Here is a 55,075-nt window from a genome sequence, read left to right as displayed (position 1 = left end):
AGGGCGCAGGGAAGACCGGGTGCCGGCTGGCACCCGCGGTCCACTGTGCGCAGATAGCGCAGAGGAAACCGCACAGCAGCATACAGGTGACGCCGAACACTCGGCCTTCCCTGCGCAGTGGGCTTACGGCTTATGCCGCGCTCTCCCCGGCGACGAATTCCTTTTTGTCACCGTCACCTTGCGAATTGGCGATGGCCCGCGACCCGGTTGAGCCCCGATCCATCTCCGCAAGGCTTGACCGTAGCAACGACGGCCAGGACCACACGGTTTTGCCGTACGCGTTGGCGCCGTTCGTCCGCACGCAGCAGGACCTCACGAGGTTCATCTCGCCCTGGTCCCGCCTCCGCGTGCCCGACACTGCCGCGTCCACTGCCCCCCGATCCACGTTCGTTACGACGTACGATCGCCCCTCTTCGAGGACCAGGATGGGAAATGGATACTGCGTTTCCGAAATTCGGTAAAGTGGAATATTTTTGCGGCGGCGGATTGACGGGTTTTTCGGACGGGGCGGGTGTTTTGCCCGACGGGTTAAATTGGGACGGGCGGGAGGCGCGGCCTGCACAGCCTCCTCAAAAGCCGGCGCAGGAAAATGTGACCACAGGGCCTGCCAGCTAGACAAGGTCTCTCGAGGTGCTCCTGAGGCTCGCCATAACTAGCGAATCGCCGCAATATCGCAACCTTAATTTGTCGCGACTAGGATTGCAGGTCATGCCGTTTATGGAGTTCTATCCACGAACTACTTTGTATCAATACTGCTCGGCAGAGGCATTCCTTGGCATTCTGCAATCAAAGACTCTTTGGTACACCGACCTTGCTGGTGCGAATGATCCGAGAGAAATTGACCTTGGCTACGAACACATCCTTGAGGCTATCAAGTCCGTCAGCAACGAATCCCAAAGGGAGCCTCCGTCGCGCGTTAGGGAAACTCAGCGAGGGGCTATCTCGTGCTCGACAAGAGCAGCAAGCATTCTGCTGTTGCTTTTCGTTGGCTAAGGATGAACTGCCAATGTGGGGGGCGTACGGCGGCAACCATTCCGGTCTAGTTATCGGATTTCGTCCTACCGCAATTTTATCGATGCCCGGTCGTTTGCAGCGAGTGACCTATCTAGATGAGAGCACCGGCGAAGGATTTAGAGACCTCGTCCGGACTATGGCAACAGAGATTGATCCAGATGTTGAAGACGAAATCTATTGGATCAATGCGACTGCTTCAGTTTTCGCAGCAATCACGGCATTGAAACATAGCACTTGGCACTACGAGCGAGAGGCGCGATTGGTTTACTTGCAGGTAAAGGAAGCTCCAGAGGGTGAGGCAGCGTCCATCCCGATGGATTATTTTGACGACGGCACGGAACTCTTTTGGAGAAAACCTCTTGAACGTCGCGGAATTGCTGGTGACGTTTCTTACGTAACATTTCCGTTTGGACGGCGCCTAAGCGATTCTGTTGAACACAACGGAGCGATCGAACGCGTGATTCTCGGACCGGATTGTAAGTTAACACGGGATGAAGTCGACGCAGCTCTAAAGTCCCTCGGATATGTCAGGTATGAGATCATAGATTCTAACTGCAAGATTCGCGTTACGTAGTGGGGTCGGCTGAACTTTGAGAACTCAAATTGCTTGTTCGATAAACGGCCGTGCGCTGTCCGTTCGAAAGATACTCTGCAGTTCGAATCAACAGCTCTGATATGCGATCGAGCAGCGCGGGCACGCTAACATTTCCATAATATGAACTTACATGTGAGGCCCCGGCGTCCATCGCGCGCCCTATAGGGTACTCCCACATGATTCCCTTCTCCGTGCTCGACCTCGCACCCATCCGCCAAGGCGGCGATGCGGCGCAGGCGTTTGCCAATTCGCTTGATCTCGCCCGGCACGCCGAGCGCTGGGGCTTCAAACGCTTCTGGCTGGCCGAGCATCACAACATGACGGGCATCGCGAGTGCGGCGACATCCGTGGTGATCGGGCATGTCGCGGGCGGGACCACGGCGATCCGCGTCGGCTCCGGCGGGGTCATGCTGCCGAATCATTCGCCGCTAGTCATCGCCGAGCAGTTCGGCACGCTGGCCTCGCTCTATCCGGGGCGGATCGATCTCGGGCTTGGACGCGCGCCGGGGACCGACCAGCTCACCGCGCGGGCTCTGCGGCGAGATCTCGCCACCACGTCCGAGAATTTTCCGCATGACGTGCTGGAGTTGCAGGCGCTGCTCGACGATCTGCAGCCGAACCAGACGATTCGTGCCGTGCCCGGCATGGGGACGAAGGTGCCGCTGTGGATTCTCGGCTCCAGCACCTTTGGCGCGCAGCTTGCGGCGATGCTCGGGCTGCCGTTTGCCTTCGCCTCGCATTTCGCGCCGCAAATGATGATGCCGGCGTTGCGCGAGTACCGGGCGCGCTTCGAGCCCTCGGTGCAGCTCGACAAGCCCTATGCCATGGTCGGCGTCAACGTGTTCGCGGCGGACAGCGACGCGGAGGCGCAGCGCATGTTCACCTCGCTGCAGCAGCAGTTCATCAATCTGCGCCGCGGCACGCCGGGCCCGCTACCGCCGCCCGTGGACGACATGGACGCGCTGTGGTCACCGGCGGAGAAGGCGATGGTCGGCCAGTCGCTGTCCTGCTCGGCAGTCGGCTCGCCAGCGGTGGTCGAAGAGAAGTTGAAGGCGCTGATCGCCGAGACCGGCGCGGACGAGCTGATGACGACGGGGCAGATCTACGACCACGCGGCGCGGCTGCGCTCGTTCGAGATCGCGGCGGAGGTGCGGGATCGGCTGGCGGTGCGAGCGGCCTGAGCGGGATCGCGCCCCGACGGAGATGCGCTCCCTCCCCCGCTTGCGGGGGAGGGTTGGGGAGAGGGTGTATCCGCCATGGGACAATCCCCAAGAGGAAAGAGCCCTCACCCCAACCCTCTCCCGCAAGCGGGAGAGGGGGCGCACCGCGTTTGTTGCGCGCCTCGAGCCCTCCTAATCCGCAAAGCCGAACAGCTTTGCCGGATTGTGCACCAGAATCTTCTCGAGCGTCGCCTGGTCGGGCGCGTAGCGGTACATCAGTTCGAGCAGGTCGGCGTCGTTGGGCGGTTGCTTGACGGAGACCGGGTGCGGCCAGTCGCTGGCCCAGACGCAGCGGCCTGGTGCCGCCTCGATATAGGCGCGCGCGATCGGGATCACGTCGTCGTAGGGCGGACCAAGCTTCGAGGTCTTCTCGCCGAGCGACAGCATCACCCAGAAATTGCCCTTGGCGAGCAGCGCGAGCATCTTGCTCAGGTTCGGATCGTCCCTGCCGCGCTCCGGGTCAGGCCGCGCCATGTGGTCGATCAGCACGGGCACGTCGAGATTTTCGTACTTGGCGACGCTGGAGACGATGCCGTCCTTCTCGGGCTGGATCTTGACGTACCAGCCAAGCTCGCGGATACGCGCAATGGCGCGGGCGAAATCGGCATCCGACAGCACCGCGCCGAGCTCCTGGCGGAAGCTGAAGCGGGCGCCGCGAACGCCGGCATCATGCAGCCTGGCGAGATAGGCGTCGTTCGCCTCGGCGAACACCAGCGCGTTGGCGCAGCCGCGATAGTTCGGGCCCATCGCGGCGAGACCGTCGAGCACGACGGCATGATCGGCGCCATAGGTCGTGGTCTGCACGATGATGCCGCGCTCGATGCCGAGCGTCTTGTGCACGCGCAGCGCCGCTTCCCAGGTCGCAGTCGGCATCCGATAGGCCGCACCGGGACGTTCCGGATATTTGTCCACGGGACCCAGCACGTGAAACTGGCTGTCGACAGTCTTCGGCGGCGGCGCCTTGATGGGGCGGCGCGGATTGGGGTCGAACGGCAGATAGGCCGGCATAGGTAGAACTCCCTCAGTCGATCACTGCGGTGAAGTCGCACTGCACCAGCGCGCCGCCGTCCATGTTGTCCATCGGCAGCGCGTGGCGCGCCGGGCGCGAATGCTCGTCCGGAAACATTTTTAGCCACTCGACATTGACAGGCCCGCGCTGCGCGCGGTCCTTCAGCCACACCGTCATCTTGATGATGTCGTCGGTCGAGCCGCCGGCGGCCTCCACCGTCGCCTTCATGTGCGCGAACATGTTGGCGCATTGCGCCTCCAGGCTCGAAGGCATTTCTCCGGTCGCGCCATCGCGACCCAGGATGACGCCGGACATCACGAGATTGCCGATGCGGCAGGCGTTCGGAATCGGGTTGGCATGCTTGAAGCCGCCGATATGGATGCTCTTGCGCCGCGTGTGACCCGTCATGGCTCGCTTCCTCCTGTTACTGGTTCAGACGAACTGGCACGACACCGAGCCGAAGGCACCATAGTCGGCGTGGAAGGTGTCGCCGCAGCGGATGTCGACCGGCCGCGTGAACGATCCCGCCAGTACCACCTCGCCGGCCGCAAGATGCTCGTCATGCGGCGCGAGGCGATTGGCGAGCCAGGCAATGCCGTTCGCCGGGTGATTGAGCACGCCGGCGGCAAGCCCGGTCTCCTCGACCTCGCCGTTGCGGAACAGCAGCGCGCCGATCCAGCGCAGGTCCGCGTCCAGCGGACGGAACGGCCGGCCACCGAGCACCAGCGCAGCATTGGCGGCATTGTCCGAGATCGTGTCCATGACCTTTCGCGTCTTGCCGGTCTCGGGATCGACGCGGTGCATCCGCGTCTCCAGGATCTCCAGCGCCGGCGTCACATAATCGGTCGCGTTGAGCACGTCGAAGATGGTGCAGTTGGGCCCGCGCAGCGGCGCCTTCAGCACGAAGGCGAGCTCGACCTCGATCCGCGGCGCGTGGAAGCGGTCATACGGAATCGGGCCGGCATCGGCGTAGAACATGTCGGCGAACAGCACGCCGTAATCGGGCTCGGAGATGCCGACCGCGTTCTGCATCGCCTTCGAGGTCAGGCCGATCTTGTGGCCTTTGATGACACGGCCGCGGCCGAGCTGGAGTTTTGTCCAGGCGCGCTGGACGGCATAGGCATCATCGATGGTGAAGCCGGGATACTCTTTCGAGAACATCGGGATCAGCGCTTTGGTGCGCTCGGCCTCATCCAGCCGCGCGGCGAGACGTTCGATCGTGGCGATATCGAGCATGATCTATTGCTCCGCGGCGACGGTGTTGCGCAGCACGCCGATACGGCTGGACTCGACCTCGACGACATCGCCGACGTTGAGCCAGCGCGGCGGATCGAAGCGGGCGCCCGCTCCTGTCGGCGTGCCCGTCACGATCATGTCGCCGGGCTTCAAAGTGGCGAAGGTGGAGAGATAGGAAATCAGGAAGTCGAACGGAAACATCAGCCGCTCGGTGGTGTCCTGCTGCCGCACCTCGCCGTTGACGCGCGTGACAATGTCGTGAGGGTCGCGCGGATCGAGCTCGTCCGCGGTGACGATCCACGGACCGATGCTGCCGGAGCGGTCGAAATTCTTGCCCTGGGTGACGTTGAACTTGCCGTGGCGCAGCCAGTCCCGCACCGTGCCCTCGTTGCACAGCGTCATGCCGAAGATGTGCGACCAAGCCTTTTCGCGCGGGATGTGACGGCCGCCATGGCCGATCACGATGACGAGCTCGCCTTCATAATCGAGTTGGTCCGACACTTTCGGCTTTTCCAGCGGTTGGCCAGAGCCGGTCATCGAGGACATGCTGCGCACGAACAGGCTAGGATATTTCGGCAGGTCGGAGCTGTCCTTGTATTCCGCGTTGCGCTCGGCGTAGTTGACACCAATGCACCAGAGCTTTTCCGGTGCCAGCACCGGCGGCAGCAGGACGAGGTCCTCGAGCGCATGATCCGGCTCTTGCCCGGCCACCGCCTCCTGCGCATCCGCGAGCGCATTGGCCGCGATCAGCGCCCTGACGTCGGAGAAATCGCGGCCGATCCGCCTGGTCAGGTCGACCACACCGCCCGCGACCGCTGCGCCGTAACGCGGCTCGCCGTCCAAGAGATAGTTCAGCAGTCGCATGGTCATTCTCTCCAACAATGTTCAGCGGCGCGCGTTCGGCGCTCAGTCGGTCGATTTGGGAGTCTGGAACACGGCGCCGAGCGTCACGATCTCGCCGAGACGGGCGTAGCGCGGCCCGCCGATGCGGGCGATCGGGTCGAGCGCATCGGTCTCGACCTTGCCGTTGTTCACGAGGCCGTCGCGAATGTGGAACATCACGACCTCGCCGACGATCAGCCGGCTGCGGGCGTCGCCGAATTCAAGGCACTGCCGGAAACGGCACTCCATCGCCACGGGTGCAACGCTAAGCCGCGGCACCTTGATGCGCTCGCAATCAAGCGTCTCCAGGCCGAGCTCCGCGACCTCGCTGATTTCGGGCGGATGCTCGATGGAGCTGTCATGCACTGCCTGCATCAGGGGGGTATCGGCGATGTGGATGACGTATTCCTCGGTGTCGAGGATGTTGTGCGCGGTGTCCTTGTAATCGGCGCCCTTGCGGCCGACGCTGATGGCGAGCATCGGCGGCTTCTGCGACACGAAGGTGAAGGCGCTGAACGGCGCGAGGTTGAGCACGCCGCCGCGCGACAGGCTCGTCACCCAGGCGATCGGGCGCGGCACCACGATGCCGGTCATCAGCCGGTAGATGCGCTCGGCGCCGAGCTCGCTGGGATCGATCCGCATCGGTCAATCCGCCTTGATGTTGGCCTTGCGCACGACGGGAATCCATTTGGCGTCCTCGTGCTCCAGATAGGCCCTGAATTCCTCCGGGGTCATCGCGACCGCTTCGGCGCCTAGTTTCTCGAACTTGTCGGCCACGGCGGGATCCTTCAGGATCGCGGTCAGCGTCTCATGCAGCTTGTCGACGATCGGCGCGGGCGTGCCCGCGGGCGCGAACAGGCCGGTGAAGGTCTGGCCGTCGAAATCCTTGTAGCCGAGCTCGGCGAAGGTCGGCACGTCGGGCAACGACTTCAGGCGGTGCGGGCTGGTGACGGCGAGCGCCCGGAACAGCCCCGCTTTGATGTGCTGCAGGCTGACCGACAGCTGGTCGAACGCGAACTGCACCTGCCCGCCGAGCAGGTCGTTGATGGCCGGCGCATTGCCGCGGTAATGCGCGGTGACCCATTGCAGCTCGAGGCTGGACTGCATCAACTCGCTGAGCAGATGGTTGGTGGTGCCGGGACCGGGCGAAGCCATCGTCAGCTTGCCGGGCTCGCGCTTGGCGAGGTCGACGAATTCCTTGAAGGTCGTGGCCTGCACCGACGGGTGGACCTCGAGCACCAGCGGCGTCATCGAGATGGTCGAGATCGGCAGGAAGTCTTTCTTCCAGCTATAGGCGTCGCGCTTGTTGATCTCGGTCGCGAACAGCACCGGACCGTTGGCGCCGACGAACAGCGTGTAGCCGTCGGGCGCAGATTTCGCGAAAGCTTCGCCCGCGATCATGCCGCCGGCGCCGGCCTTGTTCTCGATGATGAAAGGCTGGCCGAGCTTTTCCTGCAGCTTGTCGGCGATGATGCGCGCCGCGCTGTCGACATTGCCGCCGGCGGGATAAGGCACGATCAGCTTGACGTTGCGCGCCGGCCATTGCTGGCCCGCGGCGGGACCCGCGAGCATTGCAGCGGCAGCTATGGCAATCCAGATTAATCTCATGTTAACCTCCCGGCGGCGCTTCCACTTCGCATCGAATGCCTGACTCACGCATGGCATCTCGATCGGAGCGCAATCTCCAGATGAGCGCTTTACCTGTCGAGTGAATTGTGGCGTTCTTGTCCATATTATGGACAAGACGAGTTCCGCAAGGTCCGCCCGCCGCATGACAGAACCGCGACAGGGCGCGCAGGCGATCCGGCGCGCGCTCGCGGTGCTGCGCATTCTCGCCGCGGGCCGCGAGGCCGGCGTGCCGCTGGCCGAGGTGGTGCAGGCAACCGGGCTGACCCGCCCGACCGTGCATCGCATCGTTCACGTGCTGATCGAGGAAGGCATCGTCGAACGGCACGATAAGACCGGCCGCTACGCCATCGGCAATCAGGTGCCTGAACTGGCGCTGGCCCGCGCGCGGCCCTCGCCGCTGCTGGTCGCCGCAGGCCCTTCGCTGCGGCGCGCCTCCACCGAAATCGGCGATACGCTGTTCCTGACGGTGCGGACCGGCAACGACACGCTGTGCGTCGATCGCAGGATCGGCGCCTATCCGATCCAGGTGCTGTCGATCGAGGTTGGCGCGCGGCGCCCGCTCGGCGTCAGCAGCGCAGGCGTCGCGATCCTTGCCGCAATGGCGGCGCAGGACGCGCGAAAAATCGTCGCCGCCAACGAGAAGCGGTTCGAGGCCTACCGGACCGATGTCGCGACGGTGCTGAGCCAGATCGCCACCGCGAGACGGCGCGGATACAATATGAGAGAGATTGGGCTCGTGCAGGGCACGAAATCGATCTCGACCTGGATCAAGACCCCGGACGGACAGCCGGCCGCGGCGATGACCGTATCGGCCGTGCGGACGCGCCTCGGCCCGCGCCGCGAGCAGGAGGTCGCGGAAATCCTGCTGCGGGAGGCCCGATCGATTGAGGAGGCCATCGGCGGCAGTCTCCGCTAGCGCTGCGCGGCTCCCAGCCTGTGATAAGTCAATCGCATATGAGCTGAGCGTAGATCACACTGAAGCGAACCACAGCGTCATGGCCGGGCCTGTCCCGGCCAGCCACGCATTTCCCATGACACAAAGAACGTGGATGCCCGGGACGACCTTCTGTGAATAGTCAATGGGCTGACGTGCCGCGCCTTTTTGTGGCACAAGGGCCGCCATCGTCGACCATCCAACGAGGCCAAGCATGCCCGCGCCCAAGCCGCCCGCCTTCGAGACCCTGAGCCTGCATGCCGGCCAGCATCCGGATCCCGCGACCGGCGCCCGCGCGGTGCCGATCTACCAGACCACGTCCTATGTGTTTCAGGACTCCGATCACGCCGCGGCGCTGTTCAATCTGGAACGCGCCGGCCACATCTACACGCGCATCTCCAATCCGACCACGGCCGTGCTCGAGGAGCGCCTCGCTGCGCTGGAGGGCGGCGTCGGCGCGATCTGCACCGCGAGCGGCATGGCCGCGCTGCATCTGGCCATCGCGACGCTGCTGAGCGCCGGCGACCATATCGTGGCGTCGAGCTCGCTCTATGGCGGCACTATCAACCTCTTGGCGCACACGCTGCCGCGCTTCGGCATCACCACCACTTTCGTCAAGCCGCGCGACCTCGACGCGTTCCGCGCCGCAATCAAGCCGAACACGAAACTGGTGATCGGCGAGACCATCGGCAATCCCGGCCTCGAGGTGCTGGACATCCCGAAGGTCGCTGCGATCGCGCACGATGCGAAGATCCCGCTGCTGATCGACAACACCTTTGCCACGCCCTATCTCAGCCGGCCGATCGAGCTTGGGGCCGACATCGTCATGCATTCGGCGACCAAATGGATCGGCGGCCACGGTATCGCGATCGGCGGCGCCATCATCGACGGCGGCCGCTTCGACTGGCGCGCCTCCGGCAAGTTCGGCGTGCTGACCGAGCCCTATGGCGGCTATCACGGCATCGTCTTCGACGAGCAGTTCGGCACGGCGGCCTTCATCATGCGGGCGCGCACGGAGGGCCTGCGCGATTTCGGCGCTTGCCTGTCGCCGACCAACGCGTTCCAGCTGCTCCAGGGCATCGAGACGCTCGGGGTGCGCATGGATCGCCACATGCAGAACACGCACTCGGTGCTGGCGGCGCTGAAGGCCAGCAAGGCCGTGGACTGGGTGCTGCATCCCTCGCTGGAAGATCACACCGACTATCAGCTCGCAAGACAGTTGCTGCCGCGCGGCGCCGGCTCGATCGTCTCGTTCGGCATCAAGGGCGGCCGGCCCGCGGGCCGCAAGTTCATCGAAGCGCTGCGCATGATCAGCCATCTCGCCAATGTCGGCGACGCCAAGACGCTGGTGATTCACCCCGCCTCGACCACGCATCAGCAGATGGACGCCGGGCAGCTCAAGGCCGCCGGCATCGGCGAGGAGCTGGTGCGGCTGTCGGTCGGCATCGAGGCGGCGAGCGACATCATCGACGACCTCAACCAAGCGCTGCGCGTCTCGCAAAAGGTCTGACACCATGAAGCTCTCCGTCAATGGCGCCGAGGCGTTTGCCGCAACCGGCGGCCGCGAGTTCGACAAGTCCCTGCCAACAACTGTCTTCATCCACGGTGCGGGCTTCGATCGTTCGACCTGGGCGCTGCATACGCGCTGGTTCGCCCATCACGGTTTTGCCGTGCTGGCCCCGGACCTGCCCGGCCACGGCCGCTCGGCCGGGCCTTCGCTCGGCAGCATCGCCGAGATGGCGGACTGGACCGCGGCGCTGCTCGACGCCGCAGGTAGCGCGAAGGCGCATCTGATCGGCCACTCCATGGGATCGCTGATCTCGCTGGAAACCGCGGCGCGGCATCCCGACAAGGTGTCCGCGCTCAGCCTGATCGGCACCGCCGCGACCATGACCGTCGGCCCGGATCTGCTCAAGGCGGCCGAAGCCAACGACCAGGACGCGATCGACATGGTCTCGATCTGGGGCCTCGGTTTCGGCGCCGAGCTCGGCGGCAGCCTCGCGCCTGGCCTGTGGATGCATGGCGGCGCGCAGGCCGTTCTCCAGGCTTGCGAGCCCGGCGTGCTGTTCAAGGATCTCTCCGCCTGCAATGCCTATGCGAATGCGCTTGCCGCTGCCGCGACCGTGAAGGTGCCCACGACGCTCATTCTCGGCGAGCGGGACATGATGACGCCGGCGAAGGCCGGCAAGGCGCTCGCCGCCGCGATCCCGCACGCGAAGACGGTCGTGGTGCCGGGCGCCGGCCACATGATCATGGCCGAGCGCCCCGATGAACTGCTGGCTGCGCTGAGGAACTGAAGGGATCAATCGTCCATCTTGCGCGTTGCGGTCAGACATCCCTGTGAATTTCAGAGGGAACTCGACCATGCCAAGACAAGAAGTCATTCGCAAAGCGAAACAGGACAAGCGTGCCGGTAAATCGTCGAGCACGCAGGCCGGCGAATTCGTCAAGGACGAGATCGACAAAATTCGCAAGGGCAAGCACGGTGCGCGCTCGACGCGGCAGGCCATCGCCATCGGTCTGTCGGAGGCGCGCCGCGCCGGCGTCGATCTGCCGCCACCACGCAAAGGGCGCACCAAGAAGGCGACGCGCCGCAGCGCCAAATATGCCTATGAGGTGGGGCAAGGCAAACGGACTCCGAAGCGCCGGCCGCGCGTCTCGCGTGCCGTCGAAGGGGTGTTGAAGAAGGAGCCGCGTTCGACCGCATCGCGTAGCGCGCTGTCGAAACAGACCAAGCGTGCCGCGAGCCGGCGAACCGCCGCATCGCGTTCGGCCGCCGCGCGCAAGGCGAGCCACACCAAGGGCGCCAAGGTCCGCTCCGCCGCCGCAAAGAAGGCAGCACGCACCAGGGCGCGACGCCGGAGTTGATCAGTTCGCGCGACGGTTCCGCTCCGAGAACACGGCACGGGCGGCGCGCTCGGCTTCGCGCGCCGAACGGAACTGGCGGCCTTCGAGGCTGTCGAACAGGCGCTCGGAAGAGAAGAAGCGGAAGCCGCGCTCGTCTCTTGTGATGATGCCGGCGGCGCGGTCGTGGATTTCGATGATGTAGGCGTTCGATTGGGATTGGGACATGACTGCTCATTCGCCGGATGCGGCGTTCCTGTCTGGCTTTTCGTGGGACGAGTTGGTGTGAGTTGCCGGTCAGCAACAACAACAGGCGCCGGTGGCCGCCGAGAAACAGCGCCGCGTCATGCACGCATGCATGTCGCCGGGATTACGCTGATGATCGGTTCTCATGTCGCGGCATGAAGCTCGAGGAGCAGTTTCGATGCTTCGAATATCGAGCCAAAGGCGTGTTCGGTCAATAAAATGGCTATCCATATTTGGCATCGGCGCACTGGGGTGCTTCTCCCGCCGCAAGCACCGACAGACGGATTCGTCTCGCGATGAGTTCAACGCGGGTGCGCCCGCCGCATGATACGCTTCCAGACACCGCAAAGCAGACAATTTGGGAGGCCCAGACATGGCGGACCATCTGAAGGGGCGCACGGCGCTCGTCACCGGCGGCTCGCGCGGAATTGGCGCTGCCGTCTGTCGTGCGCTCGCCGTATCAGGCGCGGCCGTGGCGGTCAATTGCCGCGAGCAGATCGGTCGGGCCGAGCAGTTGGCAGGCGAGATCGTCAACCAGGGCGGCCGCGCCATCGTCGTCGCCGCCGACGTCTCGCAGCGCGAGGCCGTCGCCGGAATGGTCGAGCGCGTCACGACCGGGCTCGGACCGATCGACATTCTCGTCAACAATGCCGGCATCGCCATCACGCGCGGCATCGACGACCTCACCGAAGACGATTTCGACCGCACCATCCTCGTCAATCTGAAATCCGCCTTCCTGTGCACGCAGGCGGTGCTGCCCGACATGCGATCGAGGAAATGGGGCCGCATCGTCAACATCTCCTCGGGTGCAGCGCGCGGCGCCGGCTCGATCGGGCCGCACTACAATGCGTCCAAGGCCGGCATGGAAGGCCTGACGCGCGGCTATGCGGCGCGACTGGTAAAGGAGGGAATCACCGTCAACGCGGTGGCGCCGTCGCTGATCGAGACCGACATGATGAGCGGCCAGCCGCAACTCGTCAGCCGCATCCCGCTCGGCCGCTTCGGCACGGCGGAGGAGGTAGCGAAAGCCGTGATGCTGCTGGTCGACAACGCCTACATGACCGGACAGACCATCGCGCTGAGCGGCGGGATGGCGTTTAACTGAGGGGAGACGATAGTGACTGCGCTTCCCTTCTCCCCTTGTGGGAGAAGGTGGCATAGGCGGCCTTTTGGCCGCCGTTCTTAAGAACGCCGAAGCGAAGCTTCGGCTATGGCGCCGGATGAGGGGTGTCTCTCCGCGAACTCAACTGCGAGCGATTGTGCTCGTGGAGAGACACCCCTCACCCGTCTCGCCGCTACGCGGCGAGCCACCCTCTCCCACAAGGGGAGAGGGGAAGAGGTCTCACCACATCGTCGCTGCAGCGCGCGTCGGCCAGATCCGGTCATACTCCGCGCCGCCGACCTTGTTCTCACTCATCTCCGCAAGGATCTGCCCCGGCGTCGGCAGCGTCTTCGGGTCGACGCGCTTGTCGGGATTCCAGAGGTCGGAGCGGACGATGGCGCGGGCGCACTGGAAGTAGATTTCATCCACGGTCATTACCATGACGCTGCGCGGTGCCTTGCCCTCGACCTTGAAGGAAGCCAACAGATCGGGATCGACCGAAAGATGCGCGCGGCCGTTGGCACGGACCGCGTTGCCGGAGCCGGGGATCAGGAACATCAGGGATACACGCGGATCGCGCACGATGTTGCGCAAGGAGTCGACCCGGTTGTTGCCGCGCCGATCCGGCAGCATCAGCGTCTTCGGGTCGTGCATACGAACGAAGCCGGGCAGGTCGCCGCGGGGGGAGCAGTCGATGCCCTCCGGGCCGATGGTGGCGAGGGCCGCAAACGGCGCCTTCTCGATGAAGATGCGATAGAGCGGAGTGACGTGATCGGCGACTTTCACGGTCGAGGCGTCATTGGTAGCGCCGTAGATGGCCTCTAACTGTTCGACCGTCTCAATCACCGACATTCCGTTCTCCTGGTTACACTGACTACTCGTGCCAGCCTTCGTTCCTGATCACGCGCGCGAGCTGGCGGCTGTGGTACTCCGCGCTGCCGGCATTGAGGATCGTGACATCGGCATGCGCTGATGCGTCATCGACGCTGCGTGCGAGGCGCTCCGCGATATCGCCGTCGCTGTGCCGCGCCCGCGCCGCAAGCCGCTGCGCCAGCACGTCCGGCGGCGCGGTGATCGCAACCACGACGACGTTGGCATAAGTTCCGCGCAGCGTGGCGATCACGGTACGCGAGACATTGGCGACTACCGTCCGGCCCGCACGGACGTCGTCGTTGATGTCGAGCGGCAACGCATAGGAATGCCCATGTGCCGGCCAATGCACGGCGAAGCCGCCGTGATCGAGCGCGCGCCGGAATTCGTCGGCGCTGACCGCAATATTGTCCTCGGCCGCAGAGGACTCGCGCGTGACGACGCGGCGCGGGAAGACGATGTCGTGATCATCGATGCAGGCTGCCTGCGCGAGCCGCAGCAAGGTGTCCTTGCCGGCGCCGCTGGGACCGACCACGAGCACGAGCCGCCCGGGTCCGATTGTCCCCGCCTGTTCCGGCACCATGACCACGGTCGCGCTCATGCGACGCGGCCTCCTTCGCGCCAGACGCTGCGGACGACGGGAACGCTGCCCGCGATGTGCACACGGATCACGTCGGCGCGCTTGCCGACCGCGATCTCGCCGCGGTCGGAGAGGCCCACCGCGTCGGCAGGCGCTTTCGTCACCGTGCGAATCGCCGCCGCCAGATCGATCGCGGGCACGTGCTCGGGCAGATGCAGCGCGCCCATCAAAAGGCTCGACGGGATGTAGTCCGACGACAGGATATCGAGCAGGCCTTCGCGGGCGAGATCAACCGCGGCGATGTTGCCGGAATGCGAGCCGCCGCGCACGACATTCGGCGCACCCATCAGGATGTCGATGCCGGCCTGATGCAGGCCGCGCGCAGCCTCGATCGTAGTTGGAAACTCCGCTACCGCTACGCCATCGCGCACGGCGTCCGCGACGTTTTCATCGGTGGTGTCGTCATGGCTGGCGAGCGGAATCTTGTACACCTGCGCCAGCGCCACGATCTGGCGCATGTTGGTCGCGGCATAGGCTTTCTGATATTCGAAGCGCCGTGCGAATAGCTCGTCGAGCTCTGCATCGGTCTTGCCGCCGTTCTTGCCGCGATAGTAATCGCGGAGCTTTCCTTCATCGCGGAACTGGCGCTGGCCGGGCGTGTGGTCCATCAGCGACATCAGCCGCACGTCGGGACGGCCGACCAGCTCCCTGGCCTCCTCGACCACGCTCGGCATCGGGATCTCGCAGCGCAGGTGCAAAAAGTGATCGGCGCGCAGGAGATCGGCGTCGCGCGCGGTCGCGATCGCGGCGGCCAGGGTGCCGGCGCGGCCGTCGACTTCCTCCGCGCCGTCCTCGCGCCAGACCCGGAGCGAATCGAATACGGTGGTGATGCCTGAGGTCGCGAGCTGGCCGTCATACGACACGACGGCGGCGACCGGATTCCAGAATACTTTTGGCCGCGGCACGTAGTGGGCTTCGAGATGATCGGTGTGCAGCTCGATCAGGCCCGGCATGATCAGATCGCCGCCGGCGTCGTCAGCGCCCGCGGGCGCCCTGCCCTCGCCGATCTCGGCAATGCGACCGTCTGCAAGAGCGAGCCAGCCCTGCTCGATCACCCGGTCGGCCAGAACGATCCTGGCGTTGGCGATGACTGTTTCCTTCGGCTTGGCTTTCATGTCCTTCATTTTCCTTCAGGCCGCGGCGGCAAAGCTGGTAACGTCGACGATGCGATCGGCAATCAGATGCCGTATCTCATCGTCATGGACGATCGCGACCATGGCAACGCCCTGGCGCTTCTTCTCGGCGATCAGCTCGACCACGACGGCGCGGTTGGCTGCGTCAAGCGAGGCCGTCGGCTCATCGAGAATCAGGATCGGCAGGTCCGAGATGAAACCGCGTGCGATGTTGACGCGCTGCTGCTCGCCGCCGGAAAAGGTCGCGGGTGGAAGCTGCCACAGCCGCTCGGGAATGTTGAGGCGATGCAGCAGGCTGCCCGCGCGCGCCTGCGCGTCGGTCCGGCTCATGCCGCCGGCGATCAACGGCTCGGCGACGACGTCGATGGTCGGAACCCGCGGCACCGCGCGCAGGAACTGGCTGACATAGCCGATGGTCGAACGACGGACGTTGAGCACCTGCCGCGGCTCTGCGGTGGCGAGATCGATCAGCGTGCCGCGATGACGGATGCCGATGCGGCCGGAGTCGCAGCGATAGTTGCCGAAGATCATCTTCAGGATCGATGATTTGCCGGCGCCGGACGGACCCGAGAGCACGACGCACTCGCCGGGGTCGACGTGGAAGGTCACGCCGCGCACCACCGGCAATTCGATGCCGCCCTGCAGGTGCATCGTAAAGGTCTTCTGGGCGTCGGCGACGTCGATCATGGCAGTCATCGGAGGGCTCGTGTTGGAAGGCTCATGGCGGCAGAATCGAGGAAACGAGGAGTTGCGTATAGGGCTCGCGGGGATCGTCGAGCACCTGGTCGGTGAGACCGGTCTCGATGACCCGGCCGCCCTTCATCACCATCACGCGATGCGACAACAGCCGCGCGACCGCGAGATCATGGGTGACGATGATGACGGCCAGATGCAATTCGGCGACAAGGCTGCGCAAGAGGTCGAGCAGGCGGGCCTGCACGGACACATCAAGACCGCCGGTCGGCTCGTCCATGAACACCAGCCGCGGCTCGGTGACGAGGTTGCGTGCGATCTGGAGGCGCTGACGCATGCCGCCGGAATAGGTCCGCGGCGCATCGTCGATACGCGCGAAGTCGATCTCGACGCGGGTGAGCCAGTCGGATGCGGTGTCGCGGATGCGGCCGTAATGATTCCAGCCGACCGCCATCAGCCGCTCGCCGACATTGGCGCCGGCCGAGACCGCCATGCGCAGGCCGTGCGCGGGATCCTGGTGCACAAAACCCCAATCGGTGCGGAACAGGAAGCGCCGCTCGGCCTCGCCAAGCGTGGCAAGATCGCGGGTGACGCCGTCGCGCATCCGGTAGGACACATGTCCGCCGCTGGCCGCGAGCTGGCCCGACAGCAGCTGGAGCAGCGTCGACTTGCCCGAACCGGATTCGCCGACGATCGCCAGCACCTCGCCGGGATAGAGCGCGAACGACACGTCGCGGCACGCGGCGATGCGGCCATAGGACTTGCTGAGAGACTCCGCGATCAACAGCGGCTCGTCGTTCTCTAGCACGTGTTGCTCGAGCATGCCTTGATCAGCCATTTGATCCCCCCTGCGCCTTCTCCTTGTACGGCGCAGCACTGAGGCTGCCGTGATGGCCGGCGGCCTGGCGTCCTTCGCAATAGTCGGTGTCCGAGCAGACGAACATCCGGCCGCCCTTGTCGTCGGTCACGATTTCATCCAGGTAGGAATTCTCGGCGCCGCAGAGCGCGCAAGGCGCGTTGAAGCGGTAGGGCTCGAAGGGGTGGTCCTCAAAGTCGAGCGACACGACTTTCGTGTAGGGCGGAATGGCGTAGATGCGTTTCTCGCGGCCGGCGCCGAAGAGTTGCAGCGCCGGGCAATTGTCCATCTTGGGATTGTCGAATTTCGGCGTCGGCGACGGGTCCATCACATAGCGCGCATTGACCTTGACCGGATAGGCATAGGCGGTCGCGATGTGGCCGAAGCGGGCGATGTCCTCGTAGAGCTTGACATGCATCAGGCCGTATTCGGCGAGCGCATGCATCCGCCGCGTCTCGGTCTCGCGCGGCTCGAGGAAGCGCAGCGGCTCCGGAATCGGCACCTGGTAGACCAGCACCTGGTTTTCGCTGAGTGCCGTCTCCGGGATGCGGTGGCGGGTCTGGATCACCGTTGCATCTTCCGTCGCCGTGGTCGTGGCGACGCCAGCGGTCTTGGCGAAGAATTTGCGGATCGAGATCGCGTTGGTGGTGTCGTCGGAACCCTGGTCGATCACCTTCAGCACGTCGTCGGGGCCGAGGATCGCGGCGGTCACCTGCACGCCACCGGTGCCCCAGCCATACGGCATCGGCATCTCGCGGCTCGCGAACGGCACCTGATAGCCGGGAATCGCGATCGCCTTCAGGATGGCGCGACGGATCATCCGCTTGGTCTGTTCGTCGAGATACGCGAAATTATAGGCGGGCGCGTTCATTCCGCGGCCTCCTTCATCGTATGAGGCGCATTGGCCTTGGCAAATTCCTGACGCAGCTTGCGCAGGAGGCCGAGCTCGGACTGGAAGTCGACGTAATGCGGCAGCTTCAGATGCTCGACGAAGCCGGTTGCTTGGACGTTGTCGGAATGCGACATCACGAACTCCTCGTCCTGCGCGGGCGCTGTGGCCTCCTCGCCGAGTTCGCGGGCGCGCAGCGCACGGTCCACCAGTGCCATCGACATGGTCTTGCGCTCGCTTTGGCCGAAGGCGAGGCCATAGCCGCGAGTGAAGCACGGCGCTTCCGTCGCCGATCCCTTGAACTGGTTGACCATCTGGCATTCGGTGAGCTCGATGGAGCCGAGCGGCACGGCAAAGCCGGCGTCCTCGGCGAAGAATTCGACCTCGACCTCGCCGAAGCGTATCTCGCCGGCGAAGGGATGGTTGCGGCCGTAGCCGCGTTGGGTGGAATAGCCCATCGCCAGCAGAAAGCCTTCGTCGCCCCGCGCGAGATTTTGCAGGCGCAGGTCGCGGGCCGCCGGAAAATTCAGCGGCTCGCGGGTGAGGTCGCCGACGCTGGCGCCGTCCTCGGACCGCGGCGAGGATTCGATCAGCCCGGCGCGGCCCAGAATATCCGTCACGCGCGGCGTCGGCGCCGTTGCGGCTTCGGCCGTCGCCGGCACTTCGGGCATGAACCCCTCAGCGAGTGCCGGATCGAGCAGGCGATGCGTGTAGTCGAAGGTCGGTCCGAGGATCTGGCCGCCGGGAATGTCCTTGAAGGTCGACGATACCCGCCGCTGCACCCGCATCGCGCCGGTGTCGACCGGCTCGCTCGCGCCGAAGCGCGGCAGCGTGGCGCGGAAGGCGCGGACCAGGAAGATCGCTTCGATCAGATCGCCGCGCGCCTGCTTGATCGCGAGCGCTGCAAGCTCGCGGTCGTAGAGCGAACCCTCGCTCATGACGCGGTCTACGGCGAGGCCGAGCTGCTCCGAGATCTGGTCGAGCGTGACCTCCGCAACGTTTTGGTCGCCGCGCCGCGCGTTTGCCAGCAGGCGATGGGCGTTCTCGATGGCGCGTTCGCCGCCTTTGACTGCGACATACATGTGATTAGCTTCCCTTGTTCGCGACACGCGCGGTGCGCGGAATCGCAACCACGGCGTCATCGGCCACCAGCACCACGTCGATGCCGCGCGGAAACAGCGCCTCGTTGACACGCAGCCGCTCGAACAGATCGGCCGGCCGGATCGCCGCCTGAAGCGTGGCGACGCCATCGATGCCCGGGCCACGCAGCTCGAAGCCGCGTCCGGCAGCCAGGCTATCGACCTGGACGATCAATGTGGTCGAACGGTCCGGATATTCATTGCTGCCGAGCGCGAAGCGTTTGAGCGCCGGAAGCGTGGCGCCGTCGCTGATCAGCGCAAAGCTCGCGATCGAGCAGTCCTGCACGACCGGCGCGCCGGTGTGGAACTTCAGCCATTTCACCACGTCGGAGCTTTCCGTCAGCTGCGCGTCGAGCCAAATCGGCGTATCGTGATCGAACAGCGTGAGCGCGATCGCAGCCGTGCCGCGCATCATCGCAGCGGGCGTCCCTGCCATCGGCACGATGCGCTGGACCGAGCCCGGCCGCGCCATCGCGTCCATGACCGAGCGAAAAGTCGATTGCGCCGACAGCACCTTGTCGACGAAACCCGGCGGCAGTTCCGCAATCGTGGTCATGGCCTCAACCCTCACCGCGCACCATGGTGTAGAAATCAACCTTCGTCGCGGCGGTCTCAGCCGCCGCCTGCTTGCGCCGAATCATAAGCCGCTCGCGCAACGGCGCGATAACATCCCGCTCGATCGACGCGCTAAAATCCCGCGACTGCACCAGCGCATCGCACAGCGCGATCAGCCGCGCCTTCTCACTATTCCGCCCGAGCGTGTAGCCGAAGCCGACCTCGCCGCTCGCAAGCCGCACCGCAGCGCGCGACACCGTCGCCTCGCCCAGATTAAACGGCGCGCCGTCGCCGCCAACCCGGCCACGCAGCATCACCAGGCCGTTTTCCGGCTCGCGCAGATCCTGATGGCCCGGTAGCGCGAGAGTGCGGAGGCGAGCGGCGATCTCGCTCGCCTCCGCGTGCGCCAGCACGGCCATGGCAGCCTTGCGCTGGGCTTGCTGGTTATTGTTTTGGGTCACCGCGTCCATCGACCTTGCCGAATTGAAGTTGTCTATGATAATAGACAACTTCATACGGAAGCGCCATGACTGTTTCGTGACAAAGCTGTGATTTCTGGGTTAGGCTGACCAGCGATATGAGCATGCAGCACACCGCTTCTTCGGGCGTCGCGTTATGGCGCCTGGTCGCCGACGGCATCGAGCGCGGCATCGCCGACGGCCGCTTTGCCGCCGGTGAAAAGCTGCCGGGCGAGGTGGAGATCGCCGAAACCTATCGCGTGAACCGCCACACCGTGCGGCGCGCGCTGGCTGCGCTTGCCGAGCGCGGCCTGGTGCGCGCCGAGCGCGGCAGCGGAACTTATGTCGAGGCGCAGCGTCTCGCTTATCCGCTGCGCTCGCGAACGCGTTTCTCGGAGATCGTCGGCGCCGGTGGCCGCGAGCCGCGCGGCCAACTAATCGAGGCCTCTGAAGATGTCGCGACCCGCGAGGTTGCGCGAGAACTCCGCCTGAAGGTCGGCGCGCCGCTGGTCCGGATCGAGGCGATACGCCTCGCCGACCGCACGCCGATCTGCGTCTCCACCACATGGCTGTCGGCGGAACTGTTTCCCGGCGCAGGAGCCGTGTTCGCAGCGACTCGCTCGATGACAAAACTGCTCGCGCATTACGGCGTCCGCGACTACCGCCGCGGCGCGACCCGGATCACTGCCGGCATCGTCGACGCAACCGACGCCACGCGCCTCGATCTCCCGCTGGGACGGCCGATCCTGGTGGTCGACGCGACCGACCTCGATCTCGACGGCAAGCCGCTGGTGACCAAGCATTCGCGCTTTGCGGCAGAGCGGGTCGAGTTTCTGGTGGATTCGTAGGGTGGGGCAAAGGCGCGCTTGCGCCGTGCCCACCATCTATCCAGGATTTCGGCGGAAGCGGTGGGCACGCTTCGCTTTGCCCACCCCTACGGCAGCTGTGATTAAGCGACGGCCCTTCGCCCGATGATGGCGAAGCGCAGCTTGCCCGAGATGAAATCGATCGCGGCGACTGCGACCAGGATCATCAGGATCAGGAACGACACCCTCTGCCATTCCAGTACGCGGATCTGCTCGGCGAGCTGGAGGCCGATGCCGCCGGCGCCGACGATGCCGATGATGGTGGCCGAGCGCGTGTTGGATTCGATGAAATAGAGCACCTGGCCGGCGATCACGGGCAGAACCTGCGGCAACAGGCCGAAACGGATCTCGTGCAGCGCGCTGCCGCCGGAGGCGCGGATGCCCTCGACCTGCTTCTGGTCGGCGCCCTCGATCGCCTCCGAGAACAGCTTGCCGAACGAGCCGAAATCCGACACCGCGATGGCGAGCACGCCTGCGAACGGGCCGAGCCCGACCACATTGATCCACACCAGCGCCCAGATCAGGGTGTCGACGCCTCGGATCGAATCGAGGAAGCGGCGGACCGGGAAGCGCAGAATCTTTGACGGCACAACGTTGCGAGCGGCGAGCAGGCTGACCGGAAGCGCGAACAAGGCCGCCAGCGTCGTGCCGAGCAGCGCGATCGACAGCGTCTCGCCCAGCGCCTTCAGGTAGATCGGCAGCGAGGAGCCGGGATCCGGCGGGATCATCATCAGGCTGATCCAGCCGAGCTGGCTGAGGCCTGAAAAGAACCGCGACGGCGAGAAATCGAGATCGACGAAGCCATACACCAGAATCGCGAGTGCCGCGACGATCATCGCGGGCGCCGCGAGCCGCGCCGAGGCCGGCCGGTCGAACACATCGGGATAGCGCGCGCGAAGCTGCGCGGTGTCGACTTGCTGCGGCTTGGTCACGTCCGCGCCTCCTTGCCGAACAGGCGACCGCGCAGCCAGCCGGTGGCGATGTCGATGATGAAGACCGTGACGATGATGGTGAGCAGGATCGCGCTGACGTCCGAATAATAGAACTTGCGGATGGCGACGACGAGCTCCTGGCCGATGCCGCCGGCGCCGACAAAGCCCATCACCGAGGCTTCGCGGACGTTGATCTCGAAGCGCAGCAGCGCGTAGCTGGCATAGCCGGCCGTGACCTGCGGCAGGACGGCGAAGCGCATGCAAGCAAGCCAGCTCGCGCCGGTCGAGCGGATACCCTCGACCGGCTTCATGTCGGCATTCTCGACGATCTCGGAGAACAGCTTTCCGAGCGCGCCGGTGGAATGGATCGCGATCGCGAGCACGCCTGCCATCGGTCCGAGGCCAAAGGCGATCACGAAGATCAGTGCGAAGACGATACCGGGCACTGTGCGGGCGAATTCGAGCAGGCGCCGCACCACGAAGCGCAGCCAGGGTGCGGGCGAGGTGTTCTCAGCCGCGAAGAAGTTGAGGGCAAAGGCCAAGGTCGCGCCGATCAGTGTGCCGACATAGCTAATGAGCAGGGTCTCGCCCAGCATCTTCAGCCATTTGCGCCAGCCCCACAGCCATTCGCCGACATCGGTCCAGACGCGCTGACCGCTGTCGAGCGTGAGGATGCGGTCGAAATAGCTGAGGAAGTTGCCGAAATAGGTGAAGAGGGTGCGCAGGTTCACTTCCGCCCCGATCGCGGCGAGAAGCAATGCGGCGGCGAACAGCGCCACTCCAAGCAACAGACGCCAACGCCTGCGCGCGACCGCCCGACTGTAGGCGGCATTGAGCGTCGCCAGCTGCTGCTCGGGGAGGATCGAAACGGCGATCGTCATGGATTGAAAAGGTGCTCGTCAAAAGAGAAAGAGCCGGGTCCATCGACCCGGCTCCAGTGCTATCGTCCCGAAACTCAGGACGCCTTCTTCTTACGGAGCGCATCGACGAACTTGATCAGTTCGATCGTGCCATCCCAATCCTTGGTGGTGGCGGGATGAAAACCCTTCTTCTGGCCGTCGGAGAGGCGGTCGAATGCGGCCTTGTCCTTGGCCGGCGCGTCGAAGAACGCCTTGGCGATTGCCGCCTTGGCCTCCTCCGGCAGGTCGGAGTTGTAGGCATAGGGGCCGTTGATGATCGGCGCCGACTTGTGGATGATGCGGAAGTCGTCCTTCTTCATCGCAGAGCCGTCGGCGTTCTTCAGCATGCCCTTGGTCAGCATCTGCGCCAGCGTGGAATCGTCGTCGCTGGTCCACTGGTTGGCGGCAACGTCGACCGTGCCCTGCGCCAGCGCCAGGATCGCGTTCTCGTGGCTGCCGGTGAAGACGACCTTGCCGAAATAGCTGTCGGCATCCGCGATGCCCATCTTGTCGAGCTCGAAGCGCGGCACGTTGTTGCCGGAGGTCGAGTTCGGATCGACCAGGCCGAGGTTCTTGCCCTTGAGCTGATCAATGCTCTTGTAGGCGCTGCTGGCCTTGACGAAGAACACCGAGTAATAGCCGGTCGAGCCGTCGGCATTGATGTCGTTGGCGAAGGCGTCGGTCTTGACGCCGGTCAGCCGGGCGCGCGCAAACGAGGCAGAGCCGTAGCTGGCGATATGGATATTGCCGGCGCGCTGGCCTTCGATGACTGCGGCGTAGTCGTTGGCGATGCGCAGCGTGACCTTCACGCCGAGCTGCTTGGACAGATAGTTCACGAACGGCGCCCAGCGCTCGGTAACGCCGGAGGCGTTTTCGGCCGGCACGACGGCGAAGGTCAGCTCGGGATATTTGGCTTTCCAGTCGTCGGCGGAGGCTGAAGTCGTGAAGGCCAGCGCGGCGGCGCCGGCAAGAATGAGTCTGCGAGTGATCATGAAACTCTCTTCATCGGTTGGAGTCGGTTGACGCAAAACGGGTAAGTACTGGTGTGCGCAGCTCAGGCGGCGGCCGCCGTTCCAAGCGCGGGAATGTCCTCGGGCGCCGGCACGGGCGTCCCGCCCATGACGTCGGCGGCTTCGAGATCGTAAAGTTCGCGCGCGACATGCTCGGTCAGCGCAGCCGGCGCGCCGTCGAACACCACGCGACCCTGCGCCATGCCGATCAGGCGATCGCAATAGCTGCGAGCCAGGTCGAGCGAATGCAAATTGCAGAGCACGGTGATGCCGAAGTGCTTGTTGATGCGCAAGAGCGCATCCATCACGATCTTGGTGTTGCGCGGATCGAGCGAGGCGATCGGCTCGTCGGCCAGGATGATGTCGGGCTGCTGCACCAGGGCGCGGGCGATCGCCACGCGCTGCTGCTGGCCGCCGGAGAGCTGGTCGGCGCGCTGCGCCGCAAGCGTGGCGATATCGAACTGTTCGAGCGCCGACATCGCCAGCGCCTTATCGTCCTCCGGCCAGGTCTGCGTGAGCGAGCGCCAGGCTGGCATCGTTGCCAGCCGTCCCATCAGGACGTTGGTCAGGACGTCGAGCCGACCGACCAGGTTGAATTGCTGGAAGATCATCGCCGACCGGGCGCGCCACTGCCGCAGCTCCCTGCCGCGCAGCGCGGTGACGTCGACGCCGTCGAACATGATGCGGCCCTGTGTCGGCGTCGCGAGGCGGTTGATGGTCCGCAGCAGCGTCGACTTGCCGGCGCCGGATCGTCCGATCACACCGACGAAGCAGCCGGGGGAAATTTGAAATGAAGCGTCGTCCACGGCGGCTTTGACGCCGAAGCGACACGTCAGACCTTCGACCACCAGCATGCAGGGCTCCAGAGTAGCTGGCTGCCACCGCTAACGCCCGTGCTTGACACTTGTGTGACACTGCCGTTGCGGTGCGGCGATGCTACACAGCTTCATCCCCTGTCATCAGCGCGTCATGACATTGTCATCAAGCCACTCGAAGAGGAACGTCCCGCCTCCCGTAATCCGGATTTGCCATGGCAGCCAAATCGCTCTCGGTGGAACCGACCATTGATTCCACCGCGAAGCTGCATGAGACCAGACTCGGCGCCTATACCGAGGTCGGCGCGCGCACCATCCTGCATGAAGTCGCGATGGGCGATTACTCCTATGTCGTGAACGACGCCCAGATCACCTACACCACCATCGGAAAGTTCTGCTCGATCGCGGCGATGACGCGCATCAATCCCGGCAATCATCCGATGCACCGCGCCACGCAGGCGCATTTCACCTATCGTTCGAGCGCCTATTTCGAAGGCGAGAGCGACGATTCCGAATTCTTCGACTGGCGGCGCCAGCATCACGTCCATATCGGCCACGACGTCTGGATCGGCCATGGCGCGATCGTGCTGCCGGGCCGCAACATCGGCACCGGCGCGGTGATCGCGGCCGGCGCCATCGTCACCAAGGACGTGCCGGCCTACAGCATCGTCGCCGGCAATCCGGCGCGGATCGTGCGGCGCCGGTTCTCGGAGGACGTCGCGGGGCGGCTCGCCAGACTCGCCTGGTGGGATTGGGATCACGACAAATTGCGTGAGGCCCTGCCCGATTTCCGCAAGCTCGGGATTGAAGATTTCCTCTCGACATACGAAGCACGGGAGAATTCCCCTTCAAACAAACGAAGCGCGGTCGCGTGATAGATATTTTCCTCGAGGGCGGCCGGGCCCTGATCGGCACCGAGCTCGTCGAAACCTCGCTTCTCGTGTCGGGCACGGACATTGCGCAGGTGGGCGCGTCTCGCGGCCGCACGCGGCTGGCGATCGACGCGCGCGACCTGCTGGCGCTGCCCGGCATCGTCGATCTGCATGGCGATGCCTTCGAGCGGCAGATGATGCCGCGCGCCGGCGTCGACTTCCCGATCGACGTCGCGCTCGCCGACAGCGACCGCCAGGCGATCAGCAACGGCATCACCACGGTCTTCCACGCCACGACCTGTTCCTGGGAGCCGGGGCTGCGCTGCGCCGACAATGCGCGCAGCCTGATGGAGGCGATCGAGCGCCAGCGTCCGCAATTCGCCGCCGACACCCGCTTTCATCTTCGGCACGAAACCTACAATCTCGACGCCGAGCATGAGATGAGCCAATGGCTCACTGAGGGTCGCGTCGACCTGTTCGCCTTCAACGACCACATGGACGGCACGGTCGGCGACATGGCCAAGCCGCGCAAGCGCAACCGCATGGTGGAGCGCACCGGATTGTCGAGCGAGGCGTTCGACCGGCTGGTGGAGCACGTGCTGTCGCGCGCCAGTGACGTGCCGGCTTCGGTTGCGCGGCTGGCTGCCACGGCCCGCGCGGCCGGGGTGCGCATGCTCTCGCATGACGATGCGACGCCGGCCATGCGCCAGGCGTATCGCGCCATGGGCGCGACCATCGCCGAATTTCCGGTCAACGAGGAGACGGCACGCGCCGCCGCGGCCGCCGGCGATGCCATCGTCTACGGCGCGCCGAACGTGGTGCGCGGCGGCAGCCACACCGGCTGGACCAGGGCATCCGACATGATCGCCAAGGGCCTCTGCTCGGTGCTGGCGTCGGACTACTACTATCCCGCCCAGTTGCTCGCGGCGTTCCGGCTCGCCGCCGACGGCGTGTTGCCGCTGACGAAGGCCTGGGATCTGGTCTCCGCGGCGCCTGCGCGCGCGACCGGCCTCACCGATCGCGGCATGCTGGCTACGGGGCGCCGTGCCGACATTCTGCTGGTCGACGACACGGTGCCGCTGCGGCCGCAGCTCATCGCCGCGATCGCCGGCGGCAAGCTCGTGCATCTCACCGATGCGACGCGGCTGCTCGCTACGGCGGCAACGCCCCGCGAAGCTGTCGTCGCGGCATAAACCGGTTATGCTCGATCAATGACAGGTTTTCCCCGCTACGCGCTTTATTTTGCCGCCGGCGCCGACAGCACGCTGTCCAGGTTCGGCGCCGAGCTGCTCGGCTACGATGCCCATACCGGCGGCGAGTTGTCCTTTCCCGACGACGCGTTGCATGTCGCGGCGGACTGGCGCGACGTCTCCGCCGATCCGCGCAAATACGGCTTTCACGGCACGCTGAAGGCACCGATGGCGCTGCCCCCCGGCAGGACCGAAGCCGAACTGATGGCCGCCTGCGCGGCATTCGCCGGCAAGGCGCGGACGATGCCGACGATCCGGCCGGTTGTGGATTCCATCAGCGGCTTCATTGCGGTGATTCCGGCCGAGCCGGTCGGTACACTTCAAGAGTTCGCCGCCGATTGCGTCCGCGATTTCGATTCCTTCCGCACACCCTTGTCGGCGGAGGACCGCGCGCGGCGCAAGCCGGAGAAGCTGAGCGAGCGGCAGCGCGACTATCTCGACCGCTGGGGCTACCCTTACGTGATGGAAGAATTCCGCTTCCACATGACGCTGACCGGCCGGCTGGATGCGGAACGGCGCGGACCAATTCTGGAGATGCTGCGGGCGCGGTTTGCAACGCTCGGTCTCGACACGCTGGCAATCGATCGCATCGCGCTGTTCAAGCAGGATGACGCCAGGGCTCGCTTCCGCATCATCGGCGAGTGGGCTTTGAAAGGCTTCAGTGCCAGCTCGCGAGATTGAAGACGAGCGCGACGACGCCAACCAGAATGAGACTGGCCGCCCAGATTGCATCGAGATTGAACCAGCTTCGCGAGACGAACCTCAATCCCAGATAGCGGTAGACCAGCCACGCCAGAGATCCGCCGGCGCCGATCATGGCGGCAACGTGCACCAAAGACACCAGTACCGCCATCCCGAGACCTGCCTTCATCAGCGCGCCGGCGGCCTCATGGCCGGCATCGAGTTCGAAGGCCTGGCAGAGCCCGAGATAGATCGGCACGAGCATCAAGGCGGCGCCGTGAGCAATGGCAACGGCAAATGACCAGAGCGCCAATTGCGTTGGCGGAATTCGTGCCAGCGTGCGCGGATGGCGCCGCTCGATCAGCCGATAGACGCCGAAGCCGATGACGAGAAGGCTCGCGCCGAGTTGGATCGAACGCTGCCACTCGGCCAATACGAGCAGGAACGCGAATGGCAGCAGCACGAGAAGTGTTGCGACGAGATGTCCGGCCGCCAGGGCCCACAACGCACGAAAGAGCGCGCGCGGGCTCTTGTCCATGAGCCCGGCCGAAACGGCGAGCGGCCAGCCCATTCCCGGATTAACCCCGTGATAGAGGCCGCTCGCAACAAGGGCGAGCCACAGCCAGCCGAGAGCCGGGCTCGCGTTTCCCCAATCTAGGCCGATGGGTAGCAAAAGGAATCAGTCGAACAATCGCCGCCCTCCAGCCTGATCTGGTGCGCACGATATCCGTCGGGGAAGCTCACGAAGTAGTCCTTATCGAGCTCGAGGCCGCCATTGCCACCGACATTGGCCACGACCTCCACACCCGGAACGCCGTCGGGATAGAACTGGTCATCCCAGGTGGAATAGAGCGAATTGGTCCAGTACACGCGCTTGCCGTCGCGGCTGATCTCGACCATCTGCGGACCGGCCGCAAATGCCTTGCCGTTCGGATGGGGGGTGCGGCGCGCGATGCCGCCGATGTGCACCGAGCCCGCAAGCTTCGGCTTTCGCGGATCACTCACATCGTACTGGCGCATTTCACCCGTGCCCCAGCACGAGACATAGAGAAAGCGATCATCCATCGACAGGTCGATGTCGGTCACCAGCGGCGGCACGGCGCCAAAGCCCTGGAGCAGCGGCGGGAGCTTCTCCTTTGGCGCGGGCTCGGGCGGGATCGTCGCCGTCTTCTCCGCGTGGAATTTTCCGCCTTCTCGCCACCAGGTCCAGATCGATGCTTCGAGATTGGTGGTGTCGACCACAACGCCTACGAAGCCGTATTCGCGAACCGGATCGTGCGCCGGCCGTACCTCCAGCGCCATCTGATGATTGGCGCCGAGGTCGATGGTCTGCACGTTGCGACGGGCGCGGAGATCCCAGAAGTGGAGACGATGGCCATATTTGTTCGCCAGCAGATCTTCCGGAACGATTCCGTTCTCGAACTGCGGCGGCAACGCCCATTCACTCGTCACCATGTAGTCGCGCGGCAGGTTCCACCAGAAATCATAGTGCAGCGTCTGCGGACCGCGGTCGATCTCCCATCGTCCAAGGACCTCGAACGTCTCGCAATCCATGATGAAGACGCCTGGAGGTCCGTTGGTGCCGTCTTTGCCGCCGCCGCCCAGCGTGCTCACATAGATGCCGTCCGGCCCGCAATGGATGGTATGCGGTCGCGAGTAGCCGGTCTTTCTGAAGACTTCCTCGGGCTCGATGATCTTGTGGATTTTGGCTTTGGTCGGATCGGGCTTGGTATCGATGATGTAGATCCGCGACGAGCGCAGTCCGGGGATGATCAGATAGCGCCGCTCGATGAAGGCATGTCCGGCGAGCGGCGACAAGGCGGAGGAGCAGGCATTCCAGCCGAAGTGATGAAACTCATCGCCCTTGTTGGGCATCGTCACGGTGTGGACGATTTGGCTGTAGGTCGGCGATCCCGGCTTGACGTCGATGACCGCGAGAGCATCCGGTTTTGAGAAATCCGGACTGAGCAGCAACGTGTAGGCAAAGTTCTCCGCAGGTGCTTCCATCGCAAGCTTGGGCGATGCGTGAAAGGTGGGATCCGGCCTCATCGTCATGGCACTGCCTCCCTGTTTCGTCGGTTCGCTCCAACCTGGCTCGGGATAGCGGCACAATAAACAGCTGGCACGCGATGTCTTGAGATGCTCCGCGGGCCTGATTGGCGAGCGTACAATACGTCATCCCCAGGCCGCGGGAAACCGCCTGAACCGCGTAAATTCGACGCCTTCAGCCAGAGGGAAGCCGGCAGGATCAGGCTGGGGAACGCACCTCACATTCGGCGTCGTCCCCGCGAAGGCCAGGGCGATCGCATATAGATTTCACGAAGATAGTCCGGCGGCTTGCTCCGCCTCTCCCGCTTGCGGGAGAGGCCGACGCGCCCCGGGCGATGCGAAGCATCGTCCCGTGCGCGGCGGGTGAGGGCTCTCGCCGCGCTGGGACGTCCTCCGCAATCCTCAACAATCCCGACGCGGAGACACCCCCACCCCAGCCCTCCCCCGCAAGCGGGAGAGGGAGCTCAGTGCCGATGCCGAAGCGTCATGCACACAACATATCCGATTGTCCCGCCGTGGAGACGGGGAACGCCGATCTGGCGACAACCGAGTGCGTGCCGCGCTACTTCCCCCAGCGCAACGCCAGCGCATCGCGTTCCTTTGCGAGTTCCAGCAGCCCTGCCCGCGTTGCTGGATGCAGCGGCTGCAGCGGATGGCGCACGGCGTCCGACTTGATCACGCCGCCGGCCTGCATCATGACCTTGCACGCAATCAGGCCGCATTGGCGGTTCTCGTAGTTGATCAGCGGCAGCCAGCGTTCATAGGCGGCTTTCGCCTGCTCGCGCTTGCCGGCGAAATAGGGATCGATGATCTGGCGGATGCCGTCGGGATAGCCGCCGCCGGTCATTGCACCGGTCGCGCCGGCATCGAGATCGGCGAGCAGCGTGATCGCCTCCTCGCCGTCCCAGGGCCCTTCGATGTCCTTGCCGCCCGCCTCGATCAGGCTGCGGAGCTTTGCTGCAGCAAAGGGCACCTCGATCTTGAAATAGCGGATATTGGCGAATTCGCGCGACAGCCGCGCCAGCAGCTCGACCGACAGCGGCGTGCCGGCCACCGGCGCATCCTGGATCATGATGGGGATGTTGATCGCGCCCGAGAGCACGCGGAAGAACTCGACGATGCCTTTCTCGGGCACCCGGAAGGTCGCACCATGATAAGGCGGCATCACCATCACCATGGCGGCACCGGCAGCTTCCGCTTGCTTGCTCCGCGCGGCGCAAACGGCGGAGCTGAAATGGGTGGTGGTGACGATGACGGGCAGCCGCCCCGCGACATGCTCCAGCACCGCATGCATCACGGTGTCGCGTTCGGCATCGGTCAGCACGAATTGCTCGGAGAAATTGGCGAGGATGCAGAGCCCATTTGAGCCGGCATCGATCATGAAATCGATGCAGCGGCGCTGGCCGTCGAGATCGAGCTCGCCGCGCTCGTCGAAGATGGTGGGCGCGACCGGGAACACGCCGCGATAGGGGCGCGGGACCTTGGTTTGTGGCGTGACCGGCATCGAACTCTCCATCCCTGATGTTCCCTTACGTCCGTCGCCGCGCTTGCGCGGCGCGACAGATGTACCCGGCGCGCGGACCGGCTGCAATGCCGATCCGCGCGCCCTGGAACGGAGGAATGTCGATACTATGCGGTCTTCACCGCGCCAAGGAATCCTTCGACCGCGACGCGGAGACGGTCGGCGTCGGTCGACATTTTCTTCACGGAGTCCGACAGCACCGTGCCGGCGTTGCCGGTCTCCTGATTGAGCTTGGCGACGCTGCCGATGGTGTCGGTGACCTCGCGGGTTCCCTGCGCGGCCTGCTGGAAGTTGCGCGAGATCTCGGTGGTGGCGGCGCGCTGCTCCTCGACGGCTGCCGCAATCGCCGTCATCTTCTCGTCGATGCCGCCGATCGCGCCGCCGATCGCGCGGATGGCGGCGACGGCCTGGCCGGTCGCGCCCTGAATCTCCTCGACTTGGCGCGAAATCTCTTCCGTTGCGTTTGCCGTCTGCGCCGCGAGGTTCTTGACCTCGCCGGCAACCACGGCAAAGCCGCGGCCCGCTTCGCCGGCGCGAGCGGCTTCGATGGTGGCGTTCAGCGCCAGGAGATTGGTCTGGCCGGCGATGGCATTGATCATCTTCACGACCTCGCCGATGCGATTTGCCGTCTGGTCGAGGATCTCGACCGTCGCATTGGTCTGCTCGGCCTGCGCCACGGCTTCACGCGCCTCGCGCGCGCTGGCCTGCACCTGCGCGGAAATCTCGCCGACCGACGCGGAGAGCTCCTCGGTCGCGGCCGCGATGGTCTCGAGATTGTTGGTGGCCTGCTCGGCGGAGGAGGAGACCGCCGCGGTCTGGCTGCTCGATTCCGAGACCAGCGAGCGCACATCGGCCGCCGTCGCATCGAGCTCCCTCGCCGACGCCGCGACGCTGTGGATGACAGCCTGCACGGTATCGTCGAAACTGCGGCACGCGGCATCGACGGTGCCGGAGCGGGCGAGCTGCAGAGCCTGCTGCGATTCGCGTTCGAGGCCCAGGCGCTCGGCGGTCGCCGCGCTCTCGCGCAGGCTTTCGAGCGCGGCCGCCATGGTGCCGAACTCGTCGGGATGCCTTGATTGCGGCACGGGTGTCGCATAGTCGCGTCCGCCGATCCGCGCGATGGCGTCCAGGATGGCGCGCACCGGGCGCATGAGGCGATTACGTATCACATACACACCGGCCAGGGTCACGGCGAGCGCGAGCAGGAACGCGAGCGACTGCACCACGAGGTTGGTGAGCGCCTTCGCCTGAACGGTCTCGGCACGCGCGATCGACTGGTCCAGCGCTTTGTTTGCGACCGCAACGATGAACGCGAAGGGCGACTGGCACAGCGCGTTCCACTCCGAGGCGGGCATTGCGGGACGGCCGCTGCCGTCGAAGTTCTTGGTAAGCTCGCCGATCTGCTTGAGCACACCGTCGGTCTTGGCTCGCGCATCCTTCGCGGCACTGACCATCTCCGCGGTCACGTCGGGCGCGGCCAGCAGTTCGTCCATCCCGGTCCAGCCGGAGGCAATGGAGCCGTTCCAGCTCGCGAGGGTCTGCTTCAGGGTCTCGTCGAGCGGCTTGCTGGCATTGACATGCGGACGCAAGGTCGAGCACTGGATGCCATAGCGGTCGCGCACCTGCCAGGCGAGACGGCGGACCTGGATCATGCGGGCGATGAAGGGATCATCCATCCAGGCGCGGTTCGATACCGCGGTGGATGCCAGATTCGCGGTATCGATCACCTTGGTGACCGCATCGTACCAGGCAGCGGTTCGCTCCATCTTGCGCTCGGCACGAGGCTGCTTGGCTTCATCGTAGAACAGCTGAAACTTCGGCGCGGCTTCGCTCCAGCGCTGCTTCAGCGTGTTTGCGAGCTCGTCGCGGCGCGCAAACTCCACCGTCGAGACCGCCGCGACGATGGCCTCATAGCCGGTCTGCTCGGCCTTCTCGGCGGCACCGAGCTTGGCGCGCGGATCATCCTCACCGAGCAATGCGCTCTGGGCATCGCCGCGATTGTTGCGCAGCGACAGCACGCCATGGAAGATCGCCTTGTCGGCGGCGGCAAGCCGCTCGGTCTCGAGACTGTCGCGATGGCGGCCGAAGGCCCCGACCATCTGGATCGCCGTGCTGGCCAGCGCGCTGGCGGCCAGCAGGGCCATCAGCGTCAGGAGGAGCGAGCTTACCGATTTCTTAAACATTGCCATGGACCGGGGACCTACTCTTCACGAGCGGCACCCTGCATCGCCACCTGCCAATGTTTCGTTAAGGTTGTAGTAAAATGCCTGCTTTCCGGCCTGCCGCGCCTCCCAGGGCCGGTTAAGCGATCCTCGTGAAATCTGGCGGACGGCGTTCCGCGAACGCCGTGAACGCCTCGCGCGCCTCGGCCGTGCGCAGGCGCTGCGCGAACTGCTCGCCTTCCGCCTGCATCTGCGCGACCAAAGCCTCGCCATTGCGCATCAGCCGCTTGGTGGCGATGAGCGCGCCGGCCGGCTGGTGGGCCAGACGCTGGGCGAGCGCGAGCGCCTCGGCATCGAGCTTGTCGAGCGGCACCACGCGGCTCGCAAGGCCCCATTCCAGTGCGGTCTTGGCCGGCACGGTCTCGCCCAGCGCGAACATCTCGTAGGCGCGGGCATGGCCAATGCGGGCCGGCATCAGCAGGCTGGAGGCGGCTTCCGGCACCAGCGCGAGGCTGACGAAGGGAGTCGACAGCTGCGCATTGTCGGCGAGCACCACGAGGTCGCAGTGCAGCAGCATCGTGGTGCCGACGCCGACGGCGCGGCCCTGGACGGCGGCAACCAGCGGCCGGGTGCAGCGCGCCAGCGACTGGATGAAGCGCACGACGTTGCGGCTGCCTTCGGACTTGCCGGATGCGACCGCCGCGAACTCGCCGACGTCATTGCCAGCGGTGAACATGTCGCCCTCGCCACGGATCAGGATCACGCGGACGGACGGATCGAATTCCGCGGATTCGATGCTATCGGCGAGCTTGCCGTACATCGCATCCGTCAGCGCGTTCTTCTTGTCGGGACGTGCCAGCGTGAGAGTGAGAATTCCAGCATTATTCTCGGTCCGGACGTGCTCGGTCATGAGTGTGCTCCTGTTATTCTTCTGGATCCCTTGGAAACTTGTCCTTGGGAAATTTGTCCTGAATGCTCGTCAGCCAGCGCGCGACGATATCGATCTCCGCGCTGGTAAATCCTTCCGTCAGCGCCGCGTTGACTTCAGCGGCTCCCGCTTTGGCCTGCGCCAGCGCGGTACGGCCCTTCGGCGTCAGCCAGATGCGCCAGGCGCGTCCGTCCTCGCGGTCGGCCCGCCGCTCGACCAGCTTTGCCGCCGCGGTGCGATCGACCAGGCCGGAAATGCCGGCCGGCCCGAGATCGAGCGCAGCGCCCGCCTCGCCCATCAGGACTCCGTCCTGCTTGCCGAGGATGAACAAGAGTCCGGCCTGCGCCGGCGTCACATCGTTGTCCGGCCGCGCCGCCATCCAGCGCTGCAACCGCCGCTGCCCGACGGTCAGCAGGTAGATCAGCCGATGATGCTTCGCGGCGGCCGAATTATTTCGCATGCGAAATAGATGTAGCCCTAACGAACCGCTTTGTCAAAGAGGGCGATGCCATCCTGACGCGGCGCGTGGAGGCGCCCGGCGGACCAGCGCATTAGAATTCGAGTCGATCGAGGATTTGAGGCGGCCGTCCCGCTTGACGGCCACTTTCTTTTGTGTTCCTTATTTGTTCTATTCTAGCTCTGGTTGCAGTGGAGTCATTTCATGACGAACGATGCGCGGGGCGAGCGTGAGCCGGCTCAGCTCGTGATTCACAATGATGAAGACACACCGGACGAGTTCGTCATTTCGCTGCTCCGCCAGGTTTTCGGCAAGTCGGAGCGCGAAGCAGCCGCGCTGATAACGCGGATCGAGCGCGAGGAGAAAGCCGCCTGCGGTCCCTACCCGCAATCCGTTGCAGAGGCGCTTTTCAAGTCGGCCCAGCAATATATCTGGCTGGGCCAGCATCCCCTCAAGATCACACTAGAAGAGATCAGGACTCCCTGTGAACTCTGCGGCAAGCCTGAGGGGCAGACCGATGTTCGAATCGGCAGCCGTACGGTCTGGCTGTGCAGCGACTGCATTCGTGCAGCAGACACCATGACCGCACCGGAAGAGCCGGAGAAGGAGTTCGAATACGCCTGCGACGTGCTGGATTGGCACTTTGCCGACGTCCCTCGCAGCAAGCTCGTGACCACGATCCGTCAGTTTCCCGGGCATATGCGGGTCGACGTCCAGGCAGCAATCGACCGGCTGTTCAGCGAGGCAAACCGGCTATTCGGGCTGAATGAGGAACAGCGCTACGAGACGCTATCGATTTCGCGGCTTCTTCGGGAAGGCCGCTATGCGCTCGCGATTGCGCCGTTGCAATATTCTGACGTCGATATTGGCGAGAAGAGCCCGGTCAAATGTCTCGATAACGGCCTATGGCTGTGCGAGCAGGATGGTCTTCGGTACGCGGTATTGCTCTGCGCGCATCGCGAATACAGCCGCGAACCGGGAATTCGGATCGAGATCCTGGTGCCGTCGGGGTCCGCAGGCGCTGCCCTCGTCCAACGATGCTTCAGTGAGCTGGAAGAGGCCGTGCAAGCCGCGCGTACCTACCGCGGCAAAATCCTCTCACTCGACGCAGATAGCGATTACCGCGGCCGCTCGCGCGGCATCACCGTGCATCGATTGCCGCCGGTCGCTCGTAGCGAGGTGATCCTGCCGGAGCAGACCCTGCGGCTCCTCGATCGCAACGTTCTGACCTTCGTCAACACCCGCGATCAGCTACGCCGGCTCGGTCAGTCGACTCGCAAGGGCATCTTGCTGTACGGGCCGCCGGGCACCGGCAAAACCCATACGATCCGCTATCTCGCAACACATTTGCCTGGACATACGACCCTGATCATCACCGCCGAGCAAATCGGCCTCCTCGGCGCCTATATGAACCTGGCAAGGCTGCTCCAGCCATCGATGGTGGTGATCGAGGATGTCGATCTCATTGCCCGCGACCGCGATGACATGGGACCCTGTGAGGAATCCATGTTGAACAAGCTGCTCAACGAGATGGACGGGCTGAAGGAGGATGCAGACATCCTGTTCGTCCTGACCACCAACCGGCCGGAGGATCTCGAAGGCGCGCTCGCCGGGCGCCCAGGCCGTATCGATCAGGCAATCGAGGTGCCGCTCCCCGATGAGACCGGCCGCGGCAAGCTGGTCCGGCTCTACGGCAAGGGACTGCCGCTCCAGGACGCGGTTGTCGCCGAGGCGGCCCGACGCAGTGAGGGCACAAGTTGCGCCTTCATCAAGGAATTGATGCGACGGCTGGCGCAGGCGAGCCTCGCCCGCGACGGCGGCAACTCCATCGTTTCCGCCGATATCGACGAGGCGCTGGACGACATGTTGTTCTCCGGCGGCCGGCTAAATGCGCAGCTGCTGGGTGGCGCACAGGCTATGGCAACTGGGTGACGCTTCGCCCGAGCGGCGCGCTGTTCCTCACGGCGCGCAGGCGAAGCTCGACGCTTCGGTCACTGAGCCGCTCTTGTAATGCGGCCAAGCCGGCCAGCGGCACAGTGGCAGCGCGCGCAGCACTGCGAATGACGGCGCCTCGACCTTCTGATCGGTGACTTCCAGATCGCCGGGCGCCTTGCCCTTCTCGACCCAATCGACCAGCGCGCTCAGCATGTCGACATTGGCCGGTGCGCCGGAGCCGACATGGTCGACGCCCGGCGCGGTATAGAGCCGCGCGAACTCGGCCGTCTCGGTCTTGCCGAGCTTGCGCTCGACGCTTTCGAAATAGCGGATGCCGGCATAGGGACTCTGCGCGTAATCGGCCATGTGCTCGAGCATGATCAAGCGGCCACCGCGGGCACGGAAGCGGCTGAGATCTGGGTCGGTGGAATCCATCAGCTTGGAGACCTCGAGCAGCCTGGCCTTGTGCTCCTCCAGCTTGTAGGTGGTGACGTCGAGCTTGGGATCGCGCGCGAACACATATTGAATGCCGCCTGCGCCGTAGATCCAGGCGATGCCGTTGTTGGGTGCAGGCGGCTGCGCCGGCGGCGCGGTGCCGAGCCACCACGCGACCCAGCCGCCGGTCGGACCAACCGCCGGGGTATCCTCGCCGGAGACGCCCCAGCCCGGATAGTCGTCAAGCCCATTGGCGAGCTCGAACGGGAATTTGTAGGTCGCGTGCAGCGTATCGATCGCCTTGATCTGCGCGTCGGTGAGGCACTGATCACCCGTCTTGTCGTCCGTCTTGCCGCTCGCGCAACGCAAGCTCTCCGCCTTGAACGCCGCCTTGCAGGCAACGGGATTTTGCACCAGCGCGTCATCGGAGCCGTCGGCCTTGTCGCAAGCGGCGCGCACCGCGTCGCCGACGAGCTTCACCTGCGCCGGATTGATCCAGCCGTCGCCCATGGTCACGAGACCCGAGCGGGTGCCGGCATGCTGCAAACCGACCCAGTTGATCACGGGCACGCGGGCAAAAATGCCGTCGAAATCGTCGGGATAACGCTGCGCCATGGTCAGGCCCTCGCGGCCGCCTTCGGACGTGCCCATGAAATACAACTTCTCGGGTTTCTTGCCGTAGGCGCGCTCCATCAGCGTGACGGCGGCATCGCGCACCTTTTTGTAGGCCCGGTGGGCGAAATTCTCGAAGGCCTCGTCGTTGAGCGCAAACACCTGCGGCGGTTCGCCTTGCCTGGTCTCATGACCGGAATCGGTGCCGTAGGTGACGAAGCCGCGCGCCAGCGACGACGGCTTGTCGAAGGGATAGGCCGGCGGCAGCGCTAGCCCCGTGATCAGCACGCCGTTGAAGCCGCCGCCGCCATATTGCACTGAACGCCCGTTCCACTCGACGGGAGGTTGACCTGGAATCTGATCGGCGGCGCCTTGGGATCGACCGGATCGATATGCCCGAGCAGCTTGCAGAACGCGGGATTGGTCGGGATGATGCGTCCCGACGGCGTCGGTCCGCGCTCCGCAACAGCCAGTTGCGACGGCGCTTGCAACGCCGCGGAATCGATCTTCACGGCATCAGTGCCGCCAACGAGGCTCTTGCAGACGGTGTCTGCATCCTCCGCCAGGGTCACCGCCAATGCGGCATTCGCGGCCACTACAGCCGCCGAGCCCAGGAGCAACGCCCACAGCTTCGCACGCATACGCGCTATCGTTTCCCCCGATTTATCTGTTCTCGTTCAATCCGACTGGAAGCCGCATTGAATGCGACCTCCTGCCGGCCGTCAACAACCGCTCTAGTGCTCGAACACCAGCCGCGCGCCGATGGTGCCGTCGAGGCCGCTGATCTGCGCAAGCAGATCGGCCGAATCCTGGCCGCCGAGGTCGGCGTCGAGCACGACGTAGCCGAGGTCGCCGGCGGTCTCCAGATATTGCGCGGCGATGTTGATGTCGCGCTGGAGGAAGACCTCGTTCAACCGCCGCAGCATGCCCGGCACGTTGCGATGGACGTGGCTGAAGCGGGCGCCGGAGGGACGCAGATGCAGCTGCACCTCCGGGAAATTCACCGCGCCCATGGTCGAGCCGGTGATGAAATAGTCGACCAGCTTGCGCGCCACCTCGCCGCCGATCCGCTCCTGCGCCTCCTCGGTCGAGCCGCCGATATGCGGGGTGAGGATGACGTTGCCGAGGCCCTGCACGGGGCTCTTGAAGCGATCGGAATTCGACGAGGGCTCGACCGGAAACACGTCGATGGCCGCGCCCGCGATGTGCCCATCGCGCAAACAGGCTGCAAGCGCGTCGAGATCGACCACGGTGCCGCGGCTGTTGTTGATCAGGAACGAGCCCGGCTTCATCGCCCGCAACTCCTTCTCGCCGATCATGCCGGCAGTCTCCGGCGTCTCCGGCACGTGCAGGCTGACCACGTCGCTTTGCGCCAGAAGCTCGTCGAGCTTCTCGACTGGCTCGGTGTTGCCATGGCGGAGCTTGTCGGTGCGGTCGAAATAGATCACCCGCATGCCGATGGCCTCCGCCAGCGTCGAGAGCTGCGAGCCAATATTGCCGTAGCCGATGATGCCGAGGGTGCGGCCGCGCACCTCGCGGCTGCCGGTCGCCGACTTGTCCCAGCCGCCGTCATGGGCCGACACCGAACGCGGAAAAATCCGCCGCAGCAACATCACGATCTCGCCGATCACGAGCTCGGCGACGCTGCGGGTGTTGGAGAACGGCGCGTTGAACACGGGAATGCCGCGCTTGCGCGCGGCGAACAGATCGACCTGGTTGGTGCCGACGCTGAAGCAGCCGACCGCGAGCAGCTGGTCGGCGGCCGCGAGTATCTCCTCGGTGATCTGGGTGCGGGAGCGGATGCCGAGCAGCGACACCCCCTTCAGCGCCTGGCGCAGCGCCTCGCCGTCCAGCGCCTTGGTCAGCCGCTCGACATTGGTGAAGCCGGCGCTCCTGAACAGGTCGACGGCACTGTCATTGACGCCTTCGAGCAGCAGCGCCTTCGCGGTCCGCTCGGGGCTTTGGCCTGGGGCTGGCATGGTGTCTCCGTAAGTAGCGGTTTTGCCGCAGCTCATAGACCGCGGAGGAGACGTAGCACAATAGGGCTTGGATACGGGGAGAAGATGGCGGAGCGGTTGCTTGGTGTACCAGACCCGTCGTCCTGAGGTGCGAGCCATGGGACGCGAAGCGTCGCGTGGGGAGCCTCGAAGGATGGACGGCCTAGATGCAGCCGGGCCTTCGCCCTTCGAGGGCCGCTGAAGAAGCGGCCACCTCAGGGAGACGGTGAGAGATCAATGCCCTGGCAGGAAACGCGGCCACTCGACGTCAGATCACATAAAACCCGTGTGTCGCATCGCGGCGGAGCTGCTCGACGAGACCGTATTCCCAATCGAGATAGGCCTGCATCGCCCCTTCGGCAATATCGGTACCCTCATAGGGACGGCGATAGCGATGCGCTGGGTCGGGCTTCGGCAGCACAAGCGGCGGGCCGACCTCTAACGCGCCGTCGTAGCCCCCATCCAGCACGTTGACCTCCCAGCCCATCTGCGCGAGCCAGGATGCCGTCATGTCGGCGCGAACGCCTTTGTCGTCGGTGAGGAGGATGCGCGCGCCGCGGACCGGTACGGCCATGTCGGTTTCCTGGACCAGCTGGCCGCCGGGATAATGGCGGAAGCCGGACAGATGACCGGGGGCATATTCCTCCGCGTCGCGCACGTCGAAGCGATAGAGCGTGCGATCACTTTGCGCGATCAGCACCGACATCTCACCCGCCCCGATATGGCGGACGCCGGCACGATAGGCGACGTCTCGCGCATTGGCCGGACCGCCCTCGAACGGCCCGATGGAGCCGCGTCGGTCGGCACCGTGATCGAGTTCGTGCCGTGCCAGCGTCCAGCCGATGGTGCCGTTGCGCAGTGCCCGCACCTTGTTCGGCACGCCGGCATTGATCAGCGATTGCGTGCCGATGATCGAGCGCGTGCGGCCGGCGCAATTGACGATGATGGTGGTGTCGGGATCGGGCGCCTCGCGCCCGGCGCGCAGCACCAGCTCCGCCCCGGGCACACTGACCGAGCCGGGGATGTTCATCGTCGCATATTCGTCGAAGCGGCGGACATCGAGGATGGCGATGTTGGCCTTGTCCGCAATCAGCTTGGCGACCTCTTCCGCACTGAGCGAGGGCGTGTGGCGACGCGCCTCGACCAGCTCGCCGAAGGCCTTGCAATAGGAATTGACGTCCTCGAACACCTCATAGCCCGCCGCGCGCCAGGTCTTGAGCCCGCCGTCGAGCGCGCGGATGTTGGTGTAGCCGAGGGCCGCGAGGCGTTCGGCGCCGGCCACGACCAGCCCCTCCCCGTCATCATAGAGCACGACCGGCACCTGCTTGCGCGGCAGCCTCACCTCGGCTTCGATCGCGATCCGGTCCAGCGCCATGTTGGCGGCGAACAGCGGATGGCCGGTGGCGAAGGCTGCCTCGTATCTGAGATCCAGCAGCGCGATCTCCTCGCGCAACAGCAGGGCGCGGCGGATGTCGGCGGGAGTGGCGGTGAGGAGCTTCATGGCATGAACCTTGGCGAAGATAGGCCACGGGCTTTTGGACGATTACCGCGGCCTTGGCTAGCCTTCGAGCAGTTCACTCGCCTGGCACGAGCCGCCCGAGCGGTGGCTGCGAGGGGCGGCGCAGCCGCCGGCGCGACAGATATAGCAGGATGCCGGTGACCGCAAAGAGCGGCATCAGCGCGGCGGCGATCATGAAGGCGAGCTTGCCGGGCCAGCCCAGAATCGCGCCGCGGTGGATGTCGAGCAGGTTTGCGATGATCTCCTCGCCGAACGTCTTGTCGGCATAGCGTTCTGCGGAAACCAGCTGACCCGTGACGGCATCGACACGGAATTCGTCGCGCGTGGTATCGAGCGTGGAGTCCTTCCCCCACGACCGGATCCGTATCACGGTGCCGGCACCGGCGGGCAACGTCAGCAGCGCCCTGGAGAAGCGGCCACCCTCATCGTGCAGGAAGTTCGACCACGCGCGATCGAAGCCGATCGGCTGAGCGGGCTCGGCACGGCCAGCCGCGCGCGGCGCCTTTGTAGGTATCTTGGGCTGCATCTTCGCTGGCGCAACTTGCGGACGCGACAGCAGCCAGACGACGCCGTCCTTGTACCAGTCGAACGAGTACCAGAGCCCGGTCAGCGTCATCACCAGATAGACCGGCAGGACCCAGGTGCCGATGACCACATGCAGCGAGCGGTGCAGACCACGGCCGCCGAGCCCGAGATTCGGCTTCAGCCACATCTTCGCGCTGCTGGCGCGGCGCGGCCAGCGCAGCACGAGGCCAGAGACGAGCATGACGATCAGGCCGAGCGCGGCGACGCCGGTGATCTGGCGCCCCCACCCCTTGGCATCGCCGGGGATCAGCAGCCAGCGATGCAGCTTTCGGACCGTCGCGAAAAATTCCTCGCCGCGCGGCGTGCCGAGCACGCGGGCGTCGTAGGGATCGACATAGAGCGAGGACGGACGCGCGCCCTGCTCGTCGCGGGCGAAGCGGAGGCGCACCGCGGCGGACGGGTCGCTCGATAGCGTGACGGCGGAAACCTGGCCGATCTCTGCCGCCTTCAGGCGTGCAACCACCTCATCTGGCATCAGCATCGGCGCCGGACGTGACGCCACCCGCATGATGTCTGCATTCAGATGGTCGACGATCTCGTCCTCGAAGCTCATGACCGCTCCGGTCAGCGCGATCACGGCAAGCAGCAGCGCAAGCACGAGACCCGCGATGGAATGCACCTGGAACAGAACGGCCTTGATCGCGCGCCCGCGCTCACGCATCGGCACCGATCCTTCCGATCGGCACGATCAACAAACCCGTGTCTTTGCGCGATGTCTGCATCGCTAGAACTTCACCGTCGCCGACAACGAGAAGCGTCGGGCATCGCCGATCGCAACGTTTAGCGCGTTCCCGGTGGTGGACGTATAGTAGACCTTGTCGAACAGGTTCTTGACGTTGAACTGGTAGGTCACCGGCAAATTGTCGACTTTCGTGTCGTAGGTCGCGAAGACGTCTGCGACGGTATATGCGGGCAGAAAAAACGTGTTGGCGGAGTCGCCCGGCCGGTCGCCGACGTAGTGCGCACCGCCGCCGAGCCGCAAACGTCCGGGAAGCGCATCGCCGAAATCGTAGACGAGATAGAGCGAAGCCGTGTTCATTGCGGCGTTGAGGAGCTTGGCGTTGCCGACAACGGGATCGTTGATCAAGCGTGCGTCGGTATAGCCGTAGCTTCCGATCATGCTCCATTGATCGGTCAGCTTGCCGGTCACGTCCAATTCGACGCCGCGCGACCGGGCCGCGCCGGACGTGCGCCCTGTCGACTTGCCGTTGCCGAGATCATCCAGCACCAGCACGTTCTTCTTGTCGATGTCGTAGAGCGCAAAAGTGCCCGACAGCCGCTTGTTGACATCGAACTTCAGGCCGGTCTCCCATTGCGTTCCCTCCTCGGGCGCAATGGTGGAGTCGACGACAAAACCGCTGGTGAACGCCGCGATGGTCGAGGTCGGCTTCAGCGACTGCGTATAGCTCACGTAATACGAGAGCTGATCGTTCAGCTTGAAGATGACGCCACCGAGCGGCAGCACCTTATCGCCTGACAAATTGGTGTTCGTGACGAAGACAGGCCGGCCTTTTCCGGCGAGCTGCTCGTATTCTATCCAGCGCACGCCCCCGACCACAGACAGCCAGTTGGTCAGGTGGACCGTATCCTGGGCGAAGAAGCCGCGGGTGCCGAGCTTGTCGGTCTGTTCGCTGTCGACTGGCGAAACAGCCGTACCCGGCGAGACCAGTCCGTAGACCGGGTTGTAGAAGTTGAAGCTCGGGGTCGCCTGGCGAATCAGGTCGCGGCGATCGATCGTACGATACAACGCCTCGCCTCCGAACAGGATCTCGTTGCGGAAATAGCCCACCCAGACGTCACCCTGCAGGTAGGAGGTGCCGTAACTGGCGTTGCTCAGCGAGTTATGGGTGCCGTCGTTGCTGCGCGTCTCAACTCCGGTCGTGGCGTTGACGCCGGTGATGCGCAGCTGATTGGCGCTATAGGTCTCGGTGTTGTAGCTGTAGGCTGCCGTGACCTTCCAATTGTCGCTGAGCTTCTGCTCGAGCGAGGCCTGCATCAGGTCGGACGTGCCCCACATGTTGTTGAAGGGCTCGTCGAGCCGACGTGTCGCCGGGATCGCCAGCGGTGCGCCCTTGACGAAGGCTGTGCCGCGGTCGAACGGATAGATGAACTCACGGTGTTCATAGGTGAGCTGGACTGTCGTCGTGTCGCCGTACCAGGCAAGCGACGGGTTGACCAGCATTTCCCTGTGGCGGCCGAAATTGCGCCAATAGTCCTCGCTGACGCCGTAGCCGATGAAGCGATAGGCGAGACCGCCGTCGCCGATCGGACCGGTGATGTCCAGCGTGCCGTCGGCGCCGCTGCGGTTGTTCGCATAGGTCGAGCCGAGCAGCGTAACCGAGCCGTGCTGATAGAGCTCAGGACGCTTGCTGATCGTATTGACGATCCCGCCGGGATCCATGATGCCGTAAAGCAGCGACGCCGGTCCCTTCAGCACTTCGACGCTCTCGACGGCGGCATTGAGGCTGCGGCCCTGCACCAGCGGCATGCCGTTGCGCATGATGGAGCCGTCGCGGTTGTCGCCAAAGCCGCGGCGGATCACGGCGTCCTGGGTGCCGGCGAGCGTGTTGGTCTGCGTGACGCCGCTGATGTTGACCAGCGCGTCGTCGATGTTGCGCGGCAGCTGGTCTTTCAACACTTGCGCCGGCACGATGTTGACGGCCTGCGAGGTATCGAGCGGCGAGGCGCCGCTGCGCAGCGTCGTCGCGCTCGGCATCGCGCGGTAGCCGAGCTTGGCCGCAGCCTGCGCGGCGGCTTCAGCCGCGGCGCGTTCCGACAGCGTCGGTGCGGCCGGGGTGGCGGCATTGCGGCTGCGCTGGCGTGCGGCTGCTTGCGTTCGGCGTTGCGGCGATTCCGATGCACGCGCGGGCTTCGGCCGCTGCGTCGGCGCATCCACGGTCACCGGCGGCAACGCCGATTGGGCCTGCGCGGTCGTCGTGTTGGAGGGCAATTCGGCGAGCAGCACGGCTGCTCCGATGAGAAGACGCGCACGGCTCTTGCCGGCGCGGTTTCGATGGCCGCTTACGCGCTGACCATCAGCATTGGCACGCACTTTCGATCCACTTCAAGTCAGACGCAGTGTTGAAGTGTGCGCCTGTAGCAGTCGCAGCGGACCAAGAGAACCGTAGACGGATTTGAATCGCTCTAGTGTTATTCCTTCCAAGCGTAGATGTGCACAAAAGCGCAATCACCGATTGATGTCGCGGGGAACCGCGACGCGCTCCGCGCGAATTCGCGGCCGCCCGGCGCGGCGTTGTACGATCTCACACGTCGGCGAGAGTCACCAACTCGTCGAGCTTGCGCTTGAGCGCGGTGCCGTCAGACAGGGCACGCAGCGGCGGACGCACGCGCAGCCAGCTTGCATCGCCGGTCTGCGCCGCGAGGATGGCCTTCAGCGTCGCGAGGAAGGATGGCGTCTTCACCACGATGTCGACCGCGGCCTGCATGCGTGCCTCGACATCCTTGCCGTCGATCATCGCTTTGACCAGCTCCGGCGCTATATTGGCCATGCCGCAGATGGTGCCGGCGCCCCCAGCTGCAATCGCACGGGCGATGTCGGTTTCATTACCAACGGTGATGGCGAGCTCGGGAGCGGCGGCGCGGAACGCCTGGAACTGCTTGAAGTCGCCGCTGGAGTCCTTCAATCCTGCGACCAGCTTGCCATAGCGCTTGCGCAAGTTCGCGGCGACGCTGATCGGGATCGCAACGCCCGAGACCTGCGGGATGTGATAGAGCGAAGCGCGCAAGCGTTCGTCGCGAACGCCGTCGATGATCGCGGCAAAGGCGTCCTCGATGCCCTCAGGGGTAACGCTGCGGTCGAAGTAGGGCGGCAGGTACAGCACGTGGCGCAGCCCGAGACCGAGCACGGCGCGCGTCAGAGCGATGCTGTCGCTGATGGCGGGAAAGCCGCCGCCGATCCCGATGCGCTCCGCCGGGACCCCGGCCTTGAGCACGGCCTCGATGGTTGCGACGCGCTCGGCGACATTGAACGAGGTGCCCTCGCCGGTGGTGCCGAACAGCACGACGCCGTCGACGCCTTTGCTGAAGAGCTGCTTGGCGTGGCCGGCGAGCCTTGGGGAGTCCACGCTGCCGTCGGACGTCAGCGGCGTCGCCGATGCCACCCAGAACCCGCGAATTGCCTCCGTCATGACACCACCACCCATTGCTGCTGCAGCTTCGGACTAAGCCTTTGATCCGTAACGATCTTCAGAGCTTACCTGGAACCTTGTTTTTGCTTTACTTCTCGCCTTGTACCTTACATACAAGGCGGGCGCAATTCCCTCGCTGCAACGGCGCCATTGGGCGCTTCCCGATCTTGATGAGGTCTCTCATGGACATGGTGACCCGCATCGAACATTCCGGCCGATTGCTCGGTACTCTGCGCGACAAGCTCGGAGCCGCCGCCGTGCTGACGGGCAGCGACGTGCCCGCACGCAATTGCAACGACTGGAGCGCGAGCCTACCGCAGATGCCGCTCGCGGTGATCCGTCCGCTCGACGCTCAAGGCGTCGCCGACGCGATTCTGACATGCAGAGAGGCGCAGCTGCCGTTCGTGCCGCAGGGCGGATTGACCGGGCTCTGCCGCGGCGCCTCGCCCGAAGCAGGCTGGGTCGCAATCTCGCTGGAGCGCATGAGCGGCATCGAGGAGATCGATCGCGCCTCGGCAACGATGACGGTGAAATCAGGCACGCCGCTGGAGACGATCCAGAAGGCGGCCGATGAAGCCGGCTTCTTCTTTCCGCTCGATCTCGGCTCGCGCGGCTCCTGCGCGATCGGCGGCAACCTCTCGACCAATGCCGGCGGCAACCGCGTGATCCGCTACGGCATGACGCGCGAACTGGTGCTTGGCCTAGAGGTGGTACTGCCGGACGGCACCATCATCACCAGCCTGAACAAGCTGATGAAGAACAATGCCGGCTACGATTTGAAGCATCTCTTCATCGGCTCGGAAGGCACGCTCGGCATCATCACCCGCGTGGTGCTGCGACTGTTTCCAAAACCGCGTTCGACCATGGCCGCGCTATGCGCGTTGAAGGACTATGCCGCGGTGATCGCATTGCTCGATGCCGCACGCAGCGGCCTCGGTCCGCTGCTGTCGGCGTTCGAGGTGATGTGGCCGGACTATTGGGACGTGATCACGGCGCGCGCCGGGGTCAAGCCGCCGGTCGGCGCCGGCCACGGTCTCTACGTGCTGGTGGAGGCGCAGGGCACCGACGAGAGCCTGGATGCACCGCGCTTCCAGAGCTGGCTCGAGGAGCTGATGGAGCGCGGATTGCTTACGGACGCCGCGGTGGCGCAATCGCTGGCACAGACGCAAGGATTCTGGCGGGTGCGCGACATCTGCGCCGAATTCGGCCAGGTACTGGGGCCGCACATCTCCTACGACATCGGCCTTGCGGTGGCAGGGATGGACGCGTTCGTCAAGCGCTGCAAGGCGGCGCTCGCTGATGGCATCGAGGGATGCGAGAGCGTCTATTACGGCCATATCGGCGACGGCAACCTGCACCTCGTCTCCTGGGTCACGGGCCTTTCCGTCGAACAACAGCCGAAGGAAGAGATGGACACGATCATCTATGGTCTCGTGCGCGAGATGGGCGGCAGCGTCTCCGCCGAGCACGGCATCGGCACGTTGAAGAAGAAATGGCTGGGGCATGCCCGCAGCGAAGCCGAGATCGCGCTGATGCGGACGCTGAAGGCCGCGCTCGATCCCGATCATCTGCTCAATCCCGGCAAGGTGATCTGACCCAGGGATAGCCGATGAGATCGCTCAAGCTCGATACGCCGAAATCGCTGTCGCAGCGGGTGATGCAGCGTTTGCGCCAGGCCATCATCGACGGCGAGTTCGCGCTCGGGGCTGATATTTCCGAGGAGATGGTGGCCACTTCCTTTGGCGTCAGCCGCACGCCGGTGCGCGAGGCGATGGGACAGTTGCAGGCGCAAGGGCTCGTGGTGATCAGGCCGCAGGTCGGCAGCTTCGTGTTCACCCCGAGCGCCGAGGACATCAGCGCGCTCTGCACCTTCAGGATCGCGCTCGAACCCAAGGCCGCCGAGCTCGCGTTCCGTCACGACCGTGACGGCGCGGTCGCGACGATGAGCGCCGCGATCGCGGCGATGGAGCCGGCAGTCGCGGCACGAGACAACATCGCCTATGGCCGCGCCGACGCCGCCTTTCACGAAGCGCTGTTCGCGCATTGCGGCAACCGCTATCTCGTCGAATCCTACCAGCTCGTCTCGGGCCGCGTCGCCGCGCTGCGCACCAACCTGACCTCGCCGATCGACGTTCGCACCCGTACGTCGTTCGACGAGCATCGCAAGCTGCTCGATCTGTTTGTCCGCGGCGAATTTGCGGCGTTCGCGGAGCTGATGACGACGCACATCACCAATTCCGGCGTGACCTATGCCAAAGCCTTGAGAATGGAGGCGCCGAAGATGGATTGAGCGGTCGCTACTGCGCGCCGTTCGGTTCCGGCCTGTCCAGAAAATCCAGCGCGGTGTTGATCTGTTCGAGCTGCTGCTCGATCCTATCGCGTTCCTCGATCGACTGCGCCTTTTCGAGCTGTTCCACGAGCTGCTGCTTCCGCGACAGCAAATTCTCTATGACTGTACTCACAGCTCCCCCATCGGCCGAGGCGGCAGCGACGCAAACATCGCCATAGTGGGCGCAAGCGTCGTGATTGCGGACGCGCGCAAACCGGGCCCGCGTCGATTCCTCGACCTGAATGTTCGCGAAGCCGATTGGTTCCGTGTGCTGCGCCTAACGCGTCGCGATGGCGCCGGCGAGTTGCATCGGTGCAACATGTGTGCAAGCGGCGGATCGAGAACACCGCCAGCGGCGCGCACAGCATGTAGAGCTTCATCCGCACCACCGGGAACCGCGACCCGCTCGCGCAGCACATCGTTGGTTGTCTTTGCGAGCCCGCAGGCCTATGCGTAGGCGCCATGAACACCCCAGCCATCGCCGAAAAGCCCCTGCTGTCGCGGTCCCCTGACCGTGCGCACAAACCCGCTCCGTTCCTGCCCATGAGCCGCGCCGAGATGGATGCGCTGGGCTGGGATGCCTGCGACATCGTGCTGGTGACCGGGGACGCCTATGTCGACCATCCGAGCTTCGGCATGGCCATCATCGGCCGGCTGCTGGAGGCGCAAGGTTTCCGCGTTGGCATCATCGCGCAGCCGGACTGGCATTCGGCCGAACCGTTCAAGGCGCTCGGCAAGCCAAAGGTGTTCTTCGGCGTCACCGGCGGCAACATGGACTCGATGGTGAACCGGTACACGGCGGACCGCCGCTTGCGCCATGACGATGCCTATACGGCAGGCGGCGAAGGCGGCAAGCGGCCGGACCGCTGCACCATCGTCTACGCCCAGCGCTGCCGTGAAGCATTCAAGGACGTGCCGGTCGTGCTCGGCGGCATCGAGGCCTCGCTGCGCCGGATCGCGCATTACGACTATTGGTCCGACAAGGTGCGCCGCTCGGTGCTCGCCGATGCCAAGGCCGACCTGCTGCTCTACGGCAATGCCGAGCGCGCGGTGGTCGAGGTGGCGAACCGGCTTGCCGCTGGCGAAGCGCCGCGCGAGCTCGATGACATCCGCGGCATCGCGCTGTTCCGGCGCGTGCCCGAAGATTACGCCGAGCTGCACGCCGACGATCTCGACTCCGCCGACGAAGGCGCCGCGCGCCAGGCCGGCGCCACCGTGATCCGGCTGCCGGCGCTCGAGCAGGTCGAGCAGGACCGCGAGGCTTATGCGCGCGCATCGCGCGTGCTGCACCGGGAGAGCAATCCGGGCAATGCGCGTCCGCTGGTGCAGCGCCACGGCGACCGCGACCTCTGGCTCAACCCGCCGCCGATCCCGCTCACGACCGAGGAGATGGACGCGGTCTACGACCTGCCCTATGCGCGCGCGCCGCATCCGTTCTATGGCGATGCCAAGATTCCGGCCTGGGACATGATCCGGTTCTCGGTGACGATCATGCGCGGCTGCTTTGGCGGCTGCACCTTCTGCTCGATCACCGAGCATGAAGGCCGCATCATCCAGAACCGCTCCGAGGGCTCGATCCTGCGCGAGATCGAGCTGATCCGCGACAAGACGCCGGGCTTCACCGGCGTGATCTCCGACATCGGCGGCCCGACCGCCAACATGTACCGGATGGCGTGCAAGGATCCGAAGGTCGAGGCGGCGTGCCGACGGCCGTCCTGCGTCTTCCCCGAGATCTGCCCGAACCTCAACACCTCGCATGACGACCTGATCCGCCTCTATCGCAAGGTGCGCGAGACCAAAGGCATCAAGAAGGTGATGGTCGCCTCCGGCGTACGCTACGACCTCGCCGTGGAGAGCCCCGAATACATCAAGGAGCTCGTCACCCATCACGTCGGCGGTTATCTGAAGATCGCGCCCGAGCATACCGAGCGCGGCCCGCTCGACAAGATGATGAAGCCCGGCATCGGCGCCTACAACAAGTTCAAGCGGATGTTCGATGAAGCAGCCGAGCAGGCCGGCAAGAAATATTACCTGATCCCCTATTTCATCGCGGCACATCCGGGCACGACCGACGAGGACATGATGAACCTCGCGCTCTGGCTCAAGAAGAATCGCTATCGCGCGGATCAAGTGCAGACCTTCCTGCCCTCGCCGATGGCGACCGCAACGGCAATGTACCACACCGGCGTCAATCCGCTCCGCGGCGTGCGGCGCGGCGGCAGCGACAAGGTCGAGGCGATCAAGGGCCTGCGGCAGCGCCGGCTGCACAAGGCGTTCCTGCGCTATCACGACCCCGACAATTGGCCGGTGCTGCGCGACGCGCTGAAAGCGATGGGCCGCGCCGATCTGATCGGCTCCCGCCCCGACCAGCTCGTCCCCGCGCACCAGCCCCCCGGCACCGGCAAGGCCGCCGGCACGCGGCGGCCGGTGCGTCCCGGCGACAAGGCCCAGCGGTTCACGACCAAGGGCCTGCGGGTGATGAAGTAGCGGGCCGGATGAGATCCGGTTCAGCCTGAGGCTTCCGAGCCTCCAAAACAAAAAGTCGAAAAACAACCCCATACACAGTAGCCGGCATGAGCCGGATCAATGGCTTACGCCACGTGCTTTTCGAAGCCGTTGCTCCGTCGGGCAACACAGGCGCAAGATGGCAAGATCGCCATCATCGCAGCTGCCCTTGATGCGTGGTTCGATGAAGTCAAAAAGGCGCGGTGGTCGAGCGCAGCAGACATCAAACGCAGCTACGCGACCGCCAGCATCATCTCGGCGGACCGGGTCGTGCTTAACGTCAAGGGCAACGACTACCGGCTGGTCGCTGCCGTCGATTTCGAGAAGAGCATCGTGTGGATCAAGTGGATCGGCACGCACCGGGACTACGACAAGATCGATGTCAGAGAGGTTCGACATGACGGCGACTGAGATCAAGCCGATTCGGACGGAGCGAGACTATGATGGCGCGCTCAAGGAGATTGAGCGTCTCTGGGGCGCGAAGTCGGGCACACCAGAGGGCGACCGGCTGGACGTGCTCGCGACGCTGATCGATGCATACGAGGCCGAGCATTATCCGATGGATCCGCCCGATCCTGTCGAGGCCATCAAGTTTCGCATGGAGCAGCAAGGGCTGACGCGACGGGACCTGGAAGAGATTATCGGTACACGCACCCGCATCGCCGAGGTTCTGAACCGAAAGCGCGGGCTATCGATCACGATGATCCGCCGTCTTCATGAACGTCTTGGCATTTCCGCAGATGTGCTGATCCGACCGAGCCGTAAAAAGGCCGCGTGACGAACATTGACCCGTCGGGCAAAACAGGTGCACGATGACACCATCGCGGCGTGTGGACAGGGCGAACCATCACCGCTACTCCATATCGGTATCCTCAAGCTTCACACCGCGTCCCGCGCGCAGGCTGTTCCGCGCTCTCGATCCGGCTACGACTTATTTTCTCGGGCTCGTGCCTCAGATGCGTTTCCAGCGCAGTACGAACGACCGCCCGCACATGCGCTTTCATGCGCCAGAAGTCTTCAACAGCTTCTGGAGCGAGGACTATCGCCGCTTGACTGCAGCGCGATCACGTAACATATAAAGTTACATGAGACGCGACAGCAAATTATCGGGCGTGCTCCACGTGCTGCTGCACATGGCGCAGCAGCCCGGTCCGTTCACGTCGGAGACCTTGGCCAAAGCCATGGACACCAACCCCGTGGTGATCCGGCGCATCATGGCCGGCTTGCGGGACCTCGGTTACGTCCGCTCCGAGAAGGGGCATGGCGGCGGCTGGACGCTGGCCTGCGACCTTTCGAAGGTGTCGCTGCGCGACGTCTACGCCGCGCTCGGCAGTCCCCCGCTGCTGGCGATGGGCAACCGGACGGAGGCGCCGGGCTGCCTGGTCGAGCAGGCCGTCAATGCCGCCCTCGATCAGGCCTTTCGCGATGCGGAGGCGCTGCTGCTGTCGCGCCTCGGTGAGGTGACGCTGGCGATGCTGGGCGACGGTCTGCGCAGGCGTCTCGGATCCCGAAAGCTTCAGGGCATCAGCGCGCATCAAGCGTAAAGAACTCCAGTCAAAGGCCGCACCATGACCAACATTCAAGACATGTTCTCCGATCCGCAGGCCGTGGCGAAATATACGGACGGGCCGCCGCGGTTCGTTCCGGGCTACAACGCCATGCTGTCCATGGCGGCGATTCTTCTGGGCGAGCGCGCGCGTAACGATGCACGGATACTCGTGCTCGGTGCCGGCGGCGGCCTGGAGCTGACGGCCTTCGCGCAAGCGCATCCCACCTGGCGCTTCGACGGCGTGGACCCGTCCGCGGCGATGCTGGGACTTGCCAGGCAAACCCTGGGATCGCTCGCGCCGCGCGCACATTTTCATCAGGGGTACATCGACGACGCCCCTGAAGGACCATTCGATGGCGCCACGTGCCTATTGACCCTGCACTTCGTCGATGCCGAGGAGCGGCGCCGCATCGCGTCGGAAGTCCGCCGCCGCCTCAAGCCGCGCGCCGCCTTCGTGGTGGCCCATTTGAGCGCTTCCGATGGCGAAGAGGAACGCCCGCTGTGGCTGTCGCGATATTCCGCGTTCCTGGCCGCGTCCGGTGTCGAGCCCGACAAGGCGGCCGCCGCACGGGAAGCAGTCACCAAACATTTGCCAATTCTGGCTCCGGAGCAGGATGAATCGATCCTGCGTGACGCCGGCTTCTCCGACCCAACCCTGTTCTATACTGGCTTCATCTTCCGCGGGTGGGTGGCCTACGCCTGAGGCGTCACGGCTTCGTCAACAGAGCCGGGCACCAATGCAAAGCCGGATGCGCTGGAGCGTGCACCCAAAAATCGATGAGCCCGCGAGGTATATCGCGTCCGTTCTGTCTTAGAATCCGGACATGGCCAGTTCGCCTCTGCGAGTCAGCAAGGGCCCTGTCGGGCGACATAGGGCATCTCTGATGTCAGGATAATCCGGAGCAAACAGTCGGTCAGCGCGGCTGACGTTTCAGATGCGCGGCAGTGACCAGCAGCATCTGGATACACATCGCACGATTGGCTCTGTCGTGTGATCCATCGTACAAATGAGCCCGGGTTGGAGCGCGGGCCATGGTGCAGGAACGGGCAACTCGGGTCGAGCGCAGGTTATCGGCGATATTGGCCGCAGATGTGGCCGGCTATTCGCGACTCATGCACAATGACGAAGAGGCAACGCATGCCAAACTTACTGCGCTTTTAACGGACGCGGTTGCCCCGGCAATTACCGAACACGGCGGCCATATCGTCAAGAACACAGGGGACGGGTTCCTGGCCGAGTTTCCGAGCGCGGTCGAAGCAGTTCGGGCTGCTATACAATTCCAGACCCGTATCAAGGAAGTTACAATCGACGATCCGGAAGCCAAGCGCATTGCCTTCCGTGTGGGCATTAACATCGGCGACGTGATTGTCGAGCCGAATGACATTTTTGGCGACGGCGTGAACATTGCGGCGCGGCTTGAGGGCATCGCAAAGCCCGGCGGCATCTGCATATCTTCCGCCGCCTTCGATCAAGTCCGAGGCAAGGTCGGTGTTGAGTTCGCCGATCTGGGCGAGCAGAACCTCAAAAACATCGCCCTCCCGGTCCGAGCCTATGCTCTGCAGTTCTCCGATACGCCGCCGACTGTTTCGTTCCTGAACGTGACTGGTGGCTTCCCGTTTGGTCTGTGGTCGCGGCGAGCTCGGGTGGGCCTAGCGACAGCGTTTCTCCTGCTCATGATTGGCGCCAGTGTGAGTTATTGGTACATCCGTTGGGGCGAGCCGCAGCTGTTGAACCATCGGTTATCGATTGTCGTGCTGCCATTTACCAATTTAAGCAACGAGCCCGAGCAGGATTACTTTGCGGAAGGCATCACTGACGATCTGAGCGCCGATCTCTCACGGATCCAGGACAGTTTCGTGATCGCACCAAACACAGCCCGTGCCTACAAGAACGTCGACCCCAAGCGCATAGGCCGCGAGCTCGGCGTTCGATACGTTCTCGACGGCAGCTTGCGCAGGACGGAGACGATGGTTCGGATCGATGCCCGCCTGATCGATGCCCGGACCGGCGCCGAGGCCTGGTCCGAGCGCATCGACGGTGACTGGTCCAAGTCGATGCAACTTCAGGATATTATCACCGGACGGCTCGCGCGGCGGCTTGATCTGGAACTGATTAATCAGGAAAGTCGCGAGGCCGAGGTTGCACGCCCCAATAGTCCGGACGCGGTCGATCTTACGATGCGGGGGTGGGCTGTGCTGAACCAGCCCTATTCGCGCGAGCAGTTAGCGCAGTCTCGCGCCATCTTCGAGCGTGCGCTCCAGATCGATCCCGGCCTCCCGAAGGCGCTGGTGGGCCTGGCAGATACTCTGGCAATGGAGGTCAACTATCGCTGGAGCGATGCGCCGGCGGACCAGCTGCAGCGTGCTGAGAACGCTGTAGGCAAGGTCCTGTCAAAGTTTCCCAGTGACGCAATGGCACATTTTGTGAAAGGAGAAATCCAGCGGGCCAGAGGTAGGAACGTAGAGGCTGCGGTCGGTGAGTACAAAGGGGCGATCGCGATCAACCCCAGCCTCGCCCCGGCTCATGGCGCGCTCGGTGCCGCCAAGATTCGCGTCGGCCGCTCTGCGGAGGCATTTGAACCGCTCCAAATGGCTATTCAGCTCAGCCCCCGTGATCCGCTGCTAAGCACGTGGTACTTCTACATCTGCCATGCGCACAGCCATCTCGCTCAATACGACGAGGCGATCGACTGGTGCCGCCGCTCCATCGCGGTGCAGCCTCTCTGGATCGCCTACGCTGATCTCGCCGCTGCCAGTGCATTGACGGGACGTGAGCGTGAAGCTCACGCCGCCGTCGCCGAGCTTCGTCGGCTCAGGCCCGATTACACCGTTGCCCTTTGGTTGCAGGATGGATCTGGGTGGTCCGATAACGTCGTCTTCCTTGCCGAATTTCAACGCATCGCCGAGGGTTTGAGCAAGGCTGGTCTTCCGGAGTGAAGGCTTGAACGTCCCGGATAACAGTCCGCGGACCTACGCTCCAGCGCCCCAGCCATAATGGAAATGGTTCAAAAGTCGGGAATGGGTCGGAAGGCGAAATGCTGGCTTCTTGTCAGCTTAGCATTACAGTTGTTTTT

Annotated in this window: 52 protein-coding genes and 1 pseudogene; 21 read left to right on the top strand and 32 right to left on the bottom strand. The window is 64.7% G+C overall.

The window, feature by feature from the left end:
* Nucleotides 1-432 precede the first annotated feature (432 nt).
* From FXV83_RS24355 to FXV83_RS24345, 3 genes are all read left to right on the top strand, one after another.
* Nucleotides 433-615: a hypothetical protein gene (locus tag FXV83_RS24355; RefSeq protein WP_148741931.1), complete on the top strand. Its 183-nt coding sequence runs from the start codon at nt 433-435 to the stop codon at nt 613-615.
* Nucleotides 616-1,006: 391 nt separating this feature from the next.
* Nucleotides 1,007-1,588 (top strand): DUF2971 domain-containing protein, encoded by a 582-nt coding sequence (locus FXV83_RS24350; protein ID WP_187436120.1) that lies wholly within the window; start codon nt 1,007-1,009, stop codon nt 1,586-1,588.
* 197 nt (nt 1,589-1,785) lie between these two features.
* A complete protein-coding gene (locus FXV83_RS24345) occupies nt 1,786-2,790 on the top strand; it encodes an LLM class flavin-dependent oxidoreductase (protein WP_148741927.1) in 1,005 nt (334 codons plus the stop codon).
* A gap of 171 nt (nt 2,791-2,961) precedes the next feature.
* Here FXV83_RS24345 and FXV83_RS24340 read toward each other — a convergent pair whose 3' ends face one another.
* From FXV83_RS24340 to FXV83_RS24315, 6 genes are read right to left on the bottom strand one after another with little or no spacing between them, the layout of a single operon-like run.
* Nucleotides 2,962-3,837, bottom strand: a complete 876-nt coding sequence (locus tag FXV83_RS24340) for an amidohydrolase family protein (protein WP_148741925.1) — start codon at nt 3,835-3,837, stop codon at nt 2,962-2,964.
* Nucleotides 3,838-3,850: 13 nt separating this feature from the next.
* The gene (locus FXV83_RS24335; RefSeq protein WP_148741923.1) at nt 3,851-4,246 is read right to left on the bottom strand and encodes a RidA family protein; all 396 of its coding nucleotides are present in this window, start codon (nt 4,244-4,246) and stop codon (nt 3,851-3,853) included.
* A gap of 24 nt (nt 4,247-4,270) precedes the next feature.
* Nucleotides 4,271-5,074: a 2-oxo-hept-4-ene-1,7-dioate hydratase gene (hpaH, locus tag FXV83_RS24330; protein WP_148741921.1), complete on the bottom strand. Its 804-nt coding sequence runs from the start codon at nt 5,072-5,074 to the stop codon at nt 4,271-4,273.
* Nucleotides 5,075-5,077: 3 nt separating this feature from the next.
* Nucleotides 5,078-5,938, bottom strand: a complete 861-nt coding sequence (locus FXV83_RS24325) for a fumarylacetoacetate hydrolase family protein (RefSeq protein ID WP_148741919.1) — start codon at nt 5,936-5,938, stop codon at nt 5,078-5,080.
* 42 nt (nt 5,939-5,980) lie between these two features.
* A complete protein-coding gene (locus tag FXV83_RS24320; RefSeq protein ID WP_148741917.1) occupies nt 5,981-6,598 on the bottom strand; it encodes a flavin reductase family protein in 618 nt (205 codons plus the stop codon).
* Between the two features lie 3 nt (nt 6,599-6,601).
* Nucleotides 6,602-7,564 carry a Bug family tripartite tricarboxylate transporter substrate binding protein gene (locus tag FXV83_RS24315; RefSeq protein WP_187436119.1) on the bottom strand — a complete coding sequence of 321 codons (963 nt, stop codon included), beginning with the start codon at nt 7,562-7,564 and terminating at the stop codon, nt 6,602-6,604.
* A gap of 127 nt (nt 7,565-7,691) precedes the next feature.
* On the opposite strand from FXV83_RS24315, the gene FXV83_RS24310 reads away from it, so the two are divergent.
* The 4 genes from FXV83_RS24310 to FXV83_RS24295 all read left to right on the top strand — a co-directional run bounded on the left by FXV83_RS24310 (nt 7,692) and on the right by FXV83_RS24295 (nt 11,387).
* The gene (locus FXV83_RS24310; protein WP_187436118.1) at nt 7,692-8,501 is read left to right on the top strand and encodes an IclR family transcriptional regulator; all 810 of its coding nucleotides are present in this window, start codon (nt 7,692-7,694) and stop codon (nt 8,499-8,501) included.
* A gap of 232 nt (nt 8,502-8,733) precedes the next feature.
* Nucleotides 8,734-10,029 carry an O-acetylhomoserine aminocarboxypropyltransferase gene (locus FXV83_RS24305; RefSeq protein ID WP_148741911.1) on the top strand — a complete coding sequence of 432 codons (1,296 nt, stop codon included), beginning with the start codon at nt 8,734-8,736 and terminating at the stop codon, nt 10,027-10,029.
* Nucleotides 10,030-10,033: 4 nt separating this feature from the next.
* Nucleotides 10,034-10,816: an alpha/beta fold hydrolase gene (locus tag FXV83_RS24300; RefSeq protein WP_148741909.1), complete on the top strand. Its 783-nt coding sequence runs from the start codon at nt 10,034-10,036 to the stop codon at nt 10,814-10,816.
* Nucleotides 10,817-10,883: 67 nt separating this feature from the next.
* Nucleotides 10,884-11,387: a DUF6496 domain-containing protein gene (locus FXV83_RS24295; RefSeq protein WP_148741907.1), complete on the top strand. Its 504-nt coding sequence runs from the start codon at nt 10,884-10,886 to the stop codon at nt 11,385-11,387.
* On the opposite strand, the gene FXV83_RS24290 is transcribed toward FXV83_RS24295, so the two are convergent.
* Nucleotides 11,388-11,591, bottom strand: a complete 204-nt coding sequence (locus FXV83_RS24290) for a hypothetical protein (RefSeq protein ID WP_148741905.1) — start codon at nt 11,589-11,591, stop codon at nt 11,388-11,390.
* 391 nt (nt 11,592-11,982) lie between these two features.
* On the opposite strand from FXV83_RS24290, the gene FXV83_RS24285 reads away from it, so the two are divergent.
* Nucleotides 11,983-12,714 (top strand): SDR family NAD(P)-dependent oxidoreductase, encoded by a 732-nt coding sequence (locus FXV83_RS24285; RefSeq protein ID WP_148741903.1) that lies wholly within the window; start codon nt 11,983-11,985, stop codon nt 12,712-12,714.
* 237 nt (nt 12,715-12,951) lie between these two features.
* On the opposite strand, the gene FXV83_RS24280 is transcribed toward FXV83_RS24285, so the two are convergent.
* Genes FXV83_RS24280 through phnG form a run of 9 tightly spaced genes read right to left on the bottom strand, consistent with a single transcriptional unit; the run spans nt 12,952 to nt 19,956 of the window.
* Nucleotides 12,952-13,563, bottom strand: a complete 612-nt coding sequence (locus FXV83_RS24280) for a pyridoxamine 5'-phosphate oxidase family protein (RefSeq protein ID WP_148741901.1) — start codon at nt 13,561-13,563, stop codon at nt 12,952-12,954.
* Nucleotides 13,564-13,585: 22 nt separating this feature from the next.
* On the bottom strand, nt 13,586-14,182 hold the full coding sequence (gene phnN, locus FXV83_RS24275; RefSeq protein WP_148741899.1) for a phosphonate metabolism protein/1,5-bisphosphokinase (PRPP-forming) PhnN: 597 nt from the start codon (nt 14,180-14,182) through the stop codon (nt 13,586-13,588).
* Nucleotides 14,179-15,336 (bottom strand): alpha-D-ribose 1-methylphosphonate 5-triphosphate diphosphatase, encoded by a 1,158-nt coding sequence (locus FXV83_RS24270; RefSeq protein ID WP_148741897.1) that lies wholly within the window; start codon nt 15,334-15,336, stop codon nt 14,179-14,181. The genes phnN and FXV83_RS24270 overlap by 4 nt, the downstream gene beginning before the upstream one ends.
* 15 nt (nt 15,337-15,351) lie before the next feature.
* Nucleotides 15,352-16,050, bottom strand: a complete 699-nt coding sequence (phnL, locus tag FXV83_RS24265; protein ID WP_148741895.1) for a phosphonate C-P lyase system protein PhnL — start codon at nt 16,048-16,050, stop codon at nt 15,352-15,354.
* A gap of 22 nt (nt 16,051-16,072) precedes the next feature.
* Complete coding sequence (gene phnK / locus FXV83_RS24260; RefSeq protein ID WP_148741933.1) at nt 16,073-16,870, bottom strand: phosphonate C-P lyase system protein PhnK; 798 nt, start codon at nt 16,868-16,870, stop codon at nt 16,073-16,075.
* Between the two features lie 7 nt (nt 16,871-16,877).
* Nucleotides 16,878-17,774 (bottom strand): alpha-D-ribose 1-methylphosphonate 5-phosphate C-P-lyase PhnJ, encoded by an 897-nt coding sequence (locus FXV83_RS24255; protein ID WP_148741894.1) that lies wholly within the window; start codon nt 17,772-17,774, stop codon nt 16,878-16,880.
* Entirely contained in the window at nt 17,771-18,874 is a 1,104-nt protein-coding gene (locus FXV83_RS24250; RefSeq protein ID WP_148741893.1) for a carbon-phosphorus lyase complex subunit, read from the bottom strand. The genes FXV83_RS24255 and FXV83_RS24250 overlap by 4 nt, the downstream gene beginning before the upstream one ends.
* A gap of 4 nt (nt 18,875-18,878) precedes the next feature.
* A complete protein-coding gene (phnH, locus tag FXV83_RS24245) occupies nt 18,879-19,487 on the bottom strand; it encodes a phosphonate C-P lyase system protein PhnH (RefSeq protein WP_187436117.1) in 609 nt (202 codons plus the stop codon).
* A gap of 4 nt (nt 19,488-19,491) precedes the next feature.
* The gene (gene phnG, locus FXV83_RS24240; protein ID WP_187436116.1) at nt 19,492-19,956 is read right to left on the bottom strand and encodes a phosphonate C-P lyase system protein PhnG; all 465 of its coding nucleotides are present in this window, start codon (nt 19,954-19,956) and stop codon (nt 19,492-19,494) included.
* Nucleotides 19,957-20,063: 107 nt separating this feature from the next.
* On the opposite strand from phnG, the gene phnF reads away from it, so the two are divergent.
* Nucleotides 20,064-20,792: a phosphonate metabolism transcriptional regulator PhnF gene (phnF, locus tag FXV83_RS24235; protein ID WP_148741890.1), complete on the top strand. Its 729-nt coding sequence runs from the start codon at nt 20,064-20,066 to the stop codon at nt 20,790-20,792.
* A gap of 101 nt (nt 20,793-20,893) precedes the next feature.
* Here phnF and phnE (FXV83_RS24230) read toward each other — a convergent pair whose 3' ends face one another.
* The 4 genes from phnE (FXV83_RS24230) to phnC form a co-directional block, all read right to left on the bottom strand.
* On the bottom strand, nt 20,894-21,742 hold the full coding sequence (gene phnE / locus FXV83_RS24230) for a phosphonate ABC transporter, permease protein PhnE (RefSeq protein ID WP_148741889.1): 849 nt from the start codon (nt 21,740-21,742) through the stop codon (nt 20,894-20,896).
* Entirely contained in the window at nt 21,739-22,623 is an 885-nt protein-coding gene (gene phnE, locus FXV83_RS24225) for a phosphonate ABC transporter, permease protein PhnE (protein ID WP_148741888.1), read from the bottom strand. The genes phnE (FXV83_RS24230) and phnE (FXV83_RS24225) overlap by 4 nt, the downstream gene beginning before the upstream one ends.
* 74 nt (nt 22,624-22,697) lie before the next feature.
* Nucleotides 22,698-23,633 carry a phosphonate ABC transporter substrate-binding protein gene (gene phnD / locus FXV83_RS24220; protein ID WP_148741887.1) on the bottom strand — a complete coding sequence of 312 codons (936 nt, stop codon included), beginning with the start codon at nt 23,631-23,633 and terminating at the stop codon, nt 22,698-22,700.
* Between the two features lie 62 nt (nt 23,634-23,695).
* The gene (gene phnC, locus FXV83_RS24215; protein ID WP_148741886.1) at nt 23,696-24,505 is read right to left on the bottom strand and encodes a phosphonate ABC transporter ATP-binding protein; all 810 of its coding nucleotides are present in this window, start codon (nt 24,503-24,505) and stop codon (nt 23,696-23,698) included.
* A 176-nt stretch (nt 24,506-24,681) separates the two neighbouring features.
* On the opposite strand from phnC, the gene FXV83_RS24210 reads away from it, so the two are divergent.
* The 3 genes from FXV83_RS24210 to FXV83_RS24200 are packed head-to-tail and all read left to right on the top strand — an operon-like array spanning nt 24,682 to nt 27,269.
* Nucleotides 24,682-25,341 carry a transferase hexapeptide repeat family protein gene (locus FXV83_RS24210; protein WP_148741885.1) on the top strand — a complete coding sequence of 220 codons (660 nt, stop codon included), beginning with the start codon at nt 24,682-24,684 and terminating at the stop codon, nt 25,339-25,341.
* Nucleotides 25,338-26,531 carry an alpha-D-ribose 1-methylphosphonate 5-triphosphate diphosphatase gene (locus FXV83_RS24205; RefSeq protein WP_148741884.1) on the top strand — a complete coding sequence of 398 codons (1,194 nt, stop codon included), beginning with the start codon at nt 25,338-25,340 and terminating at the stop codon, nt 26,529-26,531. The genes FXV83_RS24210 and FXV83_RS24205 overlap by 4 nt, the downstream gene beginning before the upstream one ends.
* Before the next feature lie 18 nt (nt 26,532-26,549).
* Complete coding sequence (locus tag FXV83_RS24200) at nt 26,550-27,269, top strand: DUF1045 domain-containing protein (RefSeq protein ID WP_148741883.1); 720 nt, start codon at nt 26,550-26,552, stop codon at nt 27,267-27,269.
* Here the strand turns inward: FXV83_RS24200 and FXV83_RS24195 are convergent.
* The 6 genes from FXV83_RS24195 to FXV83_RS24170 all read right to left on the bottom strand — a co-directional run bounded on the left by FXV83_RS24195 (nt 27,247) and on the right by FXV83_RS24170 (nt 34,390).
* Nucleotides 27,247-27,840 carry a hypothetical protein gene (locus FXV83_RS24195; protein ID WP_148741882.1) on the bottom strand — a complete coding sequence of 198 codons (594 nt, stop codon included), beginning with the start codon at nt 27,838-27,840 and terminating at the stop codon, nt 27,247-27,249. The two genes, FXV83_RS24200 and FXV83_RS24195, sit on opposite strands and share 23 nt — an antisense overlap.
* Before the next feature lie 83 nt (nt 27,841-27,923).
* Nucleotides 27,924-29,324: a selenium-binding protein SBP56-related protein gene (locus tag FXV83_RS24190; protein WP_148741881.1), complete on the bottom strand. Its 1,401-nt coding sequence runs from the start codon at nt 29,322-29,324 to the stop codon at nt 27,924-27,926.
* A 556-nt stretch (nt 29,325-29,880) separates the two neighbouring features.
* Nucleotides 29,881-30,822, bottom strand: coding sequence for a dihydrodipicolinate synthase family protein (locus FXV83_RS24185; RefSeq protein ID WP_148741880.1), 942 nt, complete (start codon nt 30,820-30,822; stop codon nt 29,881-29,883).
* A 125-nt stretch (nt 30,823-30,947) separates the two neighbouring features.
* The gene (locus FXV83_RS24180) at nt 30,948-33,029 is read right to left on the bottom strand and encodes a methyl-accepting chemotaxis protein (protein ID WP_148741879.1); all 2,082 of its coding nucleotides are present in this window, start codon (nt 33,027-33,029) and stop codon (nt 30,948-30,950) included.
* A 112-nt stretch (nt 33,030-33,141) separates the two neighbouring features.
* Nucleotides 33,142-33,912 carry an enoyl-CoA hydratase gene (locus FXV83_RS24175; RefSeq protein WP_148741878.1) on the bottom strand — a complete coding sequence of 257 codons (771 nt, stop codon included), beginning with the start codon at nt 33,910-33,912 and terminating at the stop codon, nt 33,142-33,144.
* A 13-nt stretch (nt 33,913-33,925) separates the two neighbouring features.
* A complete protein-coding gene (locus FXV83_RS24170; protein ID WP_148741877.1) occupies nt 33,926-34,390 on the bottom strand; it encodes a MarR family winged helix-turn-helix transcriptional regulator in 465 nt (154 codons plus the stop codon).
* A gap of 201 nt (nt 34,391-34,591) precedes the next feature.
* On the opposite strand from FXV83_RS24170, the gene FXV83_RS24165 reads away from it, so the two are divergent.
* Nucleotides 34,592-36,319: an ATP-dependent Clp protease adaptor ClpS gene (locus FXV83_RS24165; RefSeq protein WP_148741876.1), complete on the top strand. Its 1,728-nt coding sequence runs from the start codon at nt 34,592-34,594 to the stop codon at nt 36,317-36,319.
* A gap of 27 nt (nt 36,320-36,346) precedes the next feature.
* On the opposite strand, the pseudogene FXV83_RS24160 reads toward FXV83_RS24165, so the two are convergent.
* The 6 genes and pseudogenes from FXV83_RS24160 to FXV83_RS24135 all read right to left on the bottom strand — a co-directional run bounded on the left by FXV83_RS24160 (nt 36,347) and on the right by FXV83_RS24135 (nt 45,618).
* A pseudogene (locus FXV83_RS24160) lies at nt 36,347-38,010 on the bottom strand (tannase/feruloyl esterase family alpha/beta hydrolase).
* Between the two features lie 93 nt (nt 38,011-38,103).
* Complete coding sequence (gene serA, locus FXV83_RS24155) at nt 38,104-39,348, bottom strand: phosphoglycerate dehydrogenase (RefSeq protein ID WP_148741875.1); 1,245 nt, start codon at nt 39,346-39,348, stop codon at nt 38,104-38,106.
* A 286-nt stretch (nt 39,349-39,634) separates the two neighbouring features.
* Nucleotides 39,635-40,867, bottom strand: a complete 1,233-nt coding sequence (locus tag FXV83_RS24150) for a rhodanese-like domain-containing protein (protein ID WP_148741874.1) — start codon at nt 40,865-40,867, stop codon at nt 39,635-39,637.
* Between the two features lie 73 nt (nt 40,868-40,940).
* The gene (locus tag FXV83_RS24145; RefSeq protein WP_148741873.1) at nt 40,941-42,131 is read right to left on the bottom strand and encodes a PepSY-associated TM helix domain-containing protein; all 1,191 of its coding nucleotides are present in this window, start codon (nt 42,129-42,131) and stop codon (nt 40,941-40,943) included.
* Between the two features lie 63 nt (nt 42,132-42,194).
* A complete protein-coding gene (locus FXV83_RS24140; RefSeq protein WP_148741872.1) occupies nt 42,195-44,522 on the bottom strand; it encodes a TonB-dependent siderophore receptor in 2,328 nt (775 codons plus the stop codon).
* A 211-nt stretch (nt 44,523-44,733) separates the two neighbouring features.
* Nucleotides 44,734-45,618: a dihydrodipicolinate synthase family protein gene (locus FXV83_RS24135; RefSeq protein WP_148741871.1), complete on the bottom strand. Its 885-nt coding sequence runs from the start codon at nt 45,616-45,618 to the stop codon at nt 44,734-44,736.
* A 182-nt stretch (nt 45,619-45,800) separates the two neighbouring features.
* Here FXV83_RS24135 and FXV83_RS24130 point away from each other — a divergent pair, with 182 nt between their 5' ends.
* The 8 genes from FXV83_RS24130 to FXV83_RS24095 all read left to right on the top strand — a co-directional run bounded on the left by FXV83_RS24130 (nt 45,801) and on the right by FXV83_RS24095 (nt 54,938).
* Complete coding sequence (locus tag FXV83_RS24130) at nt 45,801-47,213, top strand: FAD-binding oxidoreductase (protein ID WP_148741870.1); 1,413 nt, start codon at nt 45,801-45,803, stop codon at nt 47,211-47,213.
* Between the two features lie 14 nt (nt 47,214-47,227).
* Nucleotides 47,228-47,908 carry a GntR family transcriptional regulator gene (locus tag FXV83_RS24125; RefSeq protein ID WP_148741869.1) on the top strand — a complete coding sequence of 227 codons (681 nt, stop codon included), beginning with the start codon at nt 47,228-47,230 and terminating at the stop codon, nt 47,906-47,908.
* 501 nt (nt 47,909-48,409) lie between these two features.
* Nucleotides 48,410-50,434, top strand: coding sequence for a YgiQ family radical SAM protein (locus FXV83_RS24120; RefSeq protein WP_148741868.1), 2,025 nt, complete (start codon nt 48,410-48,412; stop codon nt 50,432-50,434).
* 99 nt (nt 50,435-50,533) lie between these two features.
* Nucleotides 50,534-50,863, top strand: coding sequence for a type II toxin-antitoxin system HigB family toxin (locus tag FXV83_RS24115; RefSeq protein ID WP_148741867.1), 330 nt, complete (start codon nt 50,534-50,536; stop codon nt 50,861-50,863).
* Nucleotides 50,850-51,230: a helix-turn-helix domain-containing protein gene (locus FXV83_RS24110; RefSeq protein WP_148741866.1), complete on the top strand. Its 381-nt coding sequence runs from the start codon at nt 50,850-50,852 to the stop codon at nt 51,228-51,230. The genes FXV83_RS24115 and FXV83_RS24110 overlap by 14 nt, the downstream gene beginning before the upstream one ends.
* Nucleotides 51,231-51,537: 307 nt before the next feature.
* Nucleotides 51,538-51,996 carry an Rrf2 family transcriptional regulator gene (locus FXV83_RS24105; RefSeq protein ID WP_148741865.1) on the top strand — a complete coding sequence of 153 codons (459 nt, stop codon included), beginning with the start codon at nt 51,538-51,540 and terminating at the stop codon, nt 51,994-51,996.
* Between the two features lie 24 nt (nt 51,997-52,020).
* Nucleotides 52,021-52,704: a class I SAM-dependent methyltransferase gene (locus FXV83_RS24100; protein WP_148741864.1), complete on the top strand. Its 684-nt coding sequence runs from the start codon at nt 52,021-52,023 to the stop codon at nt 52,702-52,704.
* Nucleotides 52,705-53,033: 329 nt separating this feature from the next.
* Nucleotides 53,034-54,938: an adenylate/guanylate cyclase domain-containing protein gene (locus tag FXV83_RS24095; protein ID WP_148741863.1), complete on the top strand. Its 1,905-nt coding sequence runs from the start codon at nt 53,034-53,036 to the stop codon at nt 54,936-54,938.
* Nucleotides 54,939-55,075: the final 137 nt, after the last annotated feature.

Origin of the sequence: Bradyrhizobium hipponense (genome assembly GCF_008123965.1) — a bacterium.
GTDB classification, from domain to species: Bacteria; Pseudomonadota; Alphaproteobacteria; order Rhizobiales; family Xanthobacteraceae; genus Bradyrhizobium; species Bradyrhizobium hipponense.
This window is presented reverse-complemented; position numbering and strand designations above follow the sequence as displayed.

Bases quoted from the DNA above. Each gene is read 5' to 3' on its own strand.
- FXV83_RS24130 (WP_148741870.1), top strand. From the start codon at position 45,801: ATGGACATGGTGACCCGCATCGAACATTCCGGCCGATTGCTCGGTACT.
- FXV83_RS24270 (WP_148741897.1), bottom strand. From the start codon at position 15,336: ATGAAAGCCAAGCCGAAGGAAACAGTCATCGCCAACGCCAGGATCGTT.
- FXV83_RS24310 (WP_187436118.1), top strand. From the start codon at position 7,692: ATGGACAAGACGAGTTCCGCAAGGTCCGCCCGCCGCATGACAGAACCG.
- FXV83_RS24345 (WP_148741927.1), top strand. From the start codon at position 1,786: ATGATTCCCTTCTCCGTGCTCGACCTCGCACCCATCCGCCAAGGCGGC.
- FXV83_RS24105 (WP_148741865.1), top strand. From the start codon at position 51,538: ATGAGACGCGACAGCAAATTATCGGGCGTGCTCCACGTGCTGCTGCAC.
- FXV83_RS24300 (WP_148741909.1), top strand. From the start codon at position 10,034: ATGAAGCTCTCCGTCAATGGCGCCGAGGCGTTTGCCGCAACCGGCGGC.
- phnK (WP_148741933.1), bottom strand. From the start codon at position 16,870: ATGCTCGAGCAACACGTGCTAGAGAACGACGAGCCGCTGTTGATCGCG.
- FXV83_RS24170 (WP_148741877.1), bottom strand. From the start codon at position 34,390: ATGCGAAATAATTCGGCCGCCGCGAAGCATCATCGGCTGATCTACCTG.
- FXV83_RS24290 (WP_148741905.1), bottom strand. From the start codon at position 11,591: ATGTCCCAATCCCAATCGAACGCCTACATCATCGAAATCCACGACCGC.
- FXV83_RS24325 (WP_148741919.1), bottom strand. From the start codon at position 5,938: ATGCGACTGCTGAACTATCTCTTGGACGGCGAGCCGCGTTACGGCGCA.
- FXV83_RS24110 (WP_148741866.1), top strand. From the start codon at position 50,850: ATGACGGCGACTGAGATCAAGCCGATTCGGACGGAGCGAGACTATGAT.
- FXV83_RS24195 (WP_148741882.1), bottom strand. From the start codon at position 27,840: ATGGGCTGGCCGCTCGCCGTTTCGGCCGGGCTCATGGACAAGAGCCCG.
- FXV83_RS24095 (WP_148741863.1), top strand. From the start codon at position 53,034: ATGGTGCAGGAACGGGCAACTCGGGTCGAGCGCAGGTTATCGGCGATA.
- phnE (WP_148741888.1), bottom strand. From the start codon at position 22,623: ATGACGATCGCCGTTTCGATCCTCCCCGAGCAGCAGCTGGCGACGCTC.
- phnH (WP_187436117.1), bottom strand. From the start codon at position 19,487: ATGACCACGATTGCGGAACTGCCGCCGGGTTTCGTCGACAAGGTGCTG.
- FXV83_RS24165 (WP_148741876.1), top strand. From the start codon at position 34,592: ATGACGAACGATGCGCGGGGCGAGCGTGAGCCGGCTCAGCTCGTGATT.
- FXV83_RS24335 (WP_148741923.1), bottom strand. From the start codon at position 4,246: ATGACGGGTCACACGCGGCGCAAGAGCATCCATATCGGCGGCTTCAAG.
- phnD (WP_148741887.1), bottom strand. From the start codon at position 23,633: ATGATCACTCGCAGACTCATTCTTGCCGGCGCCGCCGCGCTGGCCTTC.
- FXV83_RS24320 (WP_148741917.1), bottom strand. From the start codon at position 6,598: ATGCGGATCGATCCCAGCGAGCTCGGCGCCGAGCGCATCTACCGGCTG.
- FXV83_RS24255 (WP_148741894.1), bottom strand. From the start codon at position 17,774: ATGAACGCGCCCGCCTATAATTTCGCGTATCTCGACGAACAGACCAAG.
- FXV83_RS24125 (WP_148741869.1), top strand. From the start codon at position 47,228: ATGAGATCGCTCAAGCTCGATACGCCGAAATCGCTGTCGCAGCGGGTG.
- FXV83_RS24285 (WP_148741903.1), top strand. From the start codon at position 11,983: ATGGCGGACCATCTGAAGGGGCGCACGGCGCTCGTCACCGGCGGCTCG.
- phnF (WP_148741890.1), top strand. From the start codon at position 20,064: ATGAGCATGCAGCACACCGCTTCTTCGGGCGTCGCGTTATGGCGCCTG.
- FXV83_RS24295 (WP_148741907.1), top strand. From the start codon at position 10,884: ATGCCAAGACAAGAAGTCATTCGCAAAGCGAAACAGGACAAGCGTGCC.
- FXV83_RS24175 (WP_148741878.1), bottom strand. From the start codon at position 33,912: ATGACCGAGCACGTCCGGACCGAGAATAATGCTGGAATTCTCACTCTC.
- FXV83_RS24315 (WP_187436119.1), bottom strand. From the start codon at position 7,564: ATGAGATTAATCTGGATTGCCATAGCTGCCGCTGCAATGCTCGCGGGT.
- FXV83_RS24250 (WP_148741893.1), bottom strand. From the start codon at position 18,874: ATGTATGTCGCAGTCAAAGGCGGCGAACGCGCCATCGAGAACGCCCAT.
- phnG (WP_187436116.1), bottom strand. From the start codon at position 19,956: ATGGACGCGGTGACCCAAAACAATAACCAGCAAGCCCAGCGCAAGGCT.
- FXV83_RS24115 (WP_148741867.1), top strand. From the start codon at position 50,534: ATGGCTTACGCCACGTGCTTTTCGAAGCCGTTGCTCCGTCGGGCAACA.
- FXV83_RS24185 (WP_148741880.1), bottom strand. From the start codon at position 30,822: ATGCCGGTCACGCCACAAACCAAGGTCCCGCGCCCCTATCGCGGCGTG.
- FXV83_RS24150 (WP_148741874.1), bottom strand. From the start codon at position 40,867: ATGAAGCTCCTCACCGCCACTCCCGCCGACATCCGCCGCGCCCTGCTG.
- FXV83_RS24355 (WP_148741931.1), top strand. From the start codon at position 433: ATGGATACTGCGTTTCCGAAATTCGGTAAAGTGGAATATTTTTGCGGC.
- FXV83_RS24145 (WP_148741873.1), bottom strand. From the start codon at position 42,131: ATGCGTGAGCGCGGGCGCGCGATCAAGGCCGTTCTGTTCCAGGTGCAT.
- phnC (WP_148741886.1), bottom strand. From the start codon at position 24,505: ATGCTGGTGGTCGAAGGTCTGACGTGTCGCTTCGGCGTCAAAGCCGCC.
- serA (WP_148741875.1), bottom strand. From the start codon at position 39,348: ATGCCAGCCCCAGGCCAAAGCCCCGAGCGGACCGCGAAGGCGCTGCTG.
- FXV83_RS24100 (WP_148741864.1), top strand. From the start codon at position 52,021: ATGACCAACATTCAAGACATGTTCTCCGATCCGCAGGCCGTGGCGAAA.
- FXV83_RS24200 (WP_148741883.1), top strand. From the start codon at position 26,550: ATGACAGGTTTTCCCCGCTACGCGCTTTATTTTGCCGCCGGCGCCGAC.
- FXV83_RS24350 (WP_187436120.1), top strand. From the start codon at position 1,007: ATGTGGGGGGCGTACGGCGGCAACCATTCCGGTCTAGTTATCGGATTT.
- FXV83_RS24190 (WP_148741881.1), bottom strand. From the start codon at position 29,324: ATGACGATGAGGCCGGATCCCACCTTTCACGCATCGCCCAAGCTTGCG.
- FXV83_RS24340 (WP_148741925.1), bottom strand. From the start codon at position 3,837: ATGCCGGCCTATCTGCCGTTCGACCCCAATCCGCGCCGCCCCATCAAG.
- FXV83_RS24135 (WP_148741871.1), bottom strand. From the start codon at position 45,618: ATGACGGAGGCAATTCGCGGGTTCTGGGTGGCATCGGCGACGCCGCTG.
- phnN (WP_148741899.1), bottom strand. From the start codon at position 14,182: ATGAGCGCGACCGTGGTCATGGTGCCGGAACAGGCGGGGACAATCGGA.
- FXV83_RS24120 (WP_148741868.1), top strand. From the start codon at position 48,410: ATGAACACCCCAGCCATCGCCGAAAAGCCCCTGCTGTCGCGGTCCCCT.
- hpaH (WP_148741921.1), bottom strand. From the start codon at position 5,074: ATGCTCGATATCGCCACGATCGAACGTCTCGCCGCGCGGCTGGATGAG.
- phnL (WP_148741895.1), bottom strand. From the start codon at position 16,050: ATGACTGCCATGATCGACGTCGCCGACGCCCAGAAGACCTTTACGATG.
- FXV83_RS24210 (WP_148741885.1), top strand. From the start codon at position 24,682: ATGGCAGCCAAATCGCTCTCGGTGGAACCGACCATTGATTCCACCGCG.
- FXV83_RS24280 (WP_148741901.1), bottom strand. From the start codon at position 13,563: ATGTCGGTGATTGAGACGGTCGAACAGTTAGAGGCCATCTACGGCGCT.
- FXV83_RS24305 (WP_148741911.1), top strand. From the start codon at position 8,734: ATGCCCGCGCCCAAGCCGCCCGCCTTCGAGACCCTGAGCCTGCATGCC.
- FXV83_RS24180 (WP_148741879.1), bottom strand. From the start codon at position 33,029: ATGGCAATGTTTAAGAAATCGGTAAGCTCGCTCCTCCTGACGCTGATG.